At 28.5% G+C, this 57,671-nt stretch carries 52 protein-coding genes and 1 other RNA gene (1 of these 53 only partly in view); 7 read left to right on the forward strand and 46 right to left on the reverse strand.

The features are described from left to right. The 11 genes from carB to pyrB all read right to left on the reverse strand — a co-directional run. A protein-coding gene (gene carB / locus ACJDT4_RS11775) for a carbamoyl-phosphate synthase (glutamine-hydrolyzing) large subunit (RefSeq protein WP_406787769.1) crosses the window boundary here: on the reverse strand, positions 1 to 1,067 show its 5' end (the start). It extends 2,122 nt beyond the left edge of the window; 1,067 of the gene's 3,189 nt are visible here — the first part of the coding sequence; it begins with the start codon at positions 1,065 to 1,067; its stop codon lies off the left edge, out of view. A gap of 53 nt (positions 1,068 to 1,120) precedes the next feature. Continuing rightward, a complete protein-coding gene (gene carA / locus ACJDT4_RS11780; RefSeq protein ID WP_406787770.1) occupies positions 1,121 to 2,248 on the reverse strand; it encodes a glutamine-hydrolyzing carbamoyl-phosphate synthase small subunit in 1,128 nt (375 codons plus the stop codon). A 462-nt stretch (positions 2,249 to 2,710) separates the two neighbouring features. Further along, on the reverse strand, positions 2,711 to 3,265 hold the full coding sequence (gene lepB / locus ACJDT4_RS11785) for a signal peptidase I (RefSeq protein ID WP_406787771.1): 555 nt from the start codon (positions 3,263 to 3,265) through the stop codon (positions 2,711 to 2,713). Positions 3,266 to 3,288: 23 nt separating this feature from the next. Continuing rightward, positions 3,289 to 3,852, reverse strand: a complete 564-nt coding sequence (lepB, locus tag ACJDT4_RS11790; protein ID WP_406787772.1) for a signal peptidase I — start codon at positions 3,850 to 3,852, stop codon at positions 3,289 to 3,291. A 142-nt stretch (positions 3,853 to 3,994) separates the two neighbouring features. Then, a complete protein-coding gene (locus ACJDT4_RS11795; RefSeq protein ID WP_406787773.1) occupies positions 3,995 to 4,699 on the reverse strand; it encodes an arginase in 705 nt (234 codons plus the stop codon). Between the two features lie 213 nt (positions 4,700 to 4,912). After that, positions 4,913 to 5,812, reverse strand: a complete 900-nt coding sequence (locus tag ACJDT4_RS11800) for a dihydroorotate dehydrogenase (protein ID WP_406787774.1) — start codon at positions 5,810 to 5,812, stop codon at positions 4,913 to 4,915. Then, a complete protein-coding gene (locus tag ACJDT4_RS11805) occupies positions 5,805 to 6,545 on the reverse strand; it encodes a dihydroorotate dehydrogenase electron transfer subunit (protein WP_406787775.1) in 741 nt (246 codons plus the stop codon). Before ACJDT4_RS11805 ends, ACJDT4_RS11800 begins: the two co-directional genes overlap by 8 nt. 58 nt (positions 6,546 to 6,603) lie before the next feature. Then, positions 6,604 to 7,467 carry an orotidine-5'-phosphate decarboxylase gene (gene pyrF / locus ACJDT4_RS11810; RefSeq protein WP_406787776.1) on the reverse strand — a complete coding sequence of 288 codons (864 nt, stop codon included), beginning with the start codon at positions 7,465 to 7,467 and terminating at the stop codon, positions 6,604 to 6,606. Positions 7,468 to 7,621: 154 nt separating this feature from the next. Further along, positions 7,622 to 8,809: a dihydroorotase gene (locus tag ACJDT4_RS11815; RefSeq protein ID WP_406787944.1), complete on the reverse strand. Its 1,188-nt coding sequence runs from the start codon at positions 8,807 to 8,809 to the stop codon at positions 7,622 to 7,624. Positions 8,810 to 8,821: 12 nt separating this feature from the next. After that, positions 8,822 to 9,253: an aspartate carbamoyltransferase regulatory subunit gene (locus ACJDT4_RS11820; protein ID WP_406787777.1), complete on the reverse strand. Its 432-nt coding sequence runs from the start codon at positions 9,251 to 9,253 to the stop codon at positions 8,822 to 8,824. Position 9,254: 1 nt separating this feature from the next. Continuing rightward, positions 9,255 to 10,178, reverse strand: a complete 924-nt coding sequence (pyrB, locus tag ACJDT4_RS11825) for an aspartate carbamoyltransferase (protein WP_406787778.1) — start codon at positions 10,176 to 10,178, stop codon at positions 9,255 to 9,257. Positions 10,179 to 10,656: 478 nt separating this feature from the next. On the opposite strand from pyrB, the gene ACJDT4_RS11830 reads away from it, so the two are divergent. Next, positions 10,657 to 11,283: a DedA family protein gene (locus tag ACJDT4_RS11830; protein ID WP_406787779.1), complete on the forward strand. Its 627-nt coding sequence runs from the start codon at positions 10,657 to 10,659 to the stop codon at positions 11,281 to 11,283. Between the two features lie 134 nt (positions 11,284 to 11,417). Here the strand turns inward: ACJDT4_RS11830 and ACJDT4_RS11835 are convergent, their stop codons facing one another. The 10 genes from ACJDT4_RS11835 to ACJDT4_RS11880 form a co-directional block, all read right to left on the reverse strand. Further along, on the reverse strand, positions 11,418 to 12,305 hold the full coding sequence (locus ACJDT4_RS11835) for a pyridoxamine 5'-phosphate oxidase family protein (RefSeq protein WP_406787780.1): 888 nt from the start codon (positions 12,303 to 12,305) through the stop codon (positions 11,418 to 11,420). Between the two features lie 34 nt (positions 12,306 to 12,339). Further along, positions 12,340 to 13,092, reverse strand: a complete 753-nt coding sequence (locus ACJDT4_RS11840; RefSeq protein ID WP_406787781.1) for an EFR1 family ferrodoxin — start codon at positions 13,090 to 13,092, stop codon at positions 12,340 to 12,342. Positions 13,093 to 13,214: 122 nt separating this feature from the next. Then, entirely contained in the window at positions 13,215 to 15,305 is a 2,091-nt protein-coding gene (locus ACJDT4_RS11845; RefSeq protein ID WP_406787782.1) for a glutamine synthetase III family protein, read from the reverse strand. 575 nt (positions 15,306 to 15,880) lie between these two features. Beyond that, entirely contained in the window at positions 15,881 to 16,681 is an 801-nt protein-coding gene (locus ACJDT4_RS11850) for a beta/alpha barrel domain-containing protein (protein WP_406787783.1), read from the reverse strand. Between the two features lie 282 nt (positions 16,682 to 16,963). Further along, entirely contained in the window at positions 16,964 to 17,941 is a 978-nt protein-coding gene (locus tag ACJDT4_RS11855) for a biotin--[acetyl-CoA-carboxylase] ligase (RefSeq protein ID WP_406787784.1), read from the reverse strand. Positions 17,942 to 18,144: 203 nt separating this feature from the next. Continuing rightward, positions 18,145 to 18,291: a hypothetical protein gene (locus ACJDT4_RS11860; RefSeq protein ID WP_406787785.1), complete on the reverse strand. Its 147-nt coding sequence runs from the start codon at positions 18,289 to 18,291 to the stop codon at positions 18,145 to 18,147. Between the two features lie 18 nt (positions 18,292 to 18,309). After that, a complete protein-coding gene (locus ACJDT4_RS11865) occupies positions 18,310 to 18,618 on the reverse strand; it encodes a hypothetical protein (protein ID WP_406787786.1) in 309 nt (102 codons plus the stop codon). A 185-nt stretch (positions 18,619 to 18,803) separates the two neighbouring features. Then, positions 18,804 to 19,403 carry a manganese catalase family protein gene (locus ACJDT4_RS11870; protein ID WP_406787787.1) on the reverse strand — a complete coding sequence of 200 codons (600 nt, stop codon included), beginning with the start codon at positions 19,401 to 19,403 and terminating at the stop codon, positions 18,804 to 18,806. Positions 19,404 to 19,429: 26 nt separating this feature from the next. Next, positions 19,430 to 19,696: a spore coat protein CotJB gene (locus tag ACJDT4_RS11875; protein WP_406787788.1), complete on the reverse strand. Its 267-nt coding sequence runs from the start codon at positions 19,694 to 19,696 to the stop codon at positions 19,430 to 19,432. Between the two features lie 16 nt (positions 19,697 to 19,712). Then, entirely contained in the window at positions 19,713 to 19,946 is a 234-nt protein-coding gene (locus tag ACJDT4_RS11880) for a spore coat associated protein CotJA (RefSeq protein WP_406787789.1), read from the reverse strand. 339 nt (positions 19,947 to 20,285) lie between these two features. Between ACJDT4_RS11880 and ACJDT4_RS11885 the strand changes: the two genes are divergently transcribed. Next, positions 20,286 to 20,855, forward strand: coding sequence for a spore coat protein (locus ACJDT4_RS11885; RefSeq protein ID WP_406787790.1), 570 nt, complete (start codon positions 20,286 to 20,288; stop codon positions 20,853 to 20,855). 79 nt (positions 20,856 to 20,934) lie between these two features. Here ACJDT4_RS11885 and ACJDT4_RS11890 read toward each other — a convergent pair whose 3' ends face one another. The 4 genes from ACJDT4_RS11890 to ACJDT4_RS11905 all read right to left on the reverse strand — a co-directional run bounded on the left by ACJDT4_RS11890 (position 20,935) and on the right by ACJDT4_RS11905 (position 23,119). After that, a complete protein-coding gene (locus ACJDT4_RS11890) occupies positions 20,935 to 21,264 on the reverse strand; it encodes a hypothetical protein (protein WP_406787791.1) in 330 nt (109 codons plus the stop codon). Positions 21,265 to 21,293: 29 nt separating this feature from the next. Further along, on the reverse strand, positions 21,294 to 22,313 hold the full coding sequence (locus tag ACJDT4_RS11895; RefSeq protein WP_406787792.1) for an oxidoreductase: 1,020 nt from the start codon (positions 22,311 to 22,313) through the stop codon (positions 21,294 to 21,296). A gap of 140 nt (positions 22,314 to 22,453) precedes the next feature. Then, the gene (locus ACJDT4_RS11900; protein ID WP_406787793.1) at positions 22,454 to 22,789 is read right to left on the reverse strand and encodes a hypothetical protein; all 336 of its coding nucleotides are present in this window, start codon (positions 22,787 to 22,789) and stop codon (positions 22,454 to 22,456) included. A gap of 147 nt (positions 22,790 to 22,936) precedes the next feature. Then, a complete protein-coding gene (locus tag ACJDT4_RS11905; RefSeq protein ID WP_406787794.1) occupies positions 22,937 to 23,119 on the reverse strand; it encodes a hypothetical protein in 183 nt (60 codons plus the stop codon). 369 nt (positions 23,120 to 23,488) lie between these two features. Here ACJDT4_RS11905 and ACJDT4_RS11910 point away from each other — a divergent pair, with 369 nt between their 5' ends. Continuing rightward, complete coding sequence (locus ACJDT4_RS11910) at positions 23,489 to 24,409, forward strand: tyrosine-type recombinase/integrase (RefSeq protein WP_406787795.1); 921 nt, start codon at positions 23,489 to 23,491, stop codon at positions 24,407 to 24,409. 47 nt (positions 24,410 to 24,456) lie between these two features. On the opposite strand, the gene ACJDT4_RS11915 is transcribed toward ACJDT4_RS11910, so the two are convergent. After that, positions 24,457 to 25,476, reverse strand: coding sequence for a hypothetical protein (locus tag ACJDT4_RS11915; RefSeq protein WP_406787796.1), 1,020 nt, complete (start codon positions 25,474 to 25,476; stop codon positions 24,457 to 24,459). 218 nt (positions 25,477 to 25,694) lie between these two features. Beyond that, positions 25,695 to 26,183 carry a hypothetical protein gene (locus tag ACJDT4_RS11920; RefSeq protein WP_406787797.1) on the reverse strand — a complete coding sequence of 163 codons (489 nt, stop codon included), beginning with the start codon at positions 26,181 to 26,183 and terminating at the stop codon, positions 25,695 to 25,697. 326 nt (positions 26,184 to 26,509) lie between these two features. Here ACJDT4_RS11920 and ACJDT4_RS11925 point away from each other — a divergent pair, with 326 nt between their 5' ends. Next, positions 26,510 to 27,424 (forward strand): tyrosine-type recombinase/integrase, encoded by a 915-nt coding sequence (locus ACJDT4_RS11925; protein ID WP_406787798.1) that lies wholly within the window; start codon positions 26,510 to 26,512, stop codon positions 27,422 to 27,424. A 191-nt stretch (positions 27,425 to 27,615) separates the two neighbouring features. Here ACJDT4_RS11925 and ACJDT4_RS11930 read toward each other — a convergent pair whose 3' ends face one another. Beyond that, entirely contained in the window at positions 27,616 to 28,488 is an 873-nt protein-coding gene (locus ACJDT4_RS11930) for a hypothetical protein (RefSeq protein WP_406787799.1), read from the reverse strand. 329 nt (positions 28,489 to 28,817) lie between these two features. Between ACJDT4_RS11930 and ACJDT4_RS11935 the strand changes: the two genes are divergently transcribed. The 3 genes from ACJDT4_RS11935 (at position 28,818) to ACJDT4_RS11945 (ending at position 30,635) form a co-directional block, all read left to right on the forward strand. Then, positions 28,818 to 29,039, forward strand: a complete 222-nt coding sequence (locus ACJDT4_RS11935) for a helix-turn-helix domain-containing protein (protein WP_406787800.1) — start codon at positions 28,818 to 28,820, stop codon at positions 29,037 to 29,039. A 326-nt stretch (positions 29,040 to 29,365) separates the two neighbouring features. Then, positions 29,366 to 30,355, forward strand: coding sequence for a ParM/StbA family protein (locus ACJDT4_RS11940; RefSeq protein WP_406787801.1), 990 nt, complete (start codon positions 29,366 to 29,368; stop codon positions 30,353 to 30,355). Then, entirely contained in the window at positions 30,345 to 30,635 is a 291-nt protein-coding gene (locus ACJDT4_RS11945; RefSeq protein ID WP_406787802.1) for a hypothetical protein, read from the forward strand. Before ACJDT4_RS11940 ends, ACJDT4_RS11945 begins: the two co-directional genes overlap by 11 nt. Before the next feature lie 115 nt (positions 30,636 to 30,750). On the opposite strand, the gene brxL is transcribed toward ACJDT4_RS11945, so the two are convergent. The 18 genes from brxL to ACJDT4_RS12035 all read right to left on the reverse strand — a co-directional run bounded on the left by brxL (position 30,751) and on the right by ACJDT4_RS12035 (position 57,666). Next, positions 30,751 to 32,799, reverse strand: coding sequence for a protease Lon-related BREX system protein BrxL (gene brxL, locus ACJDT4_RS11950; protein ID WP_406787803.1), 2,049 nt, complete (start codon positions 32,797 to 32,799; stop codon positions 30,751 to 30,753). 34 nt (positions 32,800 to 32,833) lie between these two features. Next, positions 32,834 to 35,386 carry a BREX-1 system phosphatase PglZ type A gene (pglZ, locus tag ACJDT4_RS11955; protein WP_406787804.1) on the reverse strand — a complete coding sequence of 851 codons (2,553 nt, stop codon included), beginning with the start codon at positions 35,384 to 35,386 and terminating at the stop codon, positions 32,834 to 32,836. A gap of 37 nt (positions 35,387 to 35,423) precedes the next feature. Next, positions 35,424 to 35,999, reverse strand: a complete 576-nt coding sequence (locus ACJDT4_RS11960; RefSeq protein WP_406787805.1) for a hypothetical protein — start codon at positions 35,997 to 35,999, stop codon at positions 35,424 to 35,426. Then, positions 35,999 to 36,853 carry an ImmA/IrrE family metallo-endopeptidase gene (locus tag ACJDT4_RS11965; RefSeq protein ID WP_406787806.1) on the reverse strand — a complete coding sequence of 285 codons (855 nt, stop codon included), beginning with the start codon at positions 36,851 to 36,853 and terminating at the stop codon, positions 35,999 to 36,001. The genes ACJDT4_RS11960 and ACJDT4_RS11965 overlap by 1 nt, the downstream gene beginning before the upstream one ends. After that, positions 36,843 to 37,181 (reverse strand): helix-turn-helix domain-containing protein, encoded by a 339-nt coding sequence (locus ACJDT4_RS11970; protein ID WP_406787807.1) that lies wholly within the window; start codon positions 37,179 to 37,181, stop codon positions 36,843 to 36,845. The genes ACJDT4_RS11965 and ACJDT4_RS11970 overlap by 11 nt, the downstream gene beginning before the upstream one ends. A 158-nt stretch (positions 37,182 to 37,339) precedes the next feature. Beyond that, positions 37,340 to 40,864 carry a BREX-1 system adenine-specific DNA-methyltransferase PglX gene (pglX, locus tag ACJDT4_RS11975; RefSeq protein ID WP_406787808.1) on the reverse strand — a complete coding sequence of 1,175 codons (3,525 nt, stop codon included), beginning with the start codon at positions 40,862 to 40,864 and terminating at the stop codon, positions 37,340 to 37,342. Positions 40,865 to 40,958: 94 nt separating this feature from the next. Continuing rightward, positions 40,959 to 44,528, reverse strand: coding sequence for a BREX system P-loop protein BrxC (gene brxC / locus ACJDT4_RS11980; protein ID WP_406787809.1), 3,570 nt, complete (start codon positions 44,526 to 44,528; stop codon positions 40,959 to 40,961). A 65-nt stretch (positions 44,529 to 44,593) separates the two neighbouring features. After that, positions 44,594 to 45,163, reverse strand: a complete 570-nt coding sequence (locus ACJDT4_RS11985) for a DUF1788 domain-containing protein (protein WP_406787810.1) — start codon at positions 45,161 to 45,163, stop codon at positions 44,594 to 44,596. A 15-nt stretch (positions 45,164 to 45,178) separates the two neighbouring features. Beyond that, positions 45,179 to 45,784 (reverse strand): DUF1819 family protein, encoded by a 606-nt coding sequence (locus ACJDT4_RS11990; protein ID WP_406787811.1) that lies wholly within the window; start codon positions 45,782 to 45,784, stop codon positions 45,179 to 45,181. Between the two features lie 193 nt (positions 45,785 to 45,977). Beyond that, the gene (locus tag ACJDT4_RS11995; protein ID WP_406787812.1) at positions 45,978 to 47,759 is read right to left on the reverse strand and encodes an ATP-dependent DNA helicase; all 1,782 of its coding nucleotides are present in this window, start codon (positions 47,757 to 47,759) and stop codon (positions 45,978 to 45,980) included. Between the two features lie 122 nt (positions 47,760 to 47,881). Then, positions 47,882 to 48,967 (reverse strand): hypothetical protein, encoded by a 1,086-nt coding sequence (locus ACJDT4_RS12000; RefSeq protein ID WP_406787813.1) that lies wholly within the window; start codon positions 48,965 to 48,967, stop codon positions 47,882 to 47,884. A gap of 386 nt (positions 48,968 to 49,353) precedes the next feature. After that, on the reverse strand, positions 49,354 to 50,277 hold the full coding sequence (locus ACJDT4_RS12005) for a DUF3991 domain-containing protein (RefSeq protein ID WP_406787814.1): 924 nt from the start codon (positions 50,275 to 50,277) through the stop codon (positions 49,354 to 49,356). 322 nt (positions 50,278 to 50,599) lie between these two features. After that, entirely contained in the window at positions 50,600 to 50,923 is a 324-nt protein-coding gene (locus tag ACJDT4_RS12010) for a nucleotidyltransferase domain-containing protein (protein ID WP_406787815.1), read from the reverse strand. An 889-nt stretch (positions 50,924 to 51,812) separates the two neighbouring features. After that, on the reverse strand, positions 51,813 to 53,546 hold the full coding sequence (locus ACJDT4_RS12015; protein ID WP_406787816.1) for a hypothetical protein: 1,734 nt from the start codon (positions 53,544 to 53,546) through the stop codon (positions 51,813 to 51,815). Between the two features lie 48 nt (positions 53,547 to 53,594). Next, a complete protein-coding gene (locus ACJDT4_RS12020; RefSeq protein ID WP_406787817.1) occupies positions 53,595 to 54,809 on the reverse strand; it encodes an HNH endonuclease in 1,215 nt (404 codons plus the stop codon). Positions 54,810 to 55,209: 400 nt separating this feature from the next. Next, entirely contained in the window at positions 55,210 to 56,208 is a 999-nt protein-coding gene (locus ACJDT4_RS12025) for a hypothetical protein (protein ID WP_406787818.1), read from the reverse strand. A 306-nt stretch (positions 56,209 to 56,514) separates the two neighbouring features. Next, positions 56,515 to 56,858: RNase P RNA component class A (gene rnpB / locus ACJDT4_RS12030), an RNA gene on the reverse strand. A 55-nt stretch (positions 56,859 to 56,913) separates the two neighbouring features. Further along, positions 56,914 to 57,666, reverse strand: coding sequence for a zinc ribbon domain-containing protein (locus ACJDT4_RS12035; protein ID WP_406787819.1), 753 nt, complete (start codon positions 57,664 to 57,666; stop codon positions 56,914 to 56,916). Positions 57,667 to 57,671 lie beyond the last annotated feature (5 nt).

The raw sequence follows: 57,671 nt of genomic DNA on the forward strand, positions 1-57,671 counted from the left end.
TTTACCACAACATAATCAAGTGCTGGTTCAAAACATGCACTTGAATTTTTAGTTACATAGTTTTTAAGTTCATCAAGGCTATATCCTATGGCAATTTTGGCAGCAATCTTTGCTATAGGATAGCCAGCTGCCTTTGAAGCAAGAGCACTAGAACGACTAACTCTTGGGTTAACCTCTATTACTATATACCTGCTGCTCTTTGGATCAAGTGCAAACTGTATATTGCATCCGCCTTCTATTTGAAGATTTCTTATTATTTTAAGTGCTGAATTTCTAAGCATATGATATTCTTTATCTCTAAGCGTTTGAGATGGTGCTGTAACTATGCTGTCTCCAGTATGAACCCCAACTGGATCTAAATTTTCCATATTGCATACTATAATACAATTGTCCTTTTTATCTCTCATGACCTCATATTCGAGCTCTTTCCAGCCTGCTACACTTTGTTCTAAAAGTATCTGGTTAATGGGACTTAGCATTATTCCTCTTGCACATATCTCGTGAAGCTCTTCCATTGTAGTTGCTATTCCACCACCGGTTCCTCCTAGAGTATATGCTGGTCTTATTATAACTGGAAGACCATATTTATTTACAAAATCCACGCATTCTTCTACATGTGTAGCTATAATACTTTTAGGGACTGGCTCATTTATCTTTTCCATGAGCTCTTTAAATTCTTCTCTATCCTCTGCCTTTTTTATAGCCTCACTGTTTATGCCTAGAAGCTTAACCTTATACTTTTCAAGTATTCCATTATCTTTTAGCTGCATAGCAAGGTTTAAAGCCGTCTGTCCTCCAAATCCAGCAAGTATGCCATCTGGTCTTTCGTTCTTTATTATTTCCCCTACAGATTCTACAGTAAGAGGTTCAATATAAACTTTATCTGCAATATGAGAATCGGTCATTATAGTTGCAGGATTACTATTTACGAGAACTGTTTCTATTCCTTCCTCCCTTACTGCTTTACAGGCTTGTGTTCCTGAATAGTCAAACTCTGCTGCCTGACCTATTATTATTGGGCCTGAACCTATTATTAGTACTTTTTTTATTGTCTTATCTAAAGGCATAATTATCCTCCTTCTAACGCTTAAAAATTTAATATTTTATATAATCTTCTTAATTAATATGCTACTTTTTCTAGACATGAATCCATTTGAATTTTGCATTTTGCCTCGTTTATTTTGCTATTTTTTATATTATCCTTAAATTTATCAAAAAGGTAGGTTGTATCAGTAGGTCCTGGAGCACCTTCAGGGTGAAATTGAACTGAGAAAATTGGAAGCTTCCTGTGTTTCATACCTTCTACCGTGCCATCATTTAAATTTCTGTGCGTAATTATCATGCCATTTTCTTCAACACTTTTTTCATCTACTGCATATCCATGATTTTGTGCTGTTATATAGGCTTTATCTCTTTCAATATCATAAACACCATGATTTCCGCCCCTATGACCAAATTTAAGTTTATAAGTGTCTCCACCAACTGCAAGTGCAATTATTTGATGACCAAGACATATTCCAAAGGTAGGTAACTTTTTAATAAGCTCTTTTACATTTTCAACTGTTTGAGGAATTGATTTAGGATCTCCAGGTCCATTGCTTAAAAACAATCCATCTGGATTAATGCTTAAAATTTTTTCTGGATTAGCATCATATGGAAATACTGTTATATCAAAATCTTTTGCCCTGAGATTTTCTATTATATCACTTTTTATACCAAAGTCCATAACAGCAACTTTGTACCCGCTACCCTTTATATGCAAAATTTCTTTAGTGCTTACTTCAGAAACATATTTATCTACAATTTCAGTTGAATCCATAACTTTTTTTAATTTCTTTAAGTCAAAAATTTCATTTGAAATTATACACTTCATAACTCCAGCATTTCTAATTTTTTTAGTTATGCTTCTCGTATCCACCCCATAAACTCCAACTACTTCCATACTTTTAAGCATCTCATCTATACTTTTTTCACTCATATAATTTGAGGGAGTATCACATATTGTCTTAGCTACAAATCCTTTTGCATAAACCTTTTTTGATTGATTTTCTGAGCCGCTCACTCCATAGTTTCCTATAAGTGGGTAAGTCATATTTACTATTTGTCCTGCATAGGATGGGTCTGTTAAAATTTCTTGATATCCTGTCATAGACGTATTAAAAACTAATTCTCCAATTTCTGTTCCAAGCTTTCCAAATCCATTTCCATAAAAAACAGTTCCATCTTCCAAGTATAATATACCTTTCATTGAATACACCTCTTCTTTATATTATAAACTTACAATTAATCTTTTTAATAAAATATACGTTTATTTTTATATTTATACATATATTATCTCATATTTGAAATTGCTGTCAATGCTTTTATATCACATTCAAGCCATATTTATTATTATTATTTTATAATTGTTTTACTCATATTTATGCACTCTTTTATAAAATAAAAACCCTCTTACTTGTAATAAGAAGGTTTGAATAATTAAACATATCATAAAAATACTAGAATACAATATATTATTTTCCATTGGTAGCATAAACTGCATAATAAAAAGCCTTCTCCAGAAAGAAGGCTTAACGTACAAAATTATACACTTTAAGCAAATTTTTAAACTAATTTTCAAATCCTTCTTAGCCTCTCTGGACCAATCATTAAAGGTATTAAGTTTTTTTATTCTTGTACATAATATCATTATTGCTCGCTTATGTCAATACTATTTAAAAAGTTTAATTTTATTAAAAGGATATGCTCTCAAAATAACATGACCATTTAAAGCCTTGAGCGAAACCGGTCCGAAGTATCTACTATCATAACTTACCTTTCTATTATCACCCATAACAAATATATAGCCTTGTGGAACCTTATACTTTTTATTTTCTCCAAGGAATGAACCTCCTTGTGTATAAGTATCCTTATCTAGATATGATTCATTTAACTCTTCACCATTTCTATAGACCCTACCATTTTTTATTTCAATTTTATCTCCGCCTATTCCAATTACTCTTTTTACAAAAATATCATGTGCAGCATTTCCCGAATCAAAAGTCACTATTTCACCCCTTTTTATGCTCTTAGAGTGAAGTGATAACTTCTCAACAAATGTTACATCCCTATCTTTAAGAGTAGACATCATAGAAGATCCATCTACATTTTCTTTAGCAAATACATAGGTTCTAAATAACATAGCTATTACAATTGCAATTCCTATACATAGTACATAATCTCTTATTTCTGCTCCTATACTTTTAATCTTTTTTTCTTTCCTCAATCAAAATCACTCCTTAAAATAAATTAAAAGGTTTTAATAGTATTAAAAGGATATGCTCTTAAAATAACATGGCCATTCAAAGCCTTAAGTGAAATAGGTCCTAAATATCTGCTATCTAGGCTTACTGTTCTATTATCTCCCATGACAAATATATATCCTTCTGGAACCTTGTATTTTTTATTTGCCCCAAGAAAACTTCCACCTAAGGTTTTCATACCAGAATCTAAATAAGGCTCCTTAAGCGCTTCTCCATTTCTATAGACCTTATCATTTTTTATTTCCAATTCATCCCCTGCAACACCTATAACCCTTTTTACATATGTATCATGGGTAGCATTTCCCGAATCAAAGGTTACTATCTCTCCCCTTTTTATGCTTTTAGCGTAAAGAGATAATTTTTCAACAAATATTACATCTTTATCCTTAAGGGTAGACATCATAGAAGGTCCATCCACATTTGCTCTAGCAAATACATAAGCTCTAAAGAAAATTGCTACAGCAATTGCAATTCCTATAGATATTGCATAATCTCTTATTTCTGCTCCCTTACTCTTAACCTTTTTATGTTCTTTTTCCAATAAATTCACCCTCTATTCATCTAGTTATATATTCTCTTTTAATTATACAATTTTTAAAGCAAAAAGCTACCATCATTATTTTTACAAGGCTGGGAAATTAATGATGGTAACATCAGAACCAAACAGAGTTTTTACTAAAAAAAATTATATACTAAGAACAATACAAATAATCCAGTTTTTCTGACAATGTCATATTTTCTATGTTCCAGCTTCTCCTAGAACAATGTTCAACTATATAATTTCCTAATATTCCGTGACAGAATTCATAAAATCTATAATCAAGCCACGGAGGTGTCCACATACCAGATCTGCATATATGAATTGTGCTAATATCTATTTTACTATTTAATTTTTTAATATTACAATACTTAATTGCAAATTTATTGTTAATTTCCTCAAAATCATTCTTATTTTCATATGTATATGGACTATACATTATATATCCTTTATTTATAATTTTATCACCAAATAATTTACCAAGCCAATTTGAGCAGTTAACTTCAAACAAAAGTGAATTAATCCCCTCATATCCAAGATCAGAATGAGCATCTATGTTAAAAACAGCACTGCACTCATCATCTCTTGCAATATAATAAGACCATTTATGCGAGTCCGTTATATAAATTTTAATGTTTTTATCAAAGTTAAATATCCCTTTCACTCTTTTCCAAAATGCATTTAAATCAATGCCAACCTTAACTTCATCTACTATATCTTCTCCTCTTTCTTTACCTTTAAAATATCTTTTATACCACAATGCTTGTACATTTTTTTTGCTTTCAAAATACGAGCCGCACCATTCTCTCTTTATAGGTATAAAATAATCCCAATCTATACTTAATAAAGCCTTAACCATAGTAAATCACCTCTAGTATGATTATAGCACTAACGTAAAGTAATATTGATTTGTGATATTAAATAAAGCTAATAAATCTTGGAGGCTAATTGTTAAAAGACTTAGAAGTTTCAATCTGTCTGAGTGATAGCGAGTTATTGAATCTTCTTAGTATTTTAATAATTAGCCTCTTAGATTTATGACATTTATTTAATGTTCTGCAATATTATTATTTTACCCTATTATTCCTCTAATTTCTTCTAAGTCTTTTATTCCTTCCTTTTTCATAAACTCTTCTATTCCAGCTATTATATCAAGACAAATATCAGGCTTCATAAAGTTAGCTGTTCCAACTTGAATTGCGTGAGCTCCTGCCATTATAAACTCTATGGCATCCTCTGCACTGCATATTCCTCCCATACCTACAACAGGAACTTTAACTGCCGTGCAAACCTCATAAACCATTCTAAGGGCTATTGGTTTAATACATGCACCAGAAAGTCCTGCTGTAACATTATTAAACACGGGCTTTCTTCTTTTTATATCTATGGCCATACCCTTAAAAGTATTAACAAGCGATATCGCATCTGCACCCGCTTCTTCACATTTTACAGCCATATCTACAATATCTTCAGCATTAGGTGATAACTTAACCATTAAAGGTTTAGTGCAAACTTTTCTAACTTCAGACACAACCTTATAAGCTACATCTGATTTTATGCCAAATGCCATACCACCATGCTTAACATTGGGGCAGGATATGTTAAGTTCTATAATATCTGATGGGGTTTCATTTAAAAGCTTTATTCCCTCTATATAATCCTCTTCACACCCACCACCCAGATTAGCAATACAAACTGTATCAAATTGCTTCATTTTAGGCAGTTCATTTTCTATAAAATGTTTTACACCTGGATTTTGAAGTCCAACACTGTTCATTATCCCACTAGCGGTTTCAAATATTCTATCACCAGCATTTCCCTCCTTAGGATTTATTGTAAGTCCCTTAGAGCATATACCTCCAAGCTTTGAAACATCGTAGTAATTTAAATATTCCTCTCCAAAGCCAAAAGTTCCAGAAGCAGAGATAACAGGATTTTTAAATTCTACTCCACATATTTCTACATTAGTCATTTAAGATCAACTCGCTTCCTAAAAATACTGGTCCTTCTTTACAAGTTCTCTTTCTACCATCTTTTGTTTTACATGTACACACCAAACATGCTCCTATACCACATGCCATTTTTTTCTCCATAGAAACATACACTGATGTTTTTGACCTTTCGCACATTTTTATAACCTTATACATCATAACTTCAGGTCCGCAGCATAAAACCGCATCATAATTTTCTGGTTTTAATAAATCAGTAACATAACCTTTGTGCCCAATACTTCCATCTTCTGTGGATAACTTCAAGTTATTAACATATTTTTCCACATTATCCACAGTTTTACCCAATGTTTTAAATCCAGCATAGAAATCTACATTACATTCTTTTAACTGACTTGCCAAATAAACCATAGGTGCTATTCCTATACCACCGCACACAATTGCTACATTTCCACTTATTTTTTCTACATCAAATCCATTTCCAAGTGGTCCTGTTATCTTTATTTCATCATTAGGTCTTAATTGTGATAAAATTTTTGTTCCTTTTCCAACCACTGCATATAAGAACGATATTTTTTCGTCGTTGACAAAGTGTACACTTATAGGTCTTGAAAGTACAGGTTCCATATCCCACGCCCTTAGAAGGTAAAATTGACCTGGTTTTACATTAAATCTTCCTTTTATAGTTAATTTATATATTCCATCTTCAACTTTTATATTTTCATATACCTTTTCTACAGTATATCTTTCTTTCATGGCTTTTCCCTCAACTTTTCATTATTATATATTCATTTTTTAACTTTCAAGCAATCTCCTATTTTACAGCTTTTCTTATCTTGTCTCTCATATTAACTGCTTCTTCTCTGGCACACACTTCAAACTTTTCTTCTCCGCCATCTTTCTTCCTGTATGCTAGGAGTATTCCCCTTGAAGAATTTACAATTCCACCATTACCTTCTCTTAAGTATAAACTTACATCCTCTGCAGTTCCACCTTGTGCACCATAGCCAGGAATTAAGAAAAACATATTTTTAAAGTTATTTCTTATTTTTATTCCTTCATCTACATGAGTACATCCAACTACAGCTCCAATAGAAGAATATCCGCACTCTCCTTTAAGCTTTTCTCCTATGGAATATATTTTTTCTCCAACCTCATCATATACCCTTTTACCACTTGAGGTTTCTATATATTCAATATCCTCTGCTCCTTTATTAGATGTCCTTAAAAGCACAAAGGCACCTTTTTCGTCGTTTTGAATATATGGTATAAATGGTTCCACACTATCCATTCCCATATATGGATTTAACGTTACAATATCACTTTCAAAATCACCTGTAAAATGGGCTTTTGCATACATCTCGGCAGTTTTAGCTATATCTCCTCTTTTTATGTCTGCAATTGAGATAGCCTTTTCATTTTTAAGATATTTCAAAGTGTTTTTATAAGCTTTAAGTCCAGCAATGCCATATGCTTCATAATATGCTATTTGAACTTTATAGCAAGCAACAACATCTAAAGTTTCATCTATTATTTTTTTATTAAAATTAAACAGTGCATCCTCTGTGTTCTCATATTTATTTAAAAACTTCTTTGGTATATAGTTTAAATCTGTATCCAAGCCAAGACATACATGCCCTTTTTCTTTAACACTATTATAAAGTTTATCAATAATCAAAACATACACCTCACACTTATATGTAGACTACCTGAAAGATTACAATTACAATCAACATAGTTCTACAAATAATAATATTTAATACTTATATAAGTTGATAGTTGCATAATTATAAACTATCAACCTCTAACTCTCCACTATCAATTGTCAACTATCAACTGTTATATACGGTTCTTCCACCCTTTAACGTTCTCAAAACCTCTCCATATACTTCCATACCATTAAAAGGTGTATTTTTACCCTTTGATGCAAATTCATTTGAAGCTATTTTATATTTCTTATCTAAATCAAGTAAAACCAAATCTCCTTCAAAACCTACTTCAATTCTTCCCTTATTGAAATTCAAAATATCTGCTGGGTTTTTTGACATTATTTCAGAAAGCTTATTTAGTGTAATATTACCTTCTCTAACAAGCTTTGTATAGCATACAGAAAAAGAAGTTTCTATTCCAGACATTCCTGGCGCTCCATTTTTCTTATCTTCTTCTGAATGAGGAGCATGATCTGTACCTATTGCATCTACAAAACCTTCCTTTATTGCTTTTATTATAAAAGCTACATCCTCTTTTTCTCTTAAAGGTGGATTCACCCTATAATTGATTTCATTTGTAAGTGCTATATGATGTGGTGTTACCTCACAGGTTATATTAGTAAAGCCTTCTCGTTTTGCATTTATGATACAAGAAAGAGCTTCCTTCGTACTTACATGGCATACATGAAATAGACAGCCTACAGTCTTTGCAAGTTCTACATCCCTAAAAGTTGCCAAGTTTTCTCCAAGCCTTGAATCAATGTTAAAAATTTCTTTATCATCCTCATGATCCATAAGGACAAAGCCTTTTTCTTTTACCTTCTTCATAGCTTGAAACATTACCTTACTGCTAGCCACACCTTTTCCATCTTCTGAAATTGCCTTTACTTCACTGCCTAACATATCCAAGTGCGATATGTCTTCTCCCTGCATATCCTTAGTCACACTTACTGCCTGACTTACGTCTATTAAACCTATTTCATGAGCTTTATTCTTAACATAATTTACTACTTCCATATTGCTGCAAACTGGCTTTGTATTTGCCATAAGATTCACAGCGGTATATCCACCTTTTACTGCTGCTCTACTTCCACTTTCAATATCTTCTTTATAGGTAAGTCCTGGATCTCTAAAATGACTGTGTAAATCTATAAAAGATGGCATAACAACATATCCTTTTGAGTCTAAAACCTCACAGTCTTCTCTAAGATTCTTTCCAATCTTTTCTATAATACCGTTTTTAATATAGATATCACCTATGAAATTTTTAGAAAAATCTACAATTTGAGCATTTTTTATTAAAAGGTTCACCATTAAAGCCCCCTACAGTGTATTTATTTTATATATTTCATCGCAATATTCACATTTATATTCCCCAGCTTCTGCATCAACAAGCTTAAATTTATGAGGAACATATTTTTCCACTGATGTAACACATCTAGGATTTTTGCACTCTATTACATTTTCAACTTCTTCTGGCAATTTTAATTGTATTTTTTCTTTTATTTTTTCATCTTTAATTATATTAATTGTTATATTAGGATCTAAAAATCCAAGTACCGCTAAATTTAAGTCCATAACATTTTCGATTTTAATTATGTCTTTTTCAACGTTTTTTCGGCTTACAGCATTCATTATAAGTGCTGTAGGAAAATCCGCTTCGTCAAGCTTAAGATATTTATAAATCTTTATTCCATGCCCTGGTTTTATGTGGTCTATTACTATGCCATTTTTTATACTGTTAATTGTAAGCATATTATAACACCCCCATTAATTTAGCCATTAGTGCCATTCTAACGTACATTCCAAATTTAGCCTGTTTAAAGTAGCAAGCTCTTTTATCACTGTCAATATCATAGGATATTTCGTTAACTCTTGGAAGAGGATGAAGTATTATCATATCATCTTTAGCTTTTGAAAGCTTATTTTTATCTAATATATAGCTGTCCTTAAGCCTTATATAATCTTCCTCATTGAAGAATCTTTCTTTCTGCACCCTTGTCATATAAAGCACATCTAGCGATTCGATTACATCTTCTATTCTTTTAACCTCTTCATATTCTATATTGTTTTTATCCAATATCCCCTTTTTTATATAATCCGGAACTTTAAGTTCATCTGGAGATATAAGGATTATTTTATTATTTTCGTATCTTGATAACGCCTTTATAAGTGAATGAACAGTTCTTCCAAATTTCAAATCTCCACACATGCCTATAGTTAAATTTGAAAGTTTGCCTTTAATCTTGCTTATAGTTAAAAGATCTGTAAGTGTCTGAGTTGGATGCTGATGACCACCATCTCCAGCATTAATGACTGGAATTTCTGAATACATGGAAGCAATTTTAGGCGCTCCCTCCTTAGGATGTCTCATTGCTACAATATCTGCATAGCAGGATACTATTCTTATTGTATCTGCAATAGTTTCTCCTTTTGATACTGAGGTTGAATTAGGCTCTGAAAAACCTATAACTTTCCCTCCAAGTCTAAGCATTGCTGCTTCAAAACTAAATCTTGTTCTTGTACTTGGTTCATAAAACAATGTTGCTAATATTTTACCATCTGCTGCATGAGCATACTCTCTTGGATTCTCTATTATTTTATCCGCAAGAGCAAAAATTTCCTCTAACTCTTCTTTTGAAAAATCCATTGGATCTATTAAACTTTTACCTTTTAACATAACTTTCCTCCTTCTTAGTTTCTCTGAACTAAATTTAAAGGCATTTTTTAAAAACAAATCTGTAATGAAAATCAATAGGAAGCATCCTAATTAATTTTTGTTGCATTTCTGCCAATATTACCTTAATAAAAAAACCTTCCTTTTTACAGGAAGGTATAATACACCAATATAGATTACATTCTATACATACCTTCCCAGCCTCACAGGACTAGTATTAAAGGTTCAATATTCTTAGTTCATACTAACATTTTGATATGCATTTGTCAACAAAAAATCAAGAAAAATAACACTATTTTGGAGTTTGGACATAAGCCTATGTCGTTCATGAATAAAACACTATGTACTTTTTATAGTCTGCTTCTCTACAAAAAATACGATAGAAATATTAATATTAAGTAAACCCTCATTATTAAGTCAGCAAATTCCTCAATTTTATGATATAATTTCAGTTATAATACAATCGAAAGTAGGGATAATTTTGGTCGAAAAAATTATAGATATAATAATCATTATACTTGGCAAACTAGGTTACGCAGGAACTTTTCTTGGTATGTTTTTTGAAAGTGCGTGTATCCCTATTCCTAGCGAAGCAATACTACCCTTTGGTGGATATTTAAGTTCTTCTGCAGCGCCAGCAAATCAAAAGTTAAACTTAATTCTTATGATATTATCTGGTACTTTAGGTGGTATACTAGGCTCAGTAATAACTTACGAAATAGGCGCTAGAGGTGGAAGAGCTCTTGTAGAAAAGTATGCTGATAAACTTCATTTATCTAAGGAAAAAATTGCAAAAAGTGATGCCGTTTTTGCAAAATATGGTGATAAAATAGTTTTTTTCTCAAGGCTTTTACCTATAATAAGAACATTTATATCACTTCCAGCTGGAATTGCGAAAATGAACTTCACTAAATTTGTAGTATATACTTCTTTAGGTTCTGTCCTTTGGAGTGTGGTTTTGGGTTATGTTGGATACATGATGGGCAAAAACTGGCAAATGATTCGCCCTTATTTTCACATAGCCGATTACATAGTTGCTGGTGTCATAGTATTATTTATATTATATAAAGTATTCCAAAAAATAAAAAAATCAAGAGAAACTGCTTAATTACAGTTAGTTTACTTCAATAAGATTTAAAAACCTAAAACTAAGAGCTTTCAATCCTTAATAGGGGAATTATAAAAGTTCTTAGTTTTCTTTTAAACACTTATTCAAATCCCTAATCAAGTAATCTTTTTTCATCACTCATCAATAAATTTATAAATTTGCTTAGCATCATATCCCTTGCTTTTAATCTCCGAACATAAAAAATCCGCTCTTTCTAGCTTAATTCTTATCACATTCATAATCATATTTAAGCTCTTTATATTTTCAAGATTTAACTTTTTTAAGGCTAAAACTCTACTATATTCTTCAGCTTCAGGGGAAATAATTTCCGCTCTACCTTTTAACTGAAGCCCTTTAAGTTTATTAAAGCCTGAATATTTATTATAAACAGCAACAGAAACCTTAGGATTTCTTAATATATTGATAAACTTTCTACCTCCTTCCGTAATAATATAAATGTTACCCTCCTCATACATATATTCTATTGGGGTTCCAATTACCATATCTATGCTTCCAGTACATAAGGTACACATATTGTGCTCTTTTAAAAACCCCTCTATATCCTCTTTTAAAAGTTCTCTCGGATATTCTTCTATATCAAGCTCCATTATATCCCTAATCTTTGCTGCAATTTCTATAAATATATTTTTCAATTTTTCATTTTTGCGCTTGTTCTCCCCCATATAAAAGCTGCTCTCATATTTTAAACTATCTTTCATTCTATCCTTTATCTTTCTAGCATAGGAATGAGCATTTGAATGCTTATTTGAATTATAAATACATATTATCTTTTTTTCTTTAAGCCAGTTCATGCTATCGTTTATAAAATTTAAAGCTTTTTTGCTAGAATCACTACTACTTAAAACAAAGCAAATATAATCAAATTCCTTGTATTTATCTTGAAATAAACTTATCTTACAATATCTTGATGGTCCTGTTATAAGTGCAGCATTGTTAATTGCATCACATAACTCTTTTCTATCATCTGCGTATAAATATAAAACAGTACTAATAATCTCCATCCCCTTATTCCTTATAAATCAGTGTATGGTTTTCTCACCATCTTAATTGTTCAAAATGTTCTCCCTTATACTTAAAAGCATTAACCGGACACTTTTGTACACATCTTTGACATGCTATACATTTTTTATCAAAATGTATAGCATCATCAAACTTAATATTATTCACAGGGCATCCTTTTTCACATTTTTTACATTTTATACATATATCATAGTCCACAGTAAGGTTCTTTTTAGCGAAATTGTTTAAAATGGGCATATATAACTTATACACCAGTTTGCTTAATTCAGTAATATAAAAAGACTGTTTTTCTATATACACATCGTCCCTAAGAAAACCTTCTACTGCTGCCACTGCCTCATTTGAGACTTCGCTTACCATCTCCAGCTTTTTATCCTCTGAAGTTGCCTTAAACTTTCCTAAATAATAATTATTGGGCATAGGAATAGACCTCATGTACACTATGCTGTAACCTTTTCTTTCTAATAACCTGCTTACTTGTCTTCCACCATACCCAACTTGTGATGCTTGAGTTGACAAAAGGAGGCATCTTTTATTGTCTACAGCTGGTGCTTTTTCTGAAAGCCAATCAATAAAAAACTTTGGAAAAACCTCTATATGAATTGGAGATGCAAAAACGTAAAAATCATATTCATCTTTTATTCTTTTATCGTTCTCTATATTAAATATTTCACACTCAATATTTCTTTTTGCAAATTCATTAGAAACAAGCTTTACTACATATTCTGTATTACCTGTACCAGAAAAATATGCTATTAGTCCCTTCATAAACATCACCTCTATACATTTATACATTACAAATTATATGATAATTCATTTCACTTTAATTATCTAGAAAAAAATAAAAGGATTTTCCCTATTTGAGAAAATCCTTTTATAAAATTTCTATATTATACGTTAAATAATAAATCTGAATAAGTTGGGAATGGCCATGCTTCTTTTCCAACTATAACTTCAAGCTTGTCAGCAACTTCTCTTAAAGCAGACATTTTTTCAAAAACATCGAACTTATAAGCATAAGCTTGGTCATATGCATCAGTTTTATCAGCAGCTGCTGCATTTGAAGTTTTAAGCACTGCAATAGCTTTATTAAGCTCTGCTGTAAGTGAAGAAACTTCTGTTACAAGTTCAGTTTGAGCTGATACATCTGCACTAGGTACTGCTGCTTTTATAGTATTTATTGATGCAGCTATATCAGTTGCATATTTTATTACAGCTGGAAGTATCTTCTTTGAAGCCATGTCTAACATTGTTAAAGCTTCTATATTAATAGCCTTTGAGTATTTTTCAAGAGCTATTTCATAACGTGATTCCATCTCAGCTTTGCTTAATATATGGAATTTTTCCATAACAGCTATATTTTTTTCATTTATAAGAGCTTTAGTAGCTTCTACAGTAGTTTTTATATTTGGAAGACCTCTTTTTTCAGCTTCTTCAACCCATTCATCTGAATATCCATTTCCGTTAAATACGACATTTCTGTTTTCCTTAACAAATTCAGTAATTATCTTTGAAACTTCTGCATCAACATCTGATGCTGCTTCAAGTCTATCTGCAACTTCTGATAGAATTTCACTTACTACTGCATTTATAACAGTATTAGCACTTGATATTGGTGTTGATGATGGAGCCATTCTAAATTCGAATTTATTTCCTGTAAATGCAAATGGTGATGTTCTGTTTCTATCAGTTGCATCCTTTGTAACAACTGGTAGTGTTTTTATTCCTAAATCAAGCTTGCTTTCACCCTTTGAACTTGTTAAAGCACCCTTTTCAATTTGTTCCAATATATCTTCAAGCTGTTCTCCTACAAATATTGATATTATTGCTGGAGGAGCTTCATTAGCACCTAAACGATGGTCATTTCCTGCATTAGAAGCAGAATATCTAAGAAAATCTGCATACTTATTAACAGCTTTTATTACTGAAGTAAAGAATAATAAGAACTGTTTATTATTATGAGGAGTATCTGTTGGATCAAGTAAATTAACACCGTCATCTGTAGACATTGACCAGTTATTGTGTTTTCCTGATCCATTTATTCCTGCAAATGGTTTTTCATGAAGCAAGCAAACTAAATCATGCTTTAATGCTACTTTCTTTAAAACTTCCATAACAATTTGATTTCCATCTGCTGCTGAGTTAGAATCTGAGAATATAGTTGCTAATTCATGTTGTGCTGGTGCAACTTCGTTATGTTTTGTTTTAGCACTAATTCCAAGTTTCCATAATTCTTCATCAACATCACTCATAAATGCTGCCACTCTATCTTTTATAACACCAAAATAGTGATCATCAAGTTCTTGTCCTTTTGGAGGCATAGCACCAAATAATGTTCTTCCTGTAAATATTAAATCTTCTCTCTTCTCATAAGTCTTTTTATCAACTATAAAATACTCTTGTTCCGGTCCAACAGTTGAAATTACTCTTTTAGTAGTTGTGTTTCCAAGAGCTTTTAACACACGAACTGCTTGCTCTGATAATACCTGAGTAGAACGCAATAATGGACCTTTTTTGTCCAATATCTCTCCTGTATATGAACAAAATACAGTTGGTATGCATAATGTATTATTCTTTAAAAAAGCTGGTGAAGTAGCATCCCATATAGTATATCCTCTTGCTGAACAAGTAGCTCTTAAACCACCTGAAGGAAATGATGATGCATCTGGTTCTCCTTTTATTAATTCTTTTCCTGAAAGCTTAAGAATTGTTTTTCCTTCAGAAGGAATTGATATAAAAGAATCATGTTTTTCAGCAGTTATATCTGTTAATGGTTGAAACCAGTGAGTGTAATGTGTAGCTCCCTTTTCAACAGCCCAATCCTTCATAGCATTTGCAACTTCATCTGCTACAGAAGTATCTAATGGAAGTCCTTTTTCTATAGTATTCTTTAATGCCTTAAAAGCAGGTTTTGTAAGGCGTTCCTTCATCACTGATTCACCAAATACATTTGAACCAAATACCTTGTCTAAATTTTTCATTGTTTATCCCCTTCCAAAATAATTATTTCAATTAAAAGCTTGAACAAAGCTTAATTTTTAATATTATAATTTCATATCGCTGATACTACTATAATAATATAATTATCAAAAATTTGCAACATAAAATATTTATTTTTTAATTTACACGGGTAAAAATTCAAAATTTTATTTTAATTGCCGCATTTTTTTCAAATCAATAATCTATAACAAAACAAATTTCCTTTAATAATTCGCAAAAAAATTTTCAACTTGTATCTGTTTATACTTATAGTTGTATCACATAAATGCCACATTGGCAAACATTTTGTATTTTTATGCTTTAATTGTTCGTATCATATAGATGAACAAGCTGGAAGTTTTAAATTACTATACCAAATTTATCCTAGGAAACAAGATTTTACTTAGAGTACAGTGAAGGATGATTTTTCTCCGCTATTGCTTTGAAAAATCTAAAACTTAATGCTCGCGCATAGCTTAAAGTATAATATTCAGCGCAGCTGATACTAAAATTGTGAATTTAAATCTTTCATGTTGTTTATCTATATTTATAAGCTAATTTCAAATATGCTTGAATCCTATACAGCTTCACCTATTACTTTTTTAAGTGCAATTTCACATTCATCCAGCTCATGCATATTTTTAAATTTGTTAGTAAAAATTATATTCTCAGTAGATTCATATACAGACTTTATAAATTTAAAATAATTACAATTGTCTATTTTCCTACCCTTACCAAACATAGAAGAGACCATATATTCTGCTCCAGCTTTAATTGCTCCAATAGAATTTACTATTCCCATTCCATATTCATCCTTTGCAGATATTTCTATAGGCATATCTACAGCTTCTTTAATGGTTTTTATTTGATGAAGTATTCTTTTAGGATATAAAATCCCCACTCCATCACAGTATCTTATTCTCCTAGCACCTTCATAGAGAACAATCTTTGAAAGTTCTATAATAAAATTTATATCAGCTCTTGAAGCATCTTCTATTCCAACAGTAACTTCGCATTCTGACTCTTCTATACAACAATTTATACACCTTTTAATATTTTCCTTTATCCTATTTTTATCATCTTCATTTTTATATAGTGGGACTGATATATGGATTACATCTGTGCCTATGTCAATAGATCTTCTTACATTTTCTATGTCTAATCTACTGTATACTGATATTTTGCTTTTTAAATCTAAGTTTGTAATTTGTATTATCTCTTTTCTGAGATCTTTGTCATTCAAATTAAATTTAATTTCTAGTTGCGAAACTCCCATACCACTAATAAACTTTACAGCTTCAATTCTTTTATATGAATCTAAATTCATAAATTCTTCGTTGCTATAATTCAAAGTTGTATCAATTATATTAACTTTCATAACAATCCCACCCTTATTTTTATTAGAACACAAATTATAGTGAATCCAATGCGAAACTTAACCTATTCATGTTCCAGAATACCAATCTTCACAGTTGAACTAGTTTCACTATGCTAAAAAATTCTATAGATAAACATATTTAAATTGCTTCCATTATGTAGAATATATCATAATAATTTTAATAATTCAATGTTATTTTTGATGATTGTTTAAAAAAAGTGCACTAAATTTAACTTTTTATCAATTCAGTGCACTTTTTAATAATATTATTTTATTTTGCATTTAATATGTTCTATGAAGAGAAACCTCTCCAGAAATAAGTCTATCTTTTTTGCCATCTTCATATTGAACAATGAGACATCCATCTGGGGCAATTTCTAAAACCTTTGCTATAACTACTTGTTTTTTTCGTTCCACTTCTATTGTTTTACCTAACAAAATAGATTTCTGTCTGCAGTATTCTATAGCACTCTTAGCATTTTCGCAGTTCTTAAATTCATTGTATAACATTTCAAACTTCTCAAAGAAACTGCATAATAACAGCTTTCTAGATATATGCTCATTTTTTTCAATTCTAATAGATGAGGCTTTGCTTAAGACTTCTTTAGGAAAGTCCAAACTTTCTTGATTAACATTAACACCTATACCAACTACCACATAATTTATTTTATCTATCTCACCACTGGCCTCGGTTAATATTCCGCATACTTTTCTCCAATTTATTATTATATCATTAGGCCATTTTATTCCCACATTTATATTTAATTCCTCAATTGCTTTTCCAATAGCCGCTGCAGCAATTTGCGTGATTTGATATACACAAGCAGAATTAGTATTCGGTCTCAATATAATGGACATAATTATTGATTTATACTTAGCTGCCACCCATTCCCTTCTAAATCTTCCTCTTCCAGCTGTTTGTTCCTCTGCAATAACAACCGTACCTTCTTTAGCACCCTCTTCAGCCAATTTCTTAGCTGAATCATTAGTGCATTTAATTGAATCAAAATGTATTATGTTTCTTCCAATATACTTTGTGTTAAGAATATCTTTAATTTCTGTATATGTAAGTAAATCAGGACATGATTTTAGTCTATACCCTTTTTTTGAAATAGCTTCAATTTTATATCCTTCTTCTTTTAGCTTATTTATGTATTTCCATACAGCCGCCCTTGTTATACCAAGTTTTTCACTTATACTCTGTCCAGATATAAAATTATTATCACTGCATTTTAGTATATCTATTATTTCTTCCTTCAAGTTTATAATACCTCCCTATTGTTGCTTCTTTATTTCTAAAGATAATTTTTTACACCATGCTAACCTTTAAGAAAAATCTATTGTTTAATACTTTAATGCTACAAAATTATTTATAAATGCACTTTATATGGAAAATGCATTTATAAATATTATACAACAAAAGTGGTTGTTATACTTACAATAAGCATATTAATCAAATTAATTTATTTACTTAATTTTTTATATTCTTTTTCTGTAATTTCATCCGCCCACTCATTAGCTTTCTTAGCAGAAGAAAAACAAAATAATGTTCCGAATAACAAAATTATTATAAAAAATATTGTAGTCCCCAGTAAAAATGTAGTTTTCATAAAAATGCCTCCATTCATTTAGTAATTTTTACAGTTCCAATATTTAAGCTGCATTTCGGCTTTTCTCTTTTTTATTTCTATCACTTTATTAACTTTTGTTATATACTCATCATCATCTGACACTCTAATCAAACTTTTCAAATAGTAAAAAGATACCCACCTAGGTACCTTTTTATTTAATACAAAATAAATAAGATTTTTTGCCTGCTTAAAATTTTTAAGATGAGTATGTTTATCCGAAAACCTATACTTACTATTATGAACTATAAAATTATCGCCAACTCTGTATATTTTATACTGATTTCTTTGATATACCTGCATACCCAAATAAAATCAACTTCCTCTCCACTTATAGAGAATTATATATATTAAATATATTCAGATATACCTTATGAGTTGCACTTACAGTAATATTTTTACATAATTTATTTATTTTGTAAATAGCTTTATAAATAAAATGCCTGTACTCAAAATATTTTAAGTACGGGCATTCTTAGTACAATAACCTTAAATTACTTCATGCAATCAGGCTTCGGAATAACAGCCAACTTAGGTTCTTTCAAATAATCCTGAACAATTCTTAAAGCTTCTCCAAATCTTTGAAAGTGAACTACTTCTCTTTCTCGAAGAAACTTAAGTGGTTCTAATACCTCTGGATCGTCAGTAAGATTAATTAGGTATTCATAGGTTGATCTTGCTTTTTGTTCTGCTGCCAAATCTTCGTAAAGATCTGTTATTGGGTCGCCTTTTGATTGAATATATGCAGCTGTAAACGGATTTCCTGCTGCACTTACTGGATATATACCAGAATCATGATCTGCATAATAAGCATCCAATCCACTCTTTTTGAGTTCTTCTACACTAACATTTCTTGAAAGCTGACGAACTATAGAACCTACAATTTCAAGATGTGCTAATTCCTCTGTACCAATATCATTTAATGTTGCTATGGCTTGAGGTGTAATCATGGAAAATCTTTGACTTAAGTATCTCAAAGATGCAGCCAACTCTCCATCAGGGCCTCCGTATTGGGTTATGATTACTTTTGCCAGCTGAGCGTTAGGATTTTTGATTTTTACTGGATGTTCTAGTTTTTTTTCATAAAGCCACATTTTATATATCTCTCCTCTTTATAATTCTAAAGGCTAAAATTTGCATCATACTCCCAAGGCCATGGTCCATTTATCCACTGCCAAGGATAAGGGCTGCAGCTATTAGTAGCAGTTAGCATCCCAAAATACTTTTCATATTGACCTTTCAACATATGTGATTTTGCCACAAAAGAATTGTGTCTAGCAATAGCATCTTTATCCGTTGGATGCGTATTAAGATATAAACTCAAGTCTATTACAGTAAAGTCTACAGCCATAATTTCTTTTAAAAGTTCCATTTTATCCATTTTCATGTGAGTATCTCCTTTATTAACCTAAATAATTTTCAGATCTTTTTTTGCTACTATATGGACTATAAAGCTCAGGAAAAATAGTTCCTTTTTTAAGAGCTTCTACGGGTGGAAGTGTACTGCACATTTTTTGAAAAGGAACATAGGCTGATGCTAACCTTACATTTGCTATTACGGTTTCTTGTGGAATACAAGTCTTTCTTCTTGAATAGTCAGTATCTGGAATGCTTTCGTACATATCATCTTGAAACATTTGTTAGTTTCCTCCTGAATTTTAACTTACAATTATATGGTATTCATATTTTAGAATTTTGTTACTTTATAAAGATAAACCATCTTAAAACTTTAAATTTATTTGTACCCAAACACCATCCTCTGGGCATTATGGTTCACATGAATTTCAATAGTTAAGGCCATTTATCTATATATATATGTGCAATTAAAAATCTTATCTTTGCTATGCAATTTATTTCGTATTTTACCATAAATCTTTATTATTAAACTGTATAAAAATTATATTTTAGAGGAAAGTTATTTATTGAATATTGATGCTTAAAAAAATATTCGCGAAAATTTTAGGGAGGAATTTAATATGAAATTAGCTTCACACGAATTACATGATTTACACGAACTCATCGTCAGTTGTGTAAATTCAATAACTAATATGGCTATGTTTAAAAACATGGTTCAGGATCAAGAATTGAAAACTATGCTAGAAACACACTTTCCAGCTCACATTCAAGACTACAACATGAAGGTAGAATTCGTAAAAAGAGCTAGTGGATCACAGCAAAAATTAAACGTACCTAATTTAAATGTAACACTTAAAGACTTTACTTTATCACCTGTTAGCAATTTTTCACCAATAACACCTAGCACAAATGTACAAAAAATGAATGATAGAGAAATAGCTACAGCATACCTTTTAACTTTAAAAAGAGCCGGTAAAGAATATGCTTGGAGCGCTATGGAAATGAGCAACCCAGAAATAAGAGAATTTTTAAAGGATGCATTTACAATGAGCTGCAACCATGCTTATGATGTATGGCAATGGATGGTTAAAAAAGGTTATTATCCTTTAACTCCTGCAAATCAAAATGAAATTGATACTATATCATCTATGTATAACGAAATTAATGAACCAGTTAATACATACGTATAAAGTATATGTAAATTGCTGCACAACGGACTTTAAAAAACCATTTGTGCAGCAATTATATATATCTATAAAAACAATTTAATTAGTATTTACCTACCAAATGCCTTGCTGAATAATAAATACTTAATACTATACATACTACGCTTCCCCAAGAAAAAAATAAACTTTTTAATCCTCCAATGCCTATTAAATGCACCCAAAAAGTAGGGCTAATAGCAAGTTTAATGATGGCAATAGCCAAAGTTGCAACACTTGTTCCTCCTATTCTTTCATGCAAAGAAATAGTGCAAATTAGTAGTGCTATTGGTACTATATATGCTGCTCCAAGTATTGGAATTATAAATCCAATTATAACTAATACTAATGATATAAGTCCAAGTGTACCTGCGTTATTCTTTTGAATCTCATTCATCCTATAAAACCTCCTCATATCGTTAATCTTTAAAATTTTCTTCCCAGTTTTATTTGTGAGGGACATTTGTTCCCATCTACAAACCATTTGCACTCTTTACATTTAAAGCAGGCCTCATAGTTTCTGTTTTCTAATGATTTTTTAACAAAGTTTAAATCCGCTAAAAATGGTTTACCATAAGCTGCAAAATCGCATAAATTATTTTCAACCAAATAATTCCCTCTGCATATAGTTCTTATATCATTTACTACAATAACAGGTATATTTAATTTTTTCTTGATTTGAGTACCAATATAAACCACATCATTATACTGAAAATCTTCTGGAATTTTTATTTCGTTTTCATCCTTTATTCCACTAGAACTGTGAAGTATATCTACTCCTACACTCTGCAAAGCTTTCGCAGTGCTTATATCTGTATCCAAATCTTTATTCCAACCCATTCTATAACACACTATAAAATTATCCTTTACACAGCTTTTTATCCCTTCAACAATTTCTTTTACTAAAGTTATTCTTCCGTTTAAGTCGCAGCCATATTTATCATCACGGCTATTGGATATAGGAGAAGTAATCATATTAAGAAAAAACCTATGTGCTCCATGAAGTTCTATCCCATTAAGACCAGCCTTTTCACATATTTTAGCAGACTTTATAAATAAGTCCCTTATATAAGTTAACTTCTCTTTTGATAATCTATTAACATCTATGCAATCATCTGTTCCATAACCAGTAGTAGGATAGGCCAACTGCGCAAATAATCTAGTCTCATTTTTTCTATATTCTCCAGCTATTTTCCCTAAATAATCTGCGTGGGAATTAAGAAAAACTCCAGCCCTTCCCTTTCCGGTTCTTTCTTCTGATACAGAAAGCGCCTGCATTATAACAAAACCTACTTCTTTATCAGCTGCTTCCTTGTAGTGATTTATAAGTTTTTCTCCCATAAATCCATTTGAAGACGGCCATCCAAAACGCACCATTGGAGCCATTACAATTCTATTTTTAAATTCCACATTTCTGATTCTTATAGATTCCATAATATTAGCCATTTGTTATCACCACCTTTAATTTCACCAAATTATATGCTGCTCTAAATATTTTAAGAGCCTTATGTTTCAATTCTTTTATTACATTCCAAAATGTTTAAAACTGCAGCAATTACTACTTATACAAGTGCAGACAAATAATATCAGCTTAAGGTGGTTAAAAAACTCAATGTAGCATAAACTGCAGTTCCTAAAAAACAAACACTACATATTGGCCATATCTCTGGTAACAACTTTTTTTCCACTACCAAAAAAATGCCTACAAATAAAAATATTAAGCTAGCTAAGGCAAATATAGCGACTAAAAATTCTTCTCTTGAAAAACAAAACAAAGCCAGTAATACATAATTAAAAAATCCAAGTAAGCAAAAAATACTAACCTCTAATCTATTCATATTCTCTGGTCTTTTGATGAAAAAGTACATCATAGCAAGTATAAAAAACGCAGATAAAATTATGAATATATAAGTAACGTCCACTTCTATCACTCCTAAAACATACTATAAAGAACATTATAGCATACTATGGAAAATTGTTCATCTTCCTAATAAAGTAAGTGTAAACTCTGATATGCCAAACCTTTTCTGATTATTCTTCAAAAAAAAGCCTAGCCTTTAAGCTAAGCTTTAATCTTTTCTCTTCAATGGACAATCTTTGAGACATCCTTCTTCTGGGCAATGAGGTCTACTGCCTAATCCATGACACACCATGACAGTATTACCATACAAATCCTGTCCCATTGCTCCATTTAACACACATCTGCTGCATTCTGGTTTACCCTTAAACTCTAATTTTAATATATATTTCATAACACCCTCCTTTGCAATTCTTATATTTATATATGTTTTCTACAATTTACTTATGATCTCTTATTGGTGACAAAATATGCTTATTTTATGCTTTATACAAAAAACAAAAACACCAGGCATAAAACCTAGTGTTATCAATGGGCGAGTAAACCTATAAGCCGAGAACTATGCTTATTTTTCACTCCAGCACCTAAATCCACATTTTTGGAGGAGGTGTAGGCCTTGTTAAATCTTGGGTTTGCTAAAAATAGTACAATAATTAGTTATTGTATTTTTATAGGCACAGAATTATTGTAACTAAACTACATAAGTCTATAACTATTAGAAATACTAATTATTTATTTCAATGCAAGGAGTGAAAATATACCAATGAAAGAACTTTTTTTAGATGAATTATTTGATGATTTTATTAATAATCAAATTGTAGAAAAGGACATATCTAAACATACAAAAGCAAATTACAGCTCGGACTTTAAAATATTTTTAAATTTTCTTATGGAACAAGGAATAAAAGCAACAGTTAATGAAATGAACAAAAACTTATTAAAAAAATTTTTTCAATATTTAAAATTTGAAAAAAACTATGCAACAGCTACAATGCGAAGAAAAATACACTGTCTTAGTAGTTTTTTTAAATATCTATATCAGGAAGAATTTATTTCTCGAAACTATATGGCAAGTATAAAGGCGCCAAAGCTTCCAAGGGAATTACCTATATACGTTACAAGGGAAGATACTGAAAAAATTTTAAACTCTATAGATAAATTTGGTGGTAATTTTATCTTAAGAGATAAATGCATGTTTTTATTGCTATTTTTAACAGGTATGCGGAGACAAGAACTAATTAATTTACGATGGAAAGATATTAACTTCAAAGATTTAACTATAAACATTATAAAATCTAAAGGTAAAAAAAGTAGACAAATACCACTTCTTCCCCCTCTGCCAACATACCTACAAGCTCTATTAGCAGAGCGAAAATGTGATACACATGATTATGTTATGTTTTCAAATGCATATAATCATATGAGTGAAACCACAGCAGAAACTATTTTTAGAAAATATATAAAAAAGAACAATCTTGATGGCAAAGGCTATACATTACATAAATGCCGTCACGCATTTGCCACAAACTTAGCAATGGAAAATATAGATAGTTTGACCATTGCACAAATCTTAGGTCATGAAGACTTAAATACTACAAAAGTTTATGTTCATATGGTCTCAAGTGATCTTAACAATAAAATTAAAGACATTGGTTTAGTAAAAGATATAAACAAAATATTATAAACAAAGGGTTTAAAAAACCCTTTGTTTATAATTAATAATATTTCCAACTACCTTATTTCATATTCACAATAGCCATATTCGCTATCTTTTAGTTTCTTACCACAACTATTACATAAGTACATATAATCTTCAGTATCCGTATATGACTGTGCAAATGTATAGTTATACTCACAATTTGGGACTTCATCTCCACAATCATCACATGTAATAGATGAGATATGATTTCCGCAAGATAGACATATCCACTCACCCAAAACTTCACTATAAATAAGCGTATCATTATTACAATTTTCACATTCATAAATATTTCTTAAAACATCTTTTCTTCTCCCTATTTCCCTACACATATGTGTTGATATAACACAATTAAAGTCTTCATTATACATGTCCTCAATTGAATTAAATTTTCTTCCACAAAACTTACATTCAATAATATCACCCTCATTTACCAAAGTCTCTTCCGAACAATGCGGACATGGTATATAAATAAATTTATTTTTTATATACTCTACACCAATCTTTACCATATTATGGTCTAATATATCTTGCGCTATATCTTTTTTCTTTTTGTTATACATCTTTTTATCATCATGCAAAAATTCAATCTGTTCCTCAGTAATTATATCCTCAAAATCATTAAATGTTCTATGTAATATATTATATATTATATATTCGATAGCTGAGAAAGATGATGTAATAATATTAGTACACATTTCTGACGATATAGAAAACTTATAATGTTGAATATTATTTCTTACATCAAATAATTCAAGAAGATAGTTATTGTATCTACCTAAATCAACTTTGCATATATTTTTAATTCTATGTAAAGCCAATTTAAATCCTACCGTTTTATCATTTTCATTTTTAACCCTATCAATATCTTCATATATCAAAATTCCATGTTGAGTATACAATATTTCCTTCAAAATTAATTCTGCACTATGACTTAATAATAATATGCAAAACTTAAAACATCTTTCATCATTGTTATCTATGCCATTTTTATAATAGTCAATGGCTTCATTTAAAGAGTCCATTGCATTTTCAAGCATATTAAACTTCACACTTCTTCACCTTCAGACACCTTTTTATCACTCTAACTTCTTTTAAATCTACTATAAATCAATAATTGTACTAATCATAAATATATTATTCTATATTTCTTTTTCAATAATATAATAACACCCTAATTATATACTTAAAATTATTTATTCTATATTTGTTTAAAAATTCCTCTATATAGATCTATTTTTTTCTAAAATTAAACGTTTTACTTTTTTAATTACTTATCCAAAAAATAATTTAAAGTTTTTGACTTCATATTATAATCCTTCATCCATGTTTTATATGCTTGCTTATCCAAAAATTCAACCATTTTCTCAATGTTATGTAATGATAAATCATGCTCTTCTTTATCATTATAAAAAAATATAATTGGTGGAAGATTATTAGCTATAAGAGCATGATTAACTAACATCCTTGATATTCTCCCACCTAAAAAATAATACGATGAACAATAAAAACGACTAACCGACTGCAAAGCATCATTAGCATTAACTTCTATATTAGAATCTAATTTTAAAACACTACTGCAAAAATCCATGTAACTTTTAACAGCTTTATCCACCTTATTAATCTTAATATTTTCAAATGTTGTATTAATATTATCCAATCTTAAAGAACAGTACACAAATTTAGGCAAAAATTTATTCAGCAAATCTTCTACATTATCACTTTCAATCCATTTTCTTAAAATTTTATCATAAAACAAATTATATCACCTCTAATAACCTATAACGTGCTAATTATATCAAAAATACAGCCTAAATTATCTCTCAGATAAAAATATACTTATTACTCAGCAACTATATAATTCATTTTTTACTTATCATGTAAAACATTCCAATTAACTCGTATTTATGTTATTACATCAATATGTTAGAATTAAATAGTACAATTATCTACAGAAGCAGTTATGAAAACTATAAATTTTTATTTTATTTTTGAGAACACACATACTTTATCCATTTAATGTATGTTGCTCCTCTAAAGCAGAATTAAAATATAAAGATTATGCTTTAATAAGGAGGAGTAATTTTGACTAAAAATTTTAACATTACGATAAAACACAGTATAGATATTTTTATAAAAAGCTTACAAGTAGAGGGTAAAGCTAAACAAACAATAGTAAGCTATACAACTGATATTAAAATATTTTATAAATTTATACAACAAGAACTAAGTAATAAAATAAGATATGTCAGCGATATAGGATACTTTCATTTAGAACTATTTAAAGAATATCTTAATAAAAACTATTGTTTCAGCTCTACATGTAGAAAATATAATTGCCTAAGAACTTATCTTAGGATAATGCACCGATTTGATTATATAAATGAGGATATAATCAAAAAACTTAATACCGATAAATTCGGAAATCAACGAAGAGAAAAAAAATTAAAAGTATCTGAAATTAGAAATGGTGTTATATCACAGGAAGTAAGAAACTTGATCTTACAAAGAGTTGAAAACGATAAGAGTAAAAATAAATATAGAGATATAGCTTTAATTCATATACTAAATCACGGTCTCCGCAGAAGTGAAGTTTTATATTTAAAATGGAGCGACTTTAATTTTTCTAACAAAACTATGAATATTTGGAGACCTAAAAACTGTAACTTTGACACAGTTAGAATAAGCGATAATGCTGTAAAAGCGTTAGAACAACACTTTAGAATTTCCTCATTTTCTAACAGCTTAAATGACAAAGTATTTAGTATATCAACAACTCCATATAACAAAATAATAAATAAATACACTTATGGTCTTCTCTCCGAAACTGGGAAACGAATAACAGGTCATAGTTTTAGACATACTTTCATAACCACTATGATTAGAAAAAATGTATCACTAAGTAAAATTCAAAGATATGTTGGAATAAGCTTGGAGGTTTTAGAACAATATACCCATTTAAATTTTAATGATACTGATGAAATTGCTAATCTTATATAAAACTGCTCTGTATTCATTGTACATTTTATTCATTTGGAACTATTGTATTAAATATTACATATATTATTTAATACAATAGTTTCCTTTAATTCAAAATAATATCCAGTTTATTTTATATATCTATTTTTTAATTGATATATATCAACACCCAATTTTGCCAGATTTATATACAACTTTAACATCACAAAACTTTAAGCATTTACACCATAAATTTTCAATTTCTTAGAAATTATATTTTCTAAAACTTCTGGTCTAAAATTAGTTAAAGGCACACTTTCTTTATCACGTACATAAGGAATCTCCAAGAAAGTAACTTTTAAATTATTAAAAAACTTTCTTTTTCTTTTGTAATTGTCGTATAAATTATCCTGATTGACAAAATAACTGGTATGGTTATTCTCATTAGTCTCAATTGCAATTATAGGTATAAAATTTCTTTGTACTTTTATATACACTTCCATATCAATAATAAGTTTTTTAGATTTTTTTCCAGGTCCTACTTGCTGACTTCTTAGTTCTGGATGTGTAGACTGTACTACAAAATATACGTTAGAAAATTTAGTTGTTAATCCTTTTATACTGTTAAGAAAATCAACTTCACAGCTTTTATTCGATGATATTACGTTACATGCCTTGCAAAAATTTCCACTATTGTTTAATCTAAAATATTTTGCCTTTCTAATAAAACAAAAGCCACATTTATTGTCCCTCCATAACTGTTCTCCTTCACCAAATTCACCTATGTATTCAAATTGACCATATGAACCGAAAATAACTCTACATGTATGTTTCATTTTATGGTAATAATCTGAATTGCTTAGTAAAAGTTCAACATTAATATTTAAATTATGTGATATCTTTTTTATAATTTGTGGATAAGCATCCTTCAACTTGCCAGTTCTTAATTTATATATATAATTACAATCCATTTTAGTAATTAGTGCTAATTGATTATCAGAAAATTTATAATCTCTATTTAATATCGTTAACAGATTACGCAATCCCCCTTCCTTATCCAAATAATCACATTCCATAGTATTCTTTAATTCTTTTGCAAGTTTCATTTAAAACTCTTCCTTTCTTATTTATGTTTAATGATATTTTTCCAATATATTTTTTTAATAAACTATGGAATAATTGGATATTATGTCATTTTTATTCCTATATTATCATTAAATTACTTATGCTGTAAATTATATTTTACAACTTTCGTTAAATAATATATATTCAAAATTTTATAATTCATTAATTATAGTGCTATATATAACTATTTGTAAATTATAATTTACAACAGCTCTTTAACTTTATAGTTTGAAAAAATTATGATTAAGTACATATAATATATAAATAACTTAAAAATTAGGTATTCTAAAAGAATTTAATCGGAAAGGACGTGTCTAAAATAACATTTGGTGAAAAAATAAAAAAACTACGCATTAAAAATGGTTTCACTTTAAAAAAAGTTGAAAATGATACTAACTTATCAGCTTCTTACATTAACCGATTAGAAATTGGCGAACGCACAAATCCAAGCTTTGCAACAGTAAAAACTTTGTGTGAATATTATAATATCTCGCCAATTGTATTCATGAGCGATGATTTCTCAGCAAAATAATTTTAAATAACCCAAATTAAACTCTATGACTTTAACTGCAAATGCCATAGAGTTTAATTGACTTTATGAAGGATAAAAAAACTTATTTTAAAACATATATCAACTTTTTATGTTTTAAACTGTAAATATTTCCACATAAATAGTTACATATTTACTCATCCAACATAAGCAATACAATTAATTATAATCCTAAATAGTAAATCTTACCTTTTCCTACTTCTTCGCCTTCCTCAAACATCTTTAATACTATATTTTCGTAATATTTCTTATTGCTACTGTATATTATATAAAAAATACTTAAATATAATAATATATGGAGGAAACAAATGATGAAAGAAATATTAACGAATATAGCTATAGACTCAGGAAAATCTTCAACAAAAGGAATAATAAAAATAGGAGAAAAAATAGAAAAAGTTATTTTTAGAACAAAAATTCAAGAAATTGATGATTTAGGTGTAGATATAACGAAAAACACATACATAATAGAATTCAAAGGCAAATCATACTTGATAGGAGACATGGTGTCAGAAACTTCTTGTGATTTTCAAATAACAAAGACTACAATTCAACATAAATTGTCCATATACAATACGATATGCCAATTCATAGATAAGACTAACGCCTTAATGCATGGTTTACCTAATATAAATTTAGCTATAAATGCGCCCTTAAATGTGTACAAAAATAATATACTAAAAGAAAATTACAAAAAATTCATTCAAAATAATGGAGAAACAGTTTCCATAAAAATAAATGGGACAGCATATGCCTTTAAAATAAACTCACTCCTTATTCTTCCCGAGGCTACAGGTCCTTTATATATTAGAACAGATGATTTTCGAACAAAAAAAGCAACCATTGTAGACATAGGTTCTTTAAATGTAAACTTTTGTACGTTTAATAGATTAGTTCCAGAACTCGACACAATGAACGTTGCAAACTTAGGAATTAATGTTTTACGTTCCAAAATTGCAGAAACATTAACATCTATATATGGCGTTCTTATAACAGATGCAGATGTAGAAGAAGTATTTAAAAACAATGGTGACCTTTATATGTGTGGCATAAAAAAAGTAGAAAGTAAAGAAATTATTGAAAAATTAATTAATAAGCATGTAACTGAAATATTTAACTATGCTCGAAGCAGAGGCTTAACCTTCAACAATACAAAATTAGTATTTATTGGCGGTGGATCACTATTATTGAAACAATATATACTTAATCAGTATCCTCTTGCCATAATAGAGCAAGATAGCCAATTCTCTAATTGCCTGTCATTTTTAAATATTTTGGAGATAAAATATGGCAACTAATAAAATATCTATTAGCTTTTGTGAATATTATTCTGATGTATATAATTACTTGAAAAACAAGCCCAATATAAGTAATTTTATATGTGAACTTGTAAAAACCCAAATGACTGATACAAATACTAAATGTCAAGATCTTAGAAGTGAAATCGAAAAGATTATTGATGATATATTAAAAGACAAGCAATTAATTATTGAAACTCAAAGTGAAAATAATACCTCAACTGTTAAACAAAATGCACTTACAAAAGATGATATTTCATTAATTAAAGAGCTATTTTAATTAAAAAGCAATAAGACTGTTGCATAAAATAAGCTATCTATAATGCATTATTCAACAATCAAAATAATGTATTATATTAGAACCTATACTATTAACGTAACAGTCTCGTCCTTATTTAATTTACTCCCAATGCCTTAAACACAGCATCAATTGGATCAGAATAAAATATAGGTTGTACTTTTATTAGTAAATCTGATGGCACTGTTTGAAAATCAGCAACAGAAGATGCTGGTATAAGTACCCTTTTTGCTCCTGCATCAACGCAAACTTGTAGACAGTTAGCAAAGTCTTCTATTTTACTTATAGTACCTCCCACTGTCATATTACCTAATACAGCAAGACTTTCTTGAACAGGTTTTTCTAAAGCTCCTGAGCATAATCCTATAAGTTCAGCAATAGCAATTTCATCAGTTACCCCTATGCCTTGTAAATCACTAATATGCATAAGATAATCCTTTGTTTTTGTACTTATAGAGCTACTAATACTTTTAGAATTTGATGTAAAATATCTAAAAGCAGTATCTAAACTTTCCTTTACATCTCTATTAGAACCTACTCCTGACTTTTCAAACTTTCCACTTCCACTTACCACTTGATTTTCAAGTTTAAATACCCCAATCATCCCTGAAGCACTATGACCTACAACATATACATGTCCTGACTTTCCAAAACCTTCTGGTATAAGTTTGCCCCCACCTTGTTCTGGAACAGATACAAACTCTTCATTCATTTTTTCTTTATCAATATACGAGAAATGAACATCATAAAACTCCATACCACCTATTTTTTTAAGCTGTTCCTTTACTCTCCTTCTTCCTACAAGTGCATATTTTAATATCTCTTCTAAATCTTCTTTTGTAAACTGACCATTAGGATATATAAGCTTTATGAGGCCTGATACTGTCTTTCTTACAGCTATAACATCTCTCTGATTTAGATTGTTTCCAAGCTTAAAGTATTTATCTATAGCATCCGAAAATGAGCGTTTTCTCATTTCCCTAAAAAATTCTGCCATGTAATCAACAATAAATCCATAATTATCAGTTAAAAATTCTGGTCGCATTTTAGGGATCTCCCAGCCTGGTATATAAAAATGCATTCTATCGAAGAAGGCTGAATCATTAGCCATTTCTTCTGGAAACGGTGCAAAAAGGTGAGAAGTTTTAATAAGTGAATCTAAGCTTTGATTAATATTACCTTCAAATACCATAGAAGCTGAAGCAGTTTTTTCTTCCTTGCCCCTTGCAAAGGATCCTGAAGCCATATAATCTTTCATCATCTGTATTCCGTCTTTATCCTTAAATTTTATTCCAGCTACTTCATCAAAAACAACTGCATCCCAAAGACCTACTAAACCAATTTTCCTCGATGACATATTATAAAAAAGATTAGCAACAGTAGTTTGACCTCCAGAAACAAGAATACTGTTCGGAGATATTTCTTTATATATATGTGACTTACCTGTTCCTCTTGGTCCAAGTTCACAAACATTATAATTATTCTCAACTAATGGAACAAGCCTTTCAAGTAAATGCCATTTTACACTATTATCAAGCTGTGTACATTCCATTCCTGTAGAACGTATTAATACATCTATCCATTCTTCCTTTGTAAAACTTTCTCTTCCATCAAATATTTCATTAATATCCATATTAGGCATTTGAATAGGTTTCAAATTTGAAATGCTAAAAGGATTTGAATTTCTTACTTCTTCATCAAAATAATAATTCATTTTTAAAATACACCATATTCCACCTTGAAGAAGTTTATCAAATTCTTTAACATAATTAGGCGATATAGGAACGCCCTTTAGTCCAAGATTAGAAAATTCCGCTTCATATATATCAATTTTTTCATTCAGCTTTACATTAATCTTATCAATTATCGTATATTGACCAAGTTCTCTAATTCTTGACTTAACTTTTTCCGCTTCATCTGGTCTTACATAATTTTGAGCAAGTATATTTTTTACCCTTTCTACTCCTTCATTAATGCTTTCTTCATCATCAGTGGCACAATACATTCCAAGTAGATATTCAAGTACGTATACAGGAACATTGGCTCCTTCTTTAATTGATTTTGTCAAATCTTTTCTAACAACTCTGCCTGGAAAGACTTCATTAAGCTTTTTATCTAAATCAACACTTGATCTTTCAGAATCCATTTATATCCTCCCCAATTACATCTTAATTGTTCATTTAAAAATCGAAATCATTTGCTATTCCCAAACTAATAATAAAAGGTATTTCTTCTAAGATATCTCCTGCTTCCTTATCTTTAACTATCAAATAATATTTCTTATTTTTATCATAATTCATAGCTTTTAATGTTAGTCTAATTTTAAACATTCGTTCTTCTGGTCTATCACTTTTTAAATCCGCCAATATTGTTTCTATATTTGAAATAATATTCTTATTCTCATCTATCATATAAATATCTAAGGTTACAGGTATTATCTTTTCGCTAATTCTTTCTGTTTGGAAGAAATTCAGAGTAAATAAACTATTTGTTATTTTTTTAACTTCATTAGTTAACTTAACTTTAACCTTATCAGCCTTAATACTATTTTTGTATGAACTTCTAATATTTTTGAACAATACTACTGGAACTACAGTTTCTTGAAGTGTAGTTCCTCCATGGACAAATTTAGCACCCTCTCCTTGAACTTTAAATCTTATATTAGACTTCGGCATATATGCATTAAATTTACTATCCTTTAATATATAATTCATGTCTACTTTTATTAGACTATCACTTTCTTTACTTTCTTTAGTTATAAAACTTCTTCTGTTTTTATCAATTGCATGGACTGCTTCTTTTGTTATTTTATCACTTTCTTCTAAGTCCCCTCTTTGATATATAAAACCATGGTCAGATGTGACTATAACGTTAATACCGCCTAACCAATCCTTAATTTTCCGTATTAAATCTAATATTTCATCAATTGCCTTTTGAACCACTTCAAAAGTTTGTATTTCAGTAGCACCTTTATCTGCTGTAGCATCAATAGTATTATGATATATATATATAAGCTTATATCCTTTTAATCCTTCAAGAAATTCAGTACTACTCTTAGGAAGTTTTTGATAATCAAAAGCTTTACTGTTTTCAAAATTATCGTTTAAAATTGTATTTCTATTATCTATTCCACTGCTATCTTTACCATCTATAAATACTCTTCCATCTTCCCTTAAACTTATTGTATTATGTGGAAGTAATGAAGCCATTCCTAATTTAGTAATTGAAGGTACAGTAGATAACATGGCATTTATATTAGTAGAATTTATTACCTCTTCATTAAGTCTTTCAGCTATTTCATTTCCCACTTCATATCTAAGTGCATCAGATATAATTACAAAAATCCTTTCACCTTTAGAAACCATTGGATTAACATATGTATTATAGAAATCCCTTTGATTTACTACTCCAGGTATTCTCCAATCATTTTTCATCTCATCATCTATTGCATAAGTCCAATTGGTACCAACTTCAGCTAAATACCAATTTACATATATATTTTCAGCTAACTGTTTAAGTTTATTAATTGTATTACTTTCGGGCTGTATATCATAGTAATAATAAAATTTTCTATAAAATGTATCCATTTTATAGTATTCCTCTATATAATCCTTAAATAACTTTTCATTATCCCTTTGAGGTATACCGCTATTATACTTCTTGTAAAATTTATGCATTTCAACAACATTAAATAAGGCTTCATAAACGCCCTCATATTGCTCATAAAAATGCTTGGTTCTTCTTCCTCTTATAATTTCAATAAATCTATCATAATCCTCAATCTTATTTTCCAAACTATTTACTATATATTTAATTATTGCCCTATCAAAGATTTTTAGTATATCTATATCTTTAAAGTCTTCAATATCTAAGTCCTCTATGATTTGTGTAACATTAACTTCCTTCTCATAAGCCTCTGAAAGCAAATCATATTTAGCAGAATCAGTTCTGTGATTTTGAAAATGGTCTATGAAAATAACACAATTAGGTTTGTTCTTTCCAATAAATTCACTTATTCTTCTTAGTTTATCTTCACTTATGTAACTTCCTAACACTGTTGATATTAAATAAATCAGTAGCTTTTTTAATGTCTTATTTTCCTTATCAAAGCCATACTTTATCTTTGCATATTTCCAAAAAGCTTTATCAATATTGTATTTTTGAAAATTAATATAGTATTTATTTTCTTCCTCATCTAAAGACTCCATCAATATAATCTTTAATATCTCTTCAAATTCTATAGTTTTTGAATTGCATAATGCTCCCATAATAGCTAATTCTAATTTTTCTTTTGTATCAATATTAAACTCAAATTTACCAATTTTTTTTCTTCTTTCTATTGCATTAAAAAAATCTTTATACTCATTAAATGTATTTCTTAAATTAACATCTATTTCAAGCTCCTTCATTATTAAAGAAGCCCTATCTGCATAAAATTGTTCTGAATATAAAGCTATGTCTAAGAGCCAGTTTTCTCTATCATCTTCAACTTTTGAAGTATTATATATTAAAAAATTAGATTCAGCATCTTCTTCCTCTATAAGATACTTAGTCGCAAAATTGTTTGTATTTGTTAATTTATGTATTTTAACTCCATCTATATTAATTTCACTAATTGTATCTTCAAATTCTTTTTCATAATCATTCCAAAAAACAATTTTTCTCTTTTCTCCATTTTTCAATGGTTTATTAAATTCACTTTTTAGTAAATTAAGAACATCTATATCTACCATAATGTTTTCATCTCCTTAAAACATCTGGATTTATTATTTATAACTGCGTATTCCAAATGAAATCATCAAACTCTTTCTTATTCTTTCCTGTTCCTATCCATAAAACTTTAGCTAACTTTCTATTTAAACCACACTCAGGATTATCTTTTATCCAAACAATTAAATCTTTAACTCTAATAACCTTTATATCCTCGTTGCTTCCTGTACTGAGGTAACTATCAATAATCCCTTGAAGTTCTCTCTCGTCAGACATAAAATAAGGTATACCAAACACTTTTGCCATTGAAAGCGAAAGAACTTCTCCCCAATTCTTGCCTTTTTCTTTCGTACCTATCATTGCCCATTTTAAGATATCTTTAGTATCTTCATATATTTTTCTATCAAGAACACCTAAGCATTCTTCATCTAAAATCTCTATAATTCCTACATTTATCAAATTATTAATTTGCATTTTTGCATTTTTAGGAGTTAAAATTTCGTCTTCATACACATATCTATGCATGTAAGCCTTCTCTGTAATTGCTGGAATAAGCATTTCAATTAGTGAAATATTTTTAATCCACCCAATCTTAATACATATATCTGCATCAATAATTAACTTTTTAATTTTCATTATTCCTCCTCCAGAATTTTTAGTATCTCTTCCTCTGAAGGCAATACAATTTTCTCTTTCCTAATATTAAATTCCTCTGGAGTACAGTTTGATAAAGATAATATATATTTTAATTTATCATAAGTAATCTGTTTTTTTTCATAAAGTCTTAAAGCCATATCAAGCATATCATCAAATTTTATTTCCTTAGTTCGTTCATTATTTCTTTTACATAACTTTAGTCTTTTTTGCCATAATACGACTCCTACATCTTCTTTTCTATCTTCTTCTTTCAAAAGCTCAAGGCACTTATCTTCAGTTAAATATTCTATCTCATACAATCTTCTTATTAAAGTTTTATATGGAACTAAAAAAATATCCATAAGCTCTACTATTTCCCTTAAGCCTATAAGATTTTTACCAATTTTTCTAATTTGCAATTCATTTAATAAAACGTCTTTAGGGACTAAAAATTCAGCACCAAATCTGTTTGCTTTTATATCTTCTGTTTTTATATCTTTAAAATTTATTGTTTCCTCAAGAACTACACTTTTTAGCAATTCGCCTGCCCTTATATCTGAATACCATATATGATAAAGCTCATGTGCGGCCGTAAAGATTTGTTTTTCATAAGGGATATAGGAATTTATATATACAAATTTATGGTTCTTAAAATTATATACAAACCCACATATTTCATCATCTTCTATAGGATAATATATAACCTTGCAATTCATTTCAAGGATTTTGAATATATCTTCCTTTATTATTTGATTAGTTTTCTTGTATTCTCCTAATTTACTATTAACTATTCTTTGGACATCTTCAATTTCCTCTTTTTCAAGCGTTCCAAGAATATTTTTATTAGCACTCATCTAATGCTTCCTCCATTCTGATTATTTCTCCAATAACAGAATTTAAGAATTTAAACTGCTCCTTATTGTTATCATTTACGCTTCCCATAAACATTAATACTGGCTCTTTTACTTCTGCTTCTTTCTCTGCTACAAGTCTATCTACTGTAACATTTAAAACTTCTGCAATTTTCTTTATTTCAAGTGCATTAATAGCCTTTTGACCTTTAACTATCTTAGTCATAACTTGCTTTGATATTCCTATATCATCTGCCAATTGTTTTTGCGTCATATTCTTTTCTTCTAATATTTCCACTATATTATTTCCTACTGATTCAAAAAAACTCATAATCAAACCTCCTCGTAAACATATTGTTTACTCTCTCTGTACATTATAATATATTCATGTTTAATAGTAAATGTAACATTAATATTGTTATCATTTTTTTATTTTTTAAACAAAGTTAAATACCTACCATCATTTAAGATAGTAGGTAAACTAACCTATTATTTAATTTTTGCTAATAAGCCTTTAAATTTCTCGTAATTTACTTTTACCCCATCATCTAAGTCTATTTCAATTTGCATATCAGCCATGTGATGTAGAACTTCATCATACTTCTTAATTTCATCTATTTGTTTATCAAGTTGAGTAAGTCTTTTCTTTGCCTCACTCTTTTCTTTAGTAGAATAATCTCCTTCTATAACATCAACTAAGGATTTTCTTTCTGTATCCAATCTGTCCTGTAACTCATGTAAATAATCTGTTCTAATTCTTGATAATGTAGTTTTATCATATCTATGCATATATATTAAGCAATTAAACGCTTTCTGTTTTCCTGATGTAAACATCCAGTATATAGGTCTATTTTTATATGTCTGCAAGTGGTCTTTATAGAAGTCATTTAAAAAATACCTTCTTATAGTTTCTTTCGCAGTTTCATTACTCTTTTTTCCAAGAGTTTCTGCTATATATTCAAGATTCTCAGATAAAGTTTCTTCTCCGAATATTACTTTAACAAACTCTACAAACTTTGAAATCATATCATCTTCAAAATAATTTTCTGAAAGCATAGGAATTATATTATATTCATCAGCTTTAAATGTAGTATACTTAGCAGAATCAAATTTACCTCCCGCATATATAATGCCTTCTTTGTCTAAAGAGTATCTTCCAAACATACAACCAATTGCATAAGAAACAAATGATTTTACCTCTCTTTCTAAATCTGCTTTTCTTACAGTAATGTCATTTTCTTCAATTTGTGATACCATCTCGTCTTGAAGTCCATATATGCCTATAAATATTCTATTCAACTCTTCCTCAGTTTCTTTTAACTGATAGAATTGATTATTTGAAAAACACTTCCAATTATGGTATGCTTGTTCTATTTTATTACTGCCATCTTTATATGTTATTATAGGGTGATTTTTAAAATCTAAAGATATCTCGAAATTATCCCAGTCATTATTAGATATATTAATACATTTAGCCACTAACTTTTTGACTTTTTCCTTACTTTCATCACTATTTGCAATTATAGGTAACGACCCTATATTACTCATTTGAAAGTTCAGTGTTGGATTTATCATTTTTAATAACTTCTCACATATTTTACAATTTAAAAATCCTAAATAATAATTATAATCATTATAATCATTAAAAAATACTGAAGCTCCACCTATATCAAATGTTGCTTCCTCTGGCAAAACTCTAAAACTTGGTAGGCTTGATGTAACAAATCCCCATGTAATACCTTTTTTATACCATAAATATTCTGGAATAATTCTTGCTACCTTATCTGTTCTATAATGATTGATAGCTTCTGGTGACCAATTTACAACATCAGTAAGATTACCCCACCACTTTCTATAACCTCCACCTTTAGCATATAATAGCCATTTTTTGCTTTTTCCTATTGTATCATTATTTACTTCCCAAACTTTTCTCAAAAATTTTGCATTATCTCCAGTTAAGTTTAAACTTTCAGAGATAAAATATCTCTCAAATTTATCACTACTAAATGCATTAATAACTTGTTCACTCGCCCAAAAAGCTATTGGCTTTCCAGGAATTTTATTAAATTGAGTTGAACTAATATTATACCTATATTCTACATCATTGTTCTCAATTGCTTCTAATACTTTTATAGGTTGATTATTCGCTCCTTTAAATTCAGATAACGCTAAGTATTCACCTTTATAAAATTCTATCTTTCTATTTCTAATTGTAAATGTACATATAGGAACAGTTGCTTCTTCAAAGGCAGAATACTCTAATTGTATCAAAGTGCTAAGTGTTTTATGATTAATAATATATTCCCTAAATGCCTCATATCTTATAATAAACATCCAAACAAATGGTGTCATAAATCCAAGTTGACCATCCTTCTTTACTTTTCTAAAACTATATTTTATGAAAGCTGAGAATAGGTCATATTTTACATCTTCATATCTCTTATTAATAAACTCCAATAACTTACTGTTCATATATTTATATGACATATAGGGTGGGTTTGTAACTAAAATATCATATTCCTTCCCCATTATATCAACTTGTTTTAATAATTCTGGCAAAATACTTACTACTTTTTTTCTGCTTTCATTTTGAATAATATCCTCAGCTGGATTTTTCATTATATAATCTAATCTTCTAATAAAGAACTCTTCATCAAATACTTCTATGTTTATTAATGACCCATATATCTTGGCATCATTAAACCACTCAATAAATTCTTTAGTCTTTTTATAATTTTCTCCATCACTTTCTCCAGCTATGTAGACTATATCATCATTATTTAAATTATTTGTCTCTTGAATAGAAGCTAAGTTAAGTTTAATCCCTTCTTTACCTACTCTTTCCGCTCTCCTTTCAATATTTCTTAGTAATCTATTATTATATTTCATTCCCTTCATAATTACAGCAAAACAAGCAAGTTGATAAGCTCTATCATCTATATCCAAACCATATAAATTATTTTCTATAATAAGTTGTGGTATTTCTCTGCTCATATAACCACACTTTTCATATATTTCATATAAAACATCAAACATATATACAAGTATATGTCCACTTCCCATTGCAGGGTCAAAACACTTTATTTCTTCAACTTTTAGTTTTTTATTTATATACGGTGCTAACTTTTCTTCAAAATCTGGCTCTGGATTATGATTTTCAAGATAGAACTCCCAGTTTTTCTTTAAATCACTATGCTCTGGGTGTGATTCTATCCAATACCTTCCCAACGTATTTTGAACCATATACCTAACTATCCAATCAGGCGTAAATAGCTGGGTTGCAAAAGGAATTTCTTCTTTTTTATACTTCTTCTTGGCTTTAATAACTCTATCTTTTTCCTCAGAATTATAATATTGATAAAGCCATCCTATAATTTCAACTTGTTGCCAATCTTCTTCTGATATAATCTCTATATTTGTAAGATTTCTAATAAATGCATTATCATTTAATAATCCATCAGGGAATAAAAGTTCTGTATAATGACCTATTTTTTCAAACATAAAAGGTAACGATTTATTTAAAGCATTGCATTGAGCTATTATTAAATATTTAAATAGTCCTTCAGTATCATTATTTAATTTCATATCATAAATCTTTTGCTTATCTACTGGAAGATCTACATTACTTGCTTCCTTAATTAAATCTGGCTCAATATTTCCTGGAGTTTCTGAAGATAACGCTCTAACCCTTGTAGGAAGATAATTATTAACTTCCATAAATCTAAGAGCCGTAAACCTATTAAACCAAGTATATGTTACTTCTTCTACAATTTGCTCGTACCCATCTTCCCCTCTTTCATTTAGATAACTTATTTTCTGTAAAAGTCGTTCTCTTTGTGTTTTTTCTTCATTACTTAAAGGTTTTCCATTAATAATTACAGAATCACTGCTAACAACTTGAGATTTTTTAATTTTATCTTCTTCTATGCCATACTGCATTGCTTTTATTTTTATTTTTGCAATTAATTCTCTTCTGGAATCAACTGCAAATTTTTCTAACTTGCCCTTATTCATCTTGACCTCCTATATATCTACATAAAATTAATGCTATTTATCTTCTTTGTATTAATAAGTTAGTAGGAGATGTTAAACCTCCCACTAAAATAAACTATTCAATTTCAATTTCTTTATTTTCATCTATAATCTTTTTAAGTTTGCTTTTTAATTCTCTAATATAAATTTCAACATCATTTTCAGTTTTTAGTAATCTAATATCAACTAATTTTGACACACTAATCTTTTCAACTTGCTTTTGTATTGGTGTATGTTTTACTGCTGGAGGTTCATTTACTACATTACCTTTTTTTGTTTCCTCTTCTTCTTTCTTTTTAAATTCTTCTATCTCTTTATTTATAAGTTTCTCATAATACTCTTTTTGATTATTACTTTGAGTTACAGATGCATCTATTTTAAATATATCAGTATATTCATTTACTCTTAAGAGTAAATGATTATAAAATGTTTTAATTTTCTCTGCTGTGCTATTGCTAACCCCGTATTGGCTTGATTTTAATGAACAATATTCAAAATCGGTGTTTATTTTTGTCTTAGCATTTTCCTTCTTTTCTTCAATTATTACACTGAATCCTTTTTCTATATTTTGAGCTATCTCTACAATATTCCTTATTTTCTTATATGGTATAGGATTATTTAAAATATCATCTAAACTCTTTAATTCTTGTATAACACTCTCATTAAGATAATCTTTATTTTCATGACATCTATTAGAAACTTCAAGTCCTTTATCGAATATATTTATTTGGTTTTCAAAGAAAGCATAAGCATAAGCAACATCCTCTACCCAATCAAGCAGTTCATCTTCTTTATTTTTTAATGCTGTAAAAAAACTTAAGTTGTCTTTATTCTCCATAATCTCATTAAATGCATTAATACCCTTTTCAAACAAACTTTTACCTGGATATTTCTTATTCTCATATTTGCTCATATATATTTTCAATTCATGAATTTTTTCATTTATTTTATCCCTAATAGATTTTGCCAATCCATCTTCATCATCAGGCAAATTAATTTTTCCAAACACATCTAAACATATATTCTTAACTGCCCTAATAAGAGTAGCATCAACCTTTATCTTCTTATTAATTATAACCCTATCAACTTCTGTTATTTTCGTTAATGCATCCGCTATTTTATTTGGATTATCTATTTCTAAAAATTCTCCATTTAATCTTAATTTTATCTTCTGCTCTTTAAACAGCTTTGCTACTACTCCAGAAATATCTATTTCATTCCAACCATATGGTGCATCTTTAAATCTATTTAATATTATCTTCATTCTAATTTGCTGAAGATTATCTTCCTGAAGACATATAAAATCAAATATTTCTTTCTCAGCTAATTCATTATTATATTGCTCTACTGCATCAAACCCTAATTGTTCAACGTTATTTTTTAACAATACTGCTATTTCACTTTCGCCTGATAAATTAAATTTAATATATCCAAGTTTACTAAATATACTATTAACAAGTATATTAAAACCAGAATTTATTTTATCCTTAGCGGAATTACCTTTTATATCAAGCTTTTCTCCATTAACATAAAATATCGCTTGTAATATTGAACTTTCTAATAGTTCTTTAGCCCTTGCTTTTCTTAACCTCATTTCTCCCTGCTTTGTTGTAATAATAATCTGTATATTTTCTGGGAGAGAACTTACATTTTTCTTCTTAATATATGACTCTATTTTCATAGCTTCACTTAATTCTTCTATATAATTATCATTTTCACCAAGTTTAATAATCATTTCTTTATTAATAAATGATTTTGATATTAGTTCTTCATCACTCTTATAATAATTATCCGAAAGAGGTGTAAGTATATTTATTCCCATGCTACTTGTCTGATTTCCATATTCCTTTTCATCCATCATCTTATTAAATGTAAATGAATAAACTTTAGAATACTTATATTTAGGTTCATCATATATACCTTGAAAAATATAATTTGATAGTTCTTTCTTTAAAGTTTCCTCTTCGATTTTTTCATACTTAATCTCCCTATTAACATCCTGTTCGTCATCAGTAAGGAATACATAACTATCTCCATTCTTTTGAATAAGTGTTTGTGATTGAAGTTTTCTTAAAGATTCCTTTATTTTTTCTTTTAAATCTAATTTATCTTCATCTATACTATTTACCATCAATGTCGCAATATTTTCTAAATTACCTGGTATCTCATCACTTAAATATTTAATCATAAATAATATTTTTAATATTTGTAAATTCATAGGATTTTCTTTAAGTGCTGGGTTCTCCGAAGCTCTTTCTATAACTCTTGAAATGGATGGATTTAAAAATTCTTCTATAGTATCATAAAAAGCATGAAAAGGAATTAAAATTCCATCCCTATAATCAGCATATTTAAGTACGGATTCCTTATAAGCAGAAATCATCGACCTTTCGCCTTCTGATAAATGTTTTCCTGAGCTTCCATGCTTTCTTACCTCTTCAAATACATTTTGAAGAATCTTAAACTGATAAGGAACAAAGGGATATACCTCAGCAAATTCATTTTCATCAGAATAACCAAGTAAATCTTTTCTTGCATTATCAAAGCTTATGAGATTTTTAAGTATAGCACTTTTTTCTCTATATAAATCCTTTAAAAGATATATTGCATCTTGTTTTTTATCAAGAATACGTTTCTTTATTACTTCATCAACAGAGATTGATGATAAACTTAACCTTGTATCAAACCTACCTTGTATTTTTGAAAAATCATTTCCTTTAACATCAAATAATGAGTCTATACTTTCCTGTGAAGTTACCATTATCCATACTTTTCCGTTGCAATATGTGCCTAAGTCCTCGGCAACTGTTTGAAGGTTTAGCATCAATGTAGAATTATCACCAATATACTGACCAATTTCATCTACAAGAAAAATCAAATGAAAATTTTTCCCTTTTTTATTTACATATTCTTTTACCTCTTTAGCAAACTTTTCTATGCTGACTTCATACTCTGTAACACCGTTTGTTACATACTCATTAGCACTCTCAAGAGATATATTAAGAACAGCTGAAATAGCCTTTGCTACATAATCCCTATCTAAAAAGAACGCATTTCTTCTATGTAGCCACTCTTTACCCCTTAACTTACAAAATTCCTGCTTAAATTCTTCATATACTCCATCTTTCATTAATTGTTGCTCCATATTTGCAACTCCAGGAATTTCATCACATAACCCTCTATGTTCATTAAATACTTTTATAAATATTCTGAGAATAGCATCTTCTTTGCTTTTATTGTTAACTGGATTTTTAGAATCTATATTAAAAAGAATTGTTTCTGTATCAACCTTTGCATCCCTTTGCATTTCCGCAAGTAACATAGGGTCGTTTACTTTATTATTGAAGTAATCAATTGCATATTTACCATTTACCTTTTGATTATCTAACGCATATGATAATATCTTAAGTAAATGAGATTTACCACTTCCAAAAAATCCAGAAATCCAGACCCCCATTTTATCTGTATTACCATCAATACTTTTACCGTAATTATCATAAAATTTAGACAAGTGCCTTGATATTTCTTTTGTAACAACATATTCATCTAACTCTTGGTAAATTTTATTTTCATCTGTTTGTGCTACTTTAACTACTCCGCTAATTTCACGTTCAATGTCTCTAACGAACATATCTCTAACATTCATACTAACCCCTCCATATATATGTAAAACTCTACTTGAGTTGATTATGATATTCCATCCTTAATTTACTACTCTGAAATCAAAGGAAATGCTCTATAATAGTTTTCATCTTTAAATTTTCCAAATAAGGTTAAATCCTGTCCACTATATTTTCCAGGATAAAATACTACTATTGGCTTTTTACTTAAGAATTGTTGTAAGCTATTCAAAATATTATGTGAACGCATAAATGGATATACCTTTCCTATACCTGTTAAAAAGATAACATCATATTCTTTAGATTTTTCTGTTATCTTTTGGACATACATTTCAGCAGTAACAAATGGAGTCACTGCATTAATCACATAATCTTTTCCTTCATTTTCTTCCAAGGCAATAATTTGTTGAAAAATATCTTCTTCTTTTAAAATCTCAATAAACAGCTTATATAAATCAAATTCAATAACCTTTCTATTTGAATCTACTTTATTTAACTCTTTCTTAATATACTTAATATATTGTCTAACTGCTAATTCTTCTTTAGGGTCATAATCAAATATGTAATAACTAATTTCATTTCCAAGACCACTTCCCTTGATAAACTTTTCTGACTTTATTTTATCTACAATCTTTTGAAGTCTATCATATACTTTATTCATAACTTTTTCACTTCCTTACTGTACATGTTCCCCCATAGCCTTAATATATTCCTTATCACCTATTCCAATAATATACGCCTTAAGCTCTGTAGGTATTATCAATCTATTAAGTCTGCAAGTTTTTATATCCTCTAATAATCCTGCCTCTGACAATATCTTCAAAATTACTTGTTTTAATTTCTTTGTCGTTGTATCTGACCATCCCGCAACAATTTCATCTTGTTCTGATTTGCCTATAAAAAATATATTTACATCTTTCTTTTCTAAAATTTCATAATTAAATTCTAATTTTTCTCTTACGACTTCATTCATAAAATCATAAAACAATCTACTGGTCTTCATAATTGCATATAAATTAATAATTTTACCTGTATCCATAGGTTCTTCTAAAAGCATCTTTATAAGCGTATCATCTAATACCTTTACTCTTTTAAAAATCGAAGAAACAAGCCTTTTAGAACTCTCCTTTGACTTATACTGAAAGATATTTTCATCCAGTATCTTACTTCTTATTTCACTATCTGAAAGACCATCATTTTTTAATCTTAAAACTTGCTTTAATTCATAGTATAAAAATGCATCGCTTGTTAAAGATGCACTATATTTAAGTTCATTTTTCATAGTGGCCTACCACACCTTTATCATAAAATACTATAAAAATACATTTTATATTATATCATAAATACATCATAAAAAGAGTTTTTATTATTATCTGCGTCATTATTTTACACATATCGTATACCAATCCAACACTACAAAAATTCACAAAAACAAAGGCTATCGATATTAGATAACCTTATTCTAAATGTGTTTTCTAATTTATATTACTCATCTCTATTATTCTTTCTGCCAACAATGAATGTCGTTCCATTGTTACTCTTCTAACCCCTTCATTAAAAGCTTTCTTGTTTCCAACAATTACTACGCGTTCAATTCCACGCGTAACTGCAACATACAATAATTCCCTTGTCAACATCATTTCCTGTTCTTCATCTACTACAATTATTACTACTTTGGACTCACTTCCTTGCATTTTATGTACAGTTGAAACATATGCAAGTTCTATACATGAAATTTCATCATTTACAAATAATGCTTCTTTACCATTGAAATCAACTGTTACATTCTCAATTCTATTAGTATTTATTTCTACTCTTTTAATAATTCCTTTTTGGCCATTAAATACTTCTTTAGAATAATCATTCTCAGTTACCATTACCATATCTAATATTCCAAACTTATATATATATCTTCCAGAAATACCATTAACACTATTGGCTATTTCCTTGTTTAATTCCTCTATTCCATTGATGCCCTTTTTAGTAGGGGATATAATCTGAATATCACAAATACTTATACCTTTACTAAGTAACTTATTTACTACTTCTATTACTTTAGTCTTTATATTGCTTCTACCTACTTCTAAAAACTGAAATTCATTTTCATCAAACCATATTCCACTTTTTCTTCCATTTATCTGAATTCCATTAATTATTTTACACGCGTTATTAATTATCAAACTATCTTTTTTTTGACGAACAATATCTTTTAACTCTGTCACCTTAATAACTTTACTTTTTAGTAATTCCTCCAAAACACATCCTGCTTCAATTGATTTAAGCTGAAACGGATCTCCCATAATAACAATTCTCACATTTGGATTTTCTTTGACAGTATTATAGAGCAACTGTGTCATTAATTCAAGCCCAATTAGCCCGCACTCATCAATAATAAGTACATCCGTTTTTATACTATGATATTTATTATTCAAACCTATCCCCAAAAATCTATGTACAGTTTTACCTTTAATTCCTGTTTTCTTAGTCATTTCATTTACAGATTTTCCTGTATAAGAAACAATAGATATCTCTTTTTCTGATAGATTTAACATATATTTAAATCCAGCAATAATTGTTTTTATAATTGTACTTTTCCCTGTTCCAGCCATACCTGAAACTATACTAATTCTACTATTTAGAGCTGTATGAACAGCCTTAATTTGATTATTATTAAGATTTATATCCGAACTATTACACATACTAATGAATTTTTCAATTTTATCATTATCTATTGAACTATTTTTACATCTACATTTTTTCATCAAGCCCAATATTATATCTGCAAGTTGTACTTCCGCCTTATACAATCTTGTAAGATATACACATTCCCTTCCACCATTGTCAGTTTCTCTTACAATTTCACTATTAGCCTCTAAAAAATTTAAAGTCATTTCTAATTTTTGTTCATCTACCTCTTCATTTAATTCTTTAAATTTACTTTTTAAATCACTTTTATAAATAAACACATGTCCTTCAGAACGAACTACATCCTCAACTGTGTAAAGAATTGCGGCCGCTATAATAATCATATTTTTATAATCCTCATTCTTATCTATACTATTATTTTCTATTATCTCTTTTATTAAGTTCATAGAAATTAAATAACGACCGAGTATATATGGCTTACTTATAATAACATTTGCTACTTTCATGCCATAATCTCTAATCAATTCATCTGCAATTTCTTTATCAAGATTAAATTCATATATTAGCTTTATTTTAATTTCTAATCTTTTATCATTAAGTTTCTTTTCCATATAATTCATTTTCTCCTCTTAATTAGTATTAATTTAATCATCTCATATCATGAACATTTTTAATATAACTAACGTGTTCTATTCAGTTTGAGATACCTATTAAAAAATCCAACAATATTAATTTATTTTGCTTTTATTACTTTATCTTTAAAAATTGAACTTGCTACTTCCACTCCAAATTTCTCTATACATGTTTTATATGAGAAAGAGCTTGCTGTAATGCGCATTCCCCTATATAGCATTATTTCTGCCAATTTATTTGCAATTTCAAACAAGTCATCATTATATTGAGGTATATAAAAATACGTTATATCATTTCTATTCCATTTTGAATATGTTTCATTATTTATGTCTTGTTTCTCTAATAAATGAAGCAAAACAAATGTATTAATTATGGGGCTTATAGTACTTTTACTTTTATTCATACTACCTGCAAGGTATTGCATCGAACAAGAGAACACCATATTTTCTTTACTTTCTAAGTGATAATAAATTTTATCTATACCTTCATCTAATACCGCTACTAATTTAGGAATATGCTCACCTATAAGCTCATATACTGCCGAGAAACTATTTTTAGTTGCAGAATTCATAATAAATTGCTTACATTTTTCATATTTCTTTTTATTTTCATTAATTTTTTTAATTCTCACTCCTAATAAATTAGATAATTCTTGTACAGCTCTCTTAATATCACACTGCATAAATATCTGATACAAATCAAATACATCAAAAATGACATAATTATTTTTAATCTTGCTATCTATCACATATACATATTTATTTTTTCTATCATTGTATCTTATCCATGCATCTCTTTTTTCAGTCTTTATTAAAATTTCTCTAACAAACATATTAAAGCGATTAAAAGATGATACCCTTACTTCTCTACCATAATATCTCTCAGCCTCTATTTTCACTGCTTCATCTGCCTCAAACTCTGAATTAAAAGCCATGTAAATTTTATGCTCCATATAAAAAAATTCACATATAAATCTCTCTTCTAATAAAACATCTAATCCAAAAATTTTTCTAAAATCAACTTTATTAATAAGTTCTATAGCCTCATCTATAGTATCAACATCTCTATTAATAGTCATCATGCCTTTTATACTATCTTTATTATTAATAAAGTATTGCTTATATCTGTTTTCCACTCCAATAGTTTCTTGCGCTTTTTTTATATTATATTTAATATCACTATTCATAAACTTCCTCAAACTTTCTGAACCGAACGATTACCTTTAGATATTTGTTTTTTATAATTTCAAACTTTTGTATTATAACGCATCGGTTAAATCATTATTGATACTTTTACTTAATTATAGATTTCAATTAAAAATATTTATACAGTTTAGATGCTCTATAAGGTTTGAGTCATTTTATATAATAAAAAATTAATTTAAAAGCATAAGAAAAGAAAAAATAAAACAGCTTATAAATACATGCTTATAATAATACAAAGTGGTATCTACCAATGCATTAATTTATAGGCAATCACTTTTTATTACTGCTTAAAAGCTATTTTGTTTAAATAAAAAAGACCCAGTGTCTATCTTATTAGAACTGAGTCATTTTATTAATTTTCTTTTCCTTATGCCAAAATTGCCTTTTGTAATAATAATTCATTGAAATCTTTTGTATTGGTAGTTTTCAACGAACTTCTACCATCTACAATATTATAATTATTACTATAAATCATTTTAATTTTATGAAAAGCCTTATCTCCAGCACTATCATTATCTGTACAAATTATAATTTCTCTTATATCTTTATACTGCTTTATATAAGTATCAATTTTCTTGATTTTTTCAGCTCCACCAAGCCCCAATAACAGAGACTCTTGTATACTCTCATAATTAATCTGAAGAAATGATAAAAGGTCAATTGATGCTTCAAAAACTATTAATTTTTCTATTCTATCACCATTGTTTAGACTAAATCCATAGTTTTCGTCTGAATTCTTCTCAACAGATTTAAAACGCCTAAAAGTATTAGTTCCTACCAGTTCTGCTCCGACAACAGTACCTTTCTCATCAAGATATTTAAAAATCAAGTTATTTCTATTATCCTGACTAATAAGCTTCTTTCTTATTAGTTCATTAACAATGCTTGGATTTATTCCTCTTGTTTTACATAGATAGGCGTATGCTCTTTTCATATTACAGGCATAACATATTTCTATATTACTTTTTTCACCTTTAATAATTTTAGGTTTATATTCTGTAGAATTTGCCTCTTTAAAATAACCATTTAACAAATACTCAACGGCTCTTCTAAAGTTATTATTTGTAATGTTTTCTTTAACATATTGTATAATATCACCTTTTTGTAGCATTGATGTCCAACAATAAGTTAATATTCCATTTTTATATTTTAAAATTAGTGAACTATGTTCTCTACACCTATAATAATTTGTACCTTCTTTAATGAAATTAAATCCTTCTTCTCTTTCTAAGAATTCTTTAAAGTCTATACTTCTCGCTTCATTTATTTTATCTTTTGATATTAATGCCACTTTTATTTTCTCCTTCTTCTTTTGTATTTTTTACATTATACAAACATTAGAAGAAGAAAAATATAGTTAAACTGCTCTATAACGTTTTACCAGTAATTAACTTTAATTTTAACATTACATATCCCTTAAATCTTAATATACTAATAGTATCATGTTGCATATAATTGTTATTTTTATATCACATTTACCATTTAAAACCAAAGCTTTTGTATGCTATATATAGGTTTATGTTTTAGACCATGTGGTGAATATTCTGATAATTCACATTCATATATAAGAAAGCTGTACTTTAGACTAATATGATGATTTTTAACTTGAAATCTTAATAATTATGCTTATTGTACAAAACCCTACCATTCTCTAATATCTCAGATATAAATGTAGATTTATGATTTTTTAACACTTCAATTTCACTATTAGTATATATCAATAAATCAATAGGAATTTTCATCCCCCTTAAAAACTTTCTTATTTCTCTGCCTCTTTTATGTTTTTCCATAAGCATATCCTTGATAATTAATAGGTCTAAATCACTGTCCTCATTAGGTTTTCCATAAGCATAAGAACCAAACAATATTATTTTATTTGGGTTAATATTAGTTACAATTCTATTAACAATTCTATTTATATCATTGTCATTCAACATATCTATTTGCCTCTCTTTTGAACATCTTAGTTAATCGTTACTATACTTACATTTTATTTAATGATCTGCTCAATAAATAAGCTATATTGTGTATTACCAACACCTTAAATATGTATTGCTATACATTGCCATAAATAGATACAAATCATATTATAAACCGTATTTTTGTTAAGCTAAATTGTCTGTTTATATAAGTTTTATAAAAATGTAGTTTATGATATACACTTTTTATTCCAAGTCATAATTATAAAAATCACTTAATTGTATTTTAAATAGCTAAAAACAGTGTTGTAGATTAAAGAAAATAAAAAAGGTTAAAAATCACTGTTTTTAGGTTCAAATCAAAAATAGTATATGAATTATCGCTATAGTTTCAAACAAGTTTGTATTAATATGTAACATGTAGTATTATATAGAATATATCTTACTTTATAGATGCATTTAAAATCGTTTAGGAGGTAATATTATGTTTTGGTGTCCTAAGAAAAAAGATGTTGTTGAGTCCTGTCCATACACTGGTGATTGTTATTGTCCTGATGGAGCAGATGCGGAAAGTTGTCCTTATAAAAAAGACTAATGTAAAAACATTAGTCTTTAATTATTTCTCTAATAGTTATGATGCACAATAAATTATAAATGTGGATTAATAATATTTAGCTAAAGTAAAATCTTGTAGGTGACTATTTAGTTTTTTGTATTTATAATTATAAGTTATCTTTAGCAAAAATATATATCGTAAGCATTCCCCTCATTAAATTCTTATTTCTTTCTTGTTATTCATTTTTAATTTCTAATAAGGTTAAAATAAAAACTACAATGTATTCAAATTTATGTAGTTTTATAAAACCAAACATATAATAAGCCTTAATATTATTCATATTAAACTTTTTTATATGTTTGGTTTTATATTATATATTGGATATTCCATAAATGTTTTACGTTCTTCATCAGAAAGTTTTTCAAAATAATATTCAAAGTCTGATTTATTATCCAATAATATACTTATACCACATAAAATTGGGAAATTGCTCGCTTCAATCATTCTAATATCCATAAGTTCTTGTCTTTCTTCTTTTTCTAAAACCCCTACCCTTTTTTTTATTTGCAATCTATTAATTTTATAAACTACAGATACTCCATCATATTTTTCCAACCATTCACATAAGTTAAGTGCTGTAAATAAAGACTTAATAAGTTTCTTATTAATATCATATGCTTTTATAAGTTCTAAGATTAAAAGCGTTATACAATTAGCATATACATCATTGATTTGAACACTTTTTACTTCTTCCTCTATTATAGTTAAATCCAAGTTATTTGATTTAACTATATCATTAGCTTTAAGAATTGAATAAAAACTGCCCTTAATCTCTTTCTCATCTTTACATAAATGAATAGTGCATTGAAACATTTTATAAATTGAACTAAAGTAGTTATATATATTAATTATTTTATCTTTTCCTACTACAATCAGTAAAAGTATGTCAATATTTCCTATCTTAATGTGTTGAACTCCTGTTTTAACCAACTTAGATTTTACCTTTTTATTATATAAAACAATCTCCATTAGCGTATCAAGGTTGTCATAATCAGTTTTATTAAAACAATCCATATTCAATTCTTCATTAATGTTAAAAAAAACCATTAAATCACTAATACTATTTAAGTATCTTAAATTTCCACTAACTTGTTCTTTATCCTTATTCGATATATCCATCCCTTCAATTTTAATGTCTCCGATAAAGAAATATTTATTTCTTACTAATTCGTCAAGAAACTTAGCCTCTTTCAATCTTTCTGTCAAACTACCACCTGATTTAAAATTTAATTTTCCAGTAGAAGGGTTAAATTTTATATTTTTACCAATTATGACAAACATATCACTTTTAGACTCCGTAACACTATAGTTATCAAAGTAAGATTTTGAATTAATAGATATAGTTCTTGGTACTTGATGAGTTATAGTTTCTATGGATACTTTATCGATTGGTACTGGTATTGATTTTTTATTTTCTTTACCATAAATATATATTTCATTTTCAAGCATGTATCTATTAGGTTTAATTCCTCCAGTAAACACTGTAAAATTTACAATATTAAAGTTATGTAGGGTTTTCGAGTAGTTCACTGTACTATACTGTAGTTCTCTATTAAATAAAAACTCAAAGCATATGCTTTCTAAAGACTTAGCATTTGATTTATCAATAGGTTTTAATGTTGCTGATATTGTTTTTTGTGTATCATTTTTGGCTATTGATAGAATATTTCTAATATCTATCGGAAGTAAACTTTTGTAATATATTCTTACATTGTTTATACTAATAACTTCTACCACAAAAAATAAAACTCCTCCATCAACAAAATAATTTTTTAAATCTGCTGTTTCAAAAGAAAATGATACTGCATCATTACTAAATTTGTCAACTTTAGTTCCCTTGACTTGTATAGGTATCTTTCCCTTTAGATTTTTTTTCTTGATATCAGATGATTTATAAACAAAAATATTGCCATCCCACGATGGTGTTTTGTCATTATCGTCAATATATGGTTCTAATATATCACTTTCAAGTATTATATCTTTTACTCGATTAACTGCAATCAATTCCGTTTTATTATTATTCAATATAGCTCTCCCTTTCTCCTTGTGACCTATTTAACCAACAACCTATTTTTAACTTGATTTTATAGATTTTAAATACAACTCCACAAATTTTTCTCGGTCTTCTTTTGACATACTAAAAAGTTCACTATCTAATATAGTAGGATTATCTTTTATTAAATATTGATTTAATTGAATATATTTTTTTGTTGTATATTCAATTATTTCTTCCTTATCTTTAGCTTGTATTATCCACCATGGATAGAAAATAATCTCATATTCTCCTTTATCAAATTTTCGTAATGGATTTTCTATTCTAAAATAATTATTCAATTTATTTTGTTTAATATAAAAATTATAACTCAAAGTATCTACATACTTATACCCTGAGGCTGTATACTCCTTTGCCTTTTCCATAATTATATCGCTATATATATTATGATTAGTATTCATATTAGATTGCATATATTGAAATTCTTGTCCATATATTTTATATCTTATATTTTCTCCATCATCATAGTTATCGCTTAATCTTACATAGAACTGAAATGTATTAAACAAGTTGATATAACACCATAACTCTTTTCCATACCTAAACAAAATTAAATTATGAAATAATGTAAACTTTGTATGTAATTCTAAAAAATCATCAAATGCATTTCCTGGAACAAACGGTATTACTATTGTATTAAAATTAATACTTATCAGTTCTTTATTTTCACTATCTAATGTAACATCACATACATTAGAAATATTTTTAATATTTATTCCTAAATAGATTGCATAATTATATGCAATTTTAGATATTCCTTGCTTAAAATAATTATTATCTAAATTAAAATTTTTGAAAGCAACCCTCATTTCATTGAGACAGTTTTTTATTCGTTCATCAAGATTTTTAGTTCCAGCTTCTTTTTCTATTTTAATTAGTTCATTGCTCTTCTTTACTTTTGATTTTTTAATTACATCGGCAAATACCATTTTATTTTTGTTTCCTTCATTATATATTGCATATCCAGAACATTTAGGCGCATTATTCGAATTATTAGTCTTTTTAAAATTATTTATATTCGATATAAAAGGAACAAAAATATCACAAAATGATTTATCAATTAATTCTTCTAAATGAAAGTTACATCTATCACAGCAAATTTTCTCCGACTCTAATCTGCCTCCAATTGCATTTTGAATAATATGTTCACTACTTCTATACACTTTTGAGTAGTCAGTATTTCCCTTTGGTCTTTTAGCATCAATTATTTCTTTATTACAGTAATTACAATACATAAGCTTCTCTCTCTTTCCAATTTGTATCTTAATAATTAAAATTAATAAGTTTATATACTACTTATTAAGAAATACTTTCACCATAATATAACTATATTTTATTTCATATATGTTCTTCACTACTATTGCTTTTATTACATTATCTAAGGATTTGTAGCCATGTCAATAGCTTATTCATATATCTTAAAACATCTACTTATACTGAAGCTTTAATTTCTGTAAAAATTCAACATTCTAATTGTTCCAATTAGTGTACAAATACTTTCTATTATGTTATTTTTTACACCATATTATGTATTTTAAGAAATGCAGTGAATATTGTGACAATTATGGTGATCATAATACTTATATAGCTCTATGCAACTAATCATTAAATGCCGTTTATTTTATCATTATGAACTTATAATTTACTTATTATTAAAAAACTCTTTTTAGCACTATCCAAAATATTCTTGCATTCTTTAAAATCAAGCTTATTTAAACCAGCCTTTTTTAATGCACTTTCGTCTACAATTCCATTATGCATAATTGCATTTCTTAGCTTGTACATTCGTTTTAAGTGATAAAATGCATTTTCATCTAATTCAATTAAACTTTTACCTTTTATATATTTTAACAATACATTATAATATTGATCTAAATAATCATAATTTGAGACTGAAATACGATTAAAAATAATGTCATCTTTAGGCTCTAATTTTCCAATATACCTTCTTATAAAAGCTTCTACTGCTATACTGCAATATATTATAAAATCCTCATAAGATCTTTCATATAAAGATTTCTCTGCCTTGCTTAAATACAAATTAAATTTTTCTTCAACACCATCATCCTTAAATCCATTAAAAATATCATTATCTACATTACTTATTTTTTCAAGTGAATCAGATATCATATAATAATCAGTATATTGCTTTATTTCTTTTACACATTTAAATAATTTTGTATTAGGGGAATAAAAATTAAATTCTATTTCATTGCCAAAACAATAACTTATAGGTCTAATTGGAGGTTGTTCTATCCAAAACATGTTGGACTTATTTCTTAAATAGCTTAATATTTTCTCTAATTTTTTATTCACAACATTAAAAATATTATTTGTTTCTTTAAACGGTAACTCTACTATAAATTCATTTATATTTTTATCACCACGAAAAGTCGTTCTCTTTTCATAATCTAAATAATTGCAATTTTTATATATTGCTTCAATTCTTATATTACTACATGAACACGGAGGATACTCAGCTTTATATATATCCTCATTATTCTCATCATTAAATCTCATCTCTAAATCAAACATCTCAAACTCATTAAATTGAAATGAAAATCTATAATCTTTTTCCTCATTTAACTTTATAATGTATGGTAACTTAATAAACATCTCAACCTTAATACTCAACTTATATTACCCCCTGTTACTAAAAAATATATATTAATTAAACATGGATTTATGTAAAATTTAATCTTCGAAAAGTTTACTACTTAAAGTCTGGTATGAACCGTTTGATATTTCAATATAAAAAATTCATCTTGCAATTTCACTTTTTAATGTTAAAATAAAAATAAGGTGTGCGGAATTAAAAATTAAACATAGTCATATATAATTATTCTTTATTACCTGCTTGTAAAAGTAGTACAATAATTAATAATTTTCAAATTAATAAAGTTCTGAACCATTGATAAATCAAGTGGTTCAGAACTTTATTAAACAAGTAACCCTATAAGCCGAGTTCTGTATTAGACAATCATCTATCTAGATCTTACGTTACCATAAGATTCAAGCGATACTACCCGGAAGCGGGACGGGCCGCCCCAAAATGCTTCCCTATTCGATCTTGCTCCAAGTGGGGTTTACATAGCCGCAAAGTCGCCAATGCGCTGGTGAGCTCTTACCTCGCCTTTCCATCCTTACCTAAATAATTAGGCGGTATATCTCTGTTGCACTTTCCTTCAAGTTACCCTGACCGGGTATTACCCGGCACCCTGCCCTACGGAGCTCGGACTTTCCTCTCCTGCCATATTGGCAGCAGCGATTGTCTGGCTTACTTGCCTAACTATAATATCACACATAATCACATATTGCAATAAAAACATTTATTTAATACTACTTTTTTAACTTACTCTTTTTACTCTTTTCACCTGTGCTTTTGCCATCATAGTAAAGAATTCTTCCACAGTTATCACAGTGTACAATCTCTACTCCCCTGTGTATACTATCTATAGTCATAGCAGAGACCTTCATTTTACAGCCGTCACATACAGATCCTACCAGCTTTGCAACTGCACAATCATTATATTTTAATATTTTATCTATCTCATCAAGAATATATTGGGGGATATTCTTTTTTACATTTTCTATTTCTTTTTGAAAAAGCTTTATATTACTATCAGCTTCATCTATTTTTTTACTACTTTTATCTTTGTAATCATAGAAATTATTTTTTACATTTATAAGTTCCATTCTTAAGTTTTCAATATCTAAATTTATTTTTTCTTCCTGTTCTAAAAATTCCACAGCATCATCCTCAAGTCTTTTTAGTTCCTGCTTGCTTTTCTCAATTGACTTTTCAAGCTTGTCTATAGCATTTAAATCAGAACCAACCTTATTATACAGTTTAAACTCTTTTTCATCTATATCCTTTTTGCAATTTTTAATTTTTTCACTTATTTCTTCATAGCTTTTTTTTATGTCTTTACGAGTCTCCTTTTTTGAAATATACTCCTTCTTTTTGTCATCAAATTCCTTCTTTAGCTTTTTTAAAAAATAAATATGCGAGCCATCTTTTAATACCTTCTTATTTTTCTTTATTAAATCTAAATTATGCTGAAGTGAATATGCTAGTTCCATATTTTGCATTCTTT

The organism is Clostridium neuense, from assembly GCF_045310695.1.
Classification (GTDB): Bacteria; Bacillota; Clostridia; order Clostridiales; family Clostridiaceae; genus Clostridium_S; species Clostridium_S neuense.

Coding starts and splice junctions, on each gene's coding strand:
- carA (WP_406787770.1), bottom strand. CDS start 2,248: ATGAAAGGTATATTATACTTGGAAGATGGAACTGTTTTTTATGGAAAT.
- ACJDT4_RS11795 (WP_406787773.1), bottom strand. CDS start 4,699: ATGGTTAAGGCTTTATTAAGTATAGATTGGGATTATTTTATACCTATA.
- ACJDT4_RS11800 (WP_406787774.1), bottom strand. CDS start 5,812: ATGACTAATGTAGAAATATGTGGAGTAGAATTTAAAAATCCTGTTATC.
- ACJDT4_RS11805 (WP_406787775.1), bottom strand. CDS start 6,545: ATGAAAGAAAGATATACTGTAGAAAAGGTATATGAAAATATAAAAGTT.
- ACJDT4_RS11820 (WP_406787777.1), bottom strand. CDS start 9,253: ATGCTTACAATTAACAGTATAAAAAATGGCATAGTAATAGACCACATA.
- pyrB (WP_406787778.1), bottom strand. CDS start 10,178: ATGTTAAAAGGTAAAAGTTTAATAGATCCAATGGATTTTTCAAAAGAA.
- ACJDT4_RS11835 (WP_406787780.1), bottom strand. CDS start 12,305: ATGGAGATTATTAGTACTGTTTTATATTTATACGCAGATGATAGAAAA.
- ACJDT4_RS11840 (WP_406787781.1), bottom strand. CDS start 13,092: ATGAAGGGACTAATAGCATATTTTTCTGGTACAGGTAATACAGAATAT.
- ACJDT4_RS11845 (WP_406787782.1), bottom strand. CDS start 15,305: ATGAAAAATTTAGACAAGGTATTTGGTTCAAATGTATTTGGTGAATCA.
- ACJDT4_RS11850 (WP_406787783.1), bottom strand. CDS start 16,681: ATGAAAGTTAATATAATTGATACAACTTTGAATTATAGCAACGAAGAA.
- ACJDT4_RS11860 (WP_406787785.1), bottom strand. CDS start 18,291: ATGAAAACTACATTTTTACTGGGGACTACAATATTTTTTATAATAATT.
- ACJDT4_RS11870 (WP_406787787.1), bottom strand. CDS start 19,403: ATGTGGCTTTATGAAAAAAAACTAGAACATCCAGTAAAAATCAAAAAT.
- ACJDT4_RS11875 (WP_406787788.1), bottom strand. CDS start 19,696: ATGAAAATGGATAAAATGGAACTTTTAAAAGAAATTATGGCTGTAGAC.
- ACJDT4_RS11880 (WP_406787789.1), bottom strand. CDS start 19,946: ATGTTTCAAGATGATATGTACGAAAGCATTCCAGATACTGACTATTCA.
- ACJDT4_RS11885 (WP_406787790.1), top strand. CDS start 20,286: ATGAAATTAGCTTCACACGAATTACATGATTTACACGAACTCATCGTC.
- ACJDT4_RS11890 (WP_406787791.1), bottom strand. CDS start 21,264: ATGAATGAGATTCAAAAGAATAACGCAGGTACACTTGGACTTATATCA.
- ACJDT4_RS11895 (WP_406787792.1), bottom strand. CDS start 22,313: ATGGCTAATATTATGGAATCTATAAGAATCAGAAATGTGGAATTTAAA.
- ACJDT4_RS11905 (WP_406787794.1), bottom strand. CDS start 23,119: ATGAAATATATATTAAAATTAGAGTTTAAGGGTAAACCAGAATGCAGC.
- ACJDT4_RS11910 (WP_406787795.1), top strand. CDS start 23,489: ATGAAAGAACTTTTTTTAGATGAATTATTTGATGATTTTATTAATAAT.
- ACJDT4_RS11930 (WP_406787799.1), bottom strand. CDS start 28,488: ATGAAACTTGCAAAAGAATTAAAGAATACTATGGAATGTGATTATTTG.
- ACJDT4_RS11940 (WP_406787801.1), top strand. CDS start 29,366: ATGATGAAAGAAATATTAACGAATATAGCTATAGACTCAGGAAAATCT.
- ACJDT4_RS11945 (WP_406787802.1), top strand. CDS start 30,345: ATGGCAACTAATAAAATATCTATTAGCTTTTGTGAATATTATTCTGAT.
- brxL (WP_406787803.1), bottom strand. CDS start 32,799: ATGGATTCTGAAAGATCAAGTGTTGATTTAGATAAAAAGCTTAATGAA.
- pglZ (WP_406787804.1), bottom strand. CDS start 35,386: ATGGTAGATATAGATGTTCTTAATTTACTAAAAAGTGAATTTAATAAA.
- ACJDT4_RS11960 (WP_406787805.1), bottom strand. CDS start 35,999: ATGAAAATTAAAAAGTTAATTATTGATGCAGATATATGTATTAAGATT.
- ACJDT4_RS11965 (WP_406787806.1), bottom strand. CDS start 36,853: ATGAGTGCTAATAAAAATATTCTTGGAACGCTTGAAAAAGAGGAAATT.
- ACJDT4_RS11970 (WP_406787807.1), bottom strand. CDS start 37,181: ATGAGTTTTTTTGAATCAGTAGGAAATAATATAGTGGAAATATTAGAA.
- pglX (WP_406787808.1), bottom strand. CDS start 40,864: ATGAATAAGGGCAAGTTAGAAAAATTTGCAGTTGATTCCAGAAGAGAA.
- brxC (WP_406787809.1), bottom strand. CDS start 44,528: ATGAATGTTAGAGATATGTTCGTTAGAGACATTGAACGTGAAATTAGC.
- ACJDT4_RS11985 (WP_406787810.1), bottom strand. CDS start 45,163: ATGAATAAAGTATATGATAGACTTCAAAAGATTGTAGATAAAATAAAG.
- ACJDT4_RS11990 (WP_406787811.1), bottom strand. CDS start 45,784: ATGAAAAATGAACTTAAATATAGTGCATCTTTAACAAGCGATGCATTT.
- ACJDT4_RS11995 (WP_406787812.1), bottom strand. CDS start 47,759: ATGGAAAAGAAACTTAATGATAAAAGATTAGAAATTAAAATAAAGCTA.
- ACJDT4_RS12000 (WP_406787813.1), bottom strand. CDS start 48,967: ATGAATAGTGATATTAAATATAATATAAAAAAAGCGCAAGAAACTATT.
- ACJDT4_RS12010 (WP_406787815.1), bottom strand. CDS start 50,923: ATGTTGAATGACAATGATATAAATAGAATTGTTAATAGAATTGTAACT.
- ACJDT4_RS12020 (WP_406787817.1), bottom strand. CDS start 54,809: ATGTATTGTAATTACTGTAATAAAGAAATAATTGATGCTAAAAGACCA.
- ACJDT4_RS12035 (WP_406787819.1), bottom strand. CDS start 57,666: ATGCAAAATATGGAACTAGCATATTCACTTCAGCATAATTTAGATTTA.